This window comes from Pseudomonas sp. UBA3153, from assembly GCF_002364635.1.
Taxonomy (GTDB): Bacteria; Pseudomonadota; Gammaproteobacteria; order Pseudomonadales; family Pseudomonadaceae; genus Pseudomonas_O; species Pseudomonas_O kuykendallii.
Window position 1 is genome coordinate 55,467 of record NZ_DEYR01000045.1, and the last position, 57,671, is coordinate 113,137.

The 57,671-nt window shown below is 66.1% G+C and carries 50 protein-coding genes and 7 tRNA genes (2 of these 57 cut by a window edge); 13 read left to right on the top strand and 44 right to left on the bottom strand.

What is annotated here, in order from left to right; all coding sequences use genetic code 11:
• A protein-coding gene (locus tag B2X67_RS11320) for an osmoprotectant NAGGN system M42 family peptidase (RefSeq protein WP_286785550.1) crosses the window boundary here: on the top strand, positions 1-623 show its 3' portion. The gene continues 562 nt to the left of window position 1, outside the view; 623 of the gene's 1,185 nt are visible here — the last part of the coding sequence; the start codon falls outside the window, past its left edge; it ends in the stop codon at positions 621-623.
• A 683-nt stretch (positions 624-1,306) separates the two neighbouring features.
• Here B2X67_RS11320 and B2X67_RS11325 read toward each other — a convergent pair.
• Positions 1,307-3,667 (bottom strand): DNA polymerase II, encoded by a 2,361-nt coding sequence (locus B2X67_RS11325; protein WP_286785551.1) that lies wholly within the window; start codon positions 3,665-3,667, stop codon positions 1,307-1,309.
• 133 nt (positions 3,668-3,800) lie between these two features.
• Between B2X67_RS11325 and B2X67_RS11330 the strand changes: the two genes are divergently transcribed.
• From B2X67_RS11330 to B2X67_RS11340, 3 genes are all read left to right on the top strand, one after another.
• The gene (locus tag B2X67_RS11330) at positions 3,801-4,334 is read left to right on the top strand and encodes a cytochrome b (protein ID WP_273228894.1); all 534 of its coding nucleotides are present in this window, start codon (positions 3,801-3,803) and stop codon (positions 4,332-4,334) included.
• Between the two features lie 85 nt (positions 4,335-4,419).
• On the top strand, positions 4,420-7,212 hold the full coding sequence (locus tag B2X67_RS11335; RefSeq protein ID WP_286785552.1) for a hybrid sensor histidine kinase/response regulator: 2,793 nt from the start codon (positions 4,420-4,422) through the stop codon (positions 7,210-7,212).
• Positions 7,213-7,236: 24 nt separating this feature from the next.
• The gene (locus tag B2X67_RS11340) at positions 7,237-7,464 is read left to right on the top strand and encodes a YheU family protein (RefSeq protein WP_273228898.1); all 228 of its coding nucleotides are present in this window, start codon (positions 7,237-7,239) and stop codon (positions 7,462-7,464) included.
• 22 nt (positions 7,465-7,486) lie between these two features.
• Here B2X67_RS11340 and B2X67_RS11345 read toward each other — a convergent pair whose 3' ends face one another.
• From B2X67_RS11345 to B2X67_RS11355, 3 genes are all read right to left on the bottom strand, one after another.
• Positions 7,487-7,912 carry a hypothetical protein gene (locus B2X67_RS11345; RefSeq protein WP_273228900.1) on the bottom strand — a complete coding sequence of 142 codons (426 nt, stop codon included), beginning with the start codon at positions 7,910-7,912 and terminating at the stop codon, positions 7,487-7,489.
• A 138-nt stretch (positions 7,913-8,050) separates the two neighbouring features.
• Positions 8,051-8,860, bottom strand: a complete 810-nt coding sequence (locus B2X67_RS11350) for an SDR family oxidoreductase (protein WP_286785553.1) — start codon at positions 8,858-8,860, stop codon at positions 8,051-8,053.
• 111 nt (positions 8,861-8,971) lie between these two features.
• Entirely contained in the window at positions 8,972-9,331 is a 360-nt protein-coding gene (locus tag B2X67_RS11355; protein ID WP_273228905.1) for a DUF2784 domain-containing protein, read from the bottom strand.
• A gap of 162 nt (positions 9,332-9,493) precedes the next feature.
• Between B2X67_RS11355 and B2X67_RS11360 the strand changes: the two genes are divergently transcribed.
• A complete protein-coding gene (locus tag B2X67_RS11360; protein ID WP_090230285.1) occupies positions 9,494-9,652 on the top strand; it encodes a DUF3309 family protein in 159 nt (52 codons plus the stop codon).
• Positions 9,653-9,769: 117 nt separating this feature from the next.
• Here the strand turns inward: B2X67_RS11360 and B2X67_RS11365 are convergent, their stop codons facing one another.
• From B2X67_RS11365 to leuC, 26 genes are all read right to left on the bottom strand, one after another.
• Positions 9,770-11,425, bottom strand: coding sequence for a cation acetate symporter (locus B2X67_RS11365; protein ID WP_273228907.1), 1,656 nt, complete (start codon positions 11,423-11,425; stop codon positions 9,770-9,772).
• A complete protein-coding gene (locus B2X67_RS11370; protein WP_090230291.1) occupies positions 11,422-11,733 on the bottom strand; it encodes a DUF485 domain-containing protein in 312 nt (103 codons plus the stop codon). The genes B2X67_RS11365 and B2X67_RS11370 overlap by 4 nt, the downstream gene beginning before the upstream one ends.
• A gap of 107 nt (positions 11,734-11,840) precedes the next feature.
• Positions 11,841-13,280: an efflux transporter outer membrane subunit gene (locus tag B2X67_RS11375; RefSeq protein ID WP_286785554.1), complete on the bottom strand. Its 1,440-nt coding sequence runs from the start codon at positions 13,278-13,280 to the stop codon at positions 11,841-11,843.
• Complete coding sequence (locus B2X67_RS11380; RefSeq protein ID WP_273228911.1) at positions 13,277-14,167, bottom strand: HlyD family secretion protein; 891 nt, start codon at positions 14,165-14,167, stop codon at positions 13,277-13,279. The genes B2X67_RS11375 and B2X67_RS11380 overlap by 4 nt, the downstream gene beginning before the upstream one ends.
• The gene (locus B2X67_RS11385) at positions 14,164-14,373 is read right to left on the bottom strand and encodes a DUF1656 domain-containing protein (RefSeq protein WP_286785555.1); all 210 of its coding nucleotides are present in this window, start codon (positions 14,371-14,373) and stop codon (positions 14,164-14,166) included. Before B2X67_RS11385 ends, B2X67_RS11380 begins: the two co-directional genes overlap by 4 nt.
• A complete protein-coding gene (locus tag B2X67_RS11390) occupies positions 14,370-16,457 on the bottom strand; it encodes an FUSC family protein (RefSeq protein WP_286785556.1) in 2,088 nt (695 codons plus the stop codon). The genes B2X67_RS11385 and B2X67_RS11390 overlap by 4 nt, the downstream gene beginning before the upstream one ends.
• Entirely contained in the window at positions 16,454-16,903 is a 450-nt protein-coding gene (locus B2X67_RS11395; protein WP_286785557.1) for a MarR family winged helix-turn-helix transcriptional regulator, read from the bottom strand. The genes B2X67_RS11390 and B2X67_RS11395 overlap by 4 nt, the downstream gene beginning before the upstream one ends.
• 201 nt (positions 16,904-17,104) lie before the next feature.
• Positions 17,105-17,488, bottom strand: a complete 384-nt coding sequence (locus B2X67_RS11400; RefSeq protein WP_286785558.1) for an ACT domain-containing protein — start codon at positions 17,486-17,488, stop codon at positions 17,105-17,107.
• Between the two features lie 284 nt (positions 17,489-17,772).
• Positions 17,773-17,849 (bottom strand) — tRNA-Asp (locus B2X67_RS11405).
• 31 nt (positions 17,850-17,880) lie between these two features.
• A tRNA-Val gene (locus B2X67_RS11410) sits at positions 17,881-17,956 on the bottom strand.
• A gap of 78 nt (positions 17,957-18,034) precedes the next feature.
• Positions 18,035-18,835: an SDR family oxidoreductase gene (locus B2X67_RS11415; protein WP_273228920.1), complete on the bottom strand. Its 801-nt coding sequence runs from the start codon at positions 18,833-18,835 to the stop codon at positions 18,035-18,037.
• Entirely contained in the window at positions 18,832-20,052 is a 1,221-nt protein-coding gene (locus B2X67_RS11420; protein WP_273228922.1) for an O-succinylhomoserine sulfhydrylase, read from the bottom strand. The genes B2X67_RS11415 and B2X67_RS11420 overlap by 4 nt, the downstream gene beginning before the upstream one ends.
• An 81-nt stretch (positions 20,053-20,133) precedes the next feature.
• Complete coding sequence (gene purF, locus B2X67_RS11425; RefSeq protein WP_090230314.1) at positions 20,134-21,642, bottom strand: amidophosphoribosyltransferase; 1,509 nt, start codon at positions 21,640-21,642, stop codon at positions 20,134-20,136.
• 81 nt (positions 21,643-21,723) lie between these two features.
• A complete protein-coding gene (locus tag B2X67_RS11430) occupies positions 21,724-22,263 on the bottom strand; it encodes a CvpA family protein (protein WP_090230412.1) in 540 nt (179 codons plus the stop codon).
• A gap of 112 nt (positions 22,264-22,375) precedes the next feature.
• Positions 22,376-22,990, bottom strand: a complete 615-nt coding sequence (locus B2X67_RS11435; RefSeq protein WP_273234537.1) for an SPOR domain-containing protein — start codon at positions 22,988-22,990, stop codon at positions 22,376-22,378.
• Positions 22,991-22,999: 9 nt separating this feature from the next.
• A complete protein-coding gene (gene folC / locus B2X67_RS11440; protein WP_286785559.1) occupies positions 23,000-24,274 on the bottom strand; it encodes a bifunctional tetrahydrofolate synthase/dihydrofolate synthase in 1,275 nt (424 codons plus the stop codon).
• Complete coding sequence (gene accD / locus B2X67_RS11445; RefSeq protein ID WP_273234533.1) at positions 24,271-25,173, bottom strand: acetyl-CoA carboxylase, carboxyltransferase subunit beta; 903 nt, start codon at positions 25,171-25,173, stop codon at positions 24,271-24,273. The genes folC and accD overlap by 4 nt, the downstream gene beginning before the upstream one ends.
• Positions 25,174-25,468: 295 nt before the next feature.
• On the bottom strand, positions 25,469-26,098 hold the full coding sequence (locus tag B2X67_RS11450) for a phosphoribosylanthranilate isomerase (RefSeq protein ID WP_376747748.1): 630 nt from the start codon (positions 26,096-26,098) through the stop codon (positions 25,469-25,471).
• Between the two features lie 51 nt (positions 26,099-26,149).
• Complete coding sequence (truA, locus tag B2X67_RS11455; protein WP_273234532.1) at positions 26,150-27,016, bottom strand: tRNA pseudouridine(38-40) synthase TruA; 867 nt, start codon at positions 27,014-27,016, stop codon at positions 26,150-26,152.
• Between the two features lie 3 nt (positions 27,017-27,019).
• A complete protein-coding gene (locus tag B2X67_RS11460) occupies positions 27,020-29,911 on the bottom strand; it encodes a FimV/HubP family polar landmark protein (RefSeq protein WP_286785560.1) in 2,892 nt (963 codons plus the stop codon).
• 155 nt (positions 29,912-30,066) lie between these two features.
• Positions 30,067-31,074 carry an aspartate-semialdehyde dehydrogenase gene (locus B2X67_RS11465; protein ID WP_286785561.1) on the bottom strand — a complete coding sequence of 336 codons (1,008 nt, stop codon included), beginning with the start codon at positions 31,072-31,074 and terminating at the stop codon, positions 30,067-30,069.
• A gap of 135 nt (positions 31,075-31,209) precedes the next feature.
• Complete coding sequence (gene asd / locus B2X67_RS11470; RefSeq protein ID WP_273234525.1) at positions 31,210-32,322, bottom strand: aspartate-semialdehyde dehydrogenase; 1,113 nt, start codon at positions 32,320-32,322, stop codon at positions 31,210-31,212.
• Positions 32,323-32,394: 72 nt separating this feature from the next.
• Positions 32,395-33,477, bottom strand: a complete 1,083-nt coding sequence (gene leuB / locus B2X67_RS11475; RefSeq protein ID WP_286785562.1) for a 3-isopropylmalate dehydrogenase — start codon at positions 33,475-33,477, stop codon at positions 32,395-32,397.
• A gap of 40 nt (positions 33,478-33,517) precedes the next feature.
• Complete coding sequence (locus tag B2X67_RS11480; RefSeq protein WP_286785563.1) at positions 33,518-34,282, bottom strand: class I SAM-dependent methyltransferase; 765 nt, start codon at positions 34,280-34,282, stop codon at positions 33,518-33,520.
• Positions 34,283-34,337: 55 nt separating this feature from the next.
• A complete protein-coding gene (gene leuD / locus B2X67_RS11485) occupies positions 34,338-34,985 on the bottom strand; it encodes a 3-isopropylmalate dehydratase small subunit (RefSeq protein WP_273234519.1) in 648 nt (215 codons plus the stop codon).
• A 10-nt stretch (positions 34,986-34,995) separates the two neighbouring features.
• Positions 34,996-36,423: a 3-isopropylmalate dehydratase large subunit gene (gene leuC, locus B2X67_RS11490; protein WP_273234518.1), complete on the bottom strand. Its 1,428-nt coding sequence runs from the start codon at positions 36,421-36,423 to the stop codon at positions 34,996-34,998.
• A gap of 197 nt (positions 36,424-36,620) precedes the next feature.
• Here leuC and B2X67_RS11495 point away from each other — a divergent pair, with 197 nt between their 5' ends.
• Positions 36,621-37,532 carry a LysR family transcriptional regulator gene (locus B2X67_RS11495; RefSeq protein ID WP_286785564.1) on the top strand — a complete coding sequence of 304 codons (912 nt, stop codon included), beginning with the start codon at positions 36,621-36,623 and terminating at the stop codon, positions 37,530-37,532.
• 51 nt (positions 37,533-37,583) lie between these two features.
• On the top strand, positions 37,584-41,243 hold the full coding sequence (locus B2X67_RS11500) for a PAS domain S-box protein (protein WP_414704007.1): 3,660 nt from the start codon (positions 37,584-37,586) through the stop codon (positions 41,241-41,243).
• A gap of 68 nt (positions 41,244-41,311) precedes the next feature.
• On the opposite strand, the gene B2X67_RS11505 is transcribed toward B2X67_RS11500, so the two are convergent.
• Positions 41,312-41,758 (bottom strand): Hsp20 family protein, encoded by a 447-nt coding sequence (locus B2X67_RS11505; protein WP_273234513.1) that lies wholly within the window; start codon positions 41,756-41,758, stop codon positions 41,312-41,314.
• A 197-nt stretch (positions 41,759-41,955) separates the two neighbouring features.
• The gene (locus B2X67_RS11510) at positions 41,956-42,930 is read right to left on the bottom strand and encodes a tRNA dihydrouridine synthase (protein WP_286785566.1); all 975 of its coding nucleotides are present in this window, start codon (positions 42,928-42,930) and stop codon (positions 41,956-41,958) included.
• A gap of 117 nt (positions 42,931-43,047) precedes the next feature.
• On the opposite strand from B2X67_RS11510, the gene B2X67_RS11515 reads away from it, so the two are divergent.
• Entirely contained in the window at positions 43,048-43,464 is a 417-nt protein-coding gene (locus tag B2X67_RS11515) for a hypothetical protein (RefSeq protein WP_286785567.1), read from the top strand.
• A 1-nt stretch (position 43,465) separates the two neighbouring features.
• Here B2X67_RS11515 and B2X67_RS11520 read toward each other — a convergent pair whose 3' ends face one another.
• The 7 genes from B2X67_RS11520 to B2X67_RS11550 form a co-directional block, all read right to left on the bottom strand.
• Positions 43,466-43,912: an acyl-CoA thioesterase gene (locus tag B2X67_RS11520; protein ID WP_286785568.1), complete on the bottom strand. Its 447-nt coding sequence runs from the start codon at positions 43,910-43,912 to the stop codon at positions 43,466-43,468.
• Positions 43,913-44,048: 136 nt separating this feature from the next.
• A tRNA-Glu gene (locus B2X67_RS11525) sits at positions 44,049-44,124 on the bottom strand.
• A 49-nt stretch (positions 44,125-44,173) separates the two neighbouring features.
• A tRNA-Ala gene (locus B2X67_RS11530) sits at positions 44,174-44,249 on the bottom strand.
• Between the two features lie 50 nt (positions 44,250-44,299).
• Positions 44,300-44,375 (bottom strand) — tRNA-Glu (locus B2X67_RS11535).
• A 49-nt stretch (positions 44,376-44,424) separates the two neighbouring features.
• Positions 44,425-44,500, bottom strand: a tRNA-Ala gene (locus tag B2X67_RS11540).
• 139 nt (positions 44,501-44,639) lie between these two features.
• Positions 44,640-46,121: a glutamate--tRNA ligase gene (gene gltX, locus B2X67_RS11545; RefSeq protein ID WP_286785569.1), complete on the bottom strand. Its 1,482-nt coding sequence runs from the start codon at positions 46,119-46,121 to the stop codon at positions 44,640-44,642.
• Between the two features lie 37 nt (positions 46,122-46,158).
• Positions 46,159-47,079 (bottom strand): LysR family transcriptional regulator, encoded by a 921-nt coding sequence (locus tag B2X67_RS11550; protein ID WP_273234504.1) that lies wholly within the window; start codon positions 47,077-47,079, stop codon positions 46,159-46,161.
• Positions 47,080-47,189: 110 nt separating this feature from the next.
• Between B2X67_RS11550 and B2X67_RS11555 the strand changes: the two genes are divergently transcribed.
• Positions 47,190-48,227: an HlyD family secretion protein gene (locus tag B2X67_RS11555; RefSeq protein ID WP_286785570.1), complete on the top strand. Its 1,038-nt coding sequence runs from the start codon at positions 47,190-47,192 to the stop codon at positions 48,225-48,227.
• Positions 48,228-48,288: 61 nt separating this feature from the next.
• Positions 48,289-49,779: an MDR family MFS transporter gene (locus B2X67_RS11560; RefSeq protein WP_273234539.1), complete on the top strand. Its 1,491-nt coding sequence runs from the start codon at positions 48,289-48,291 to the stop codon at positions 49,777-49,779.
• A gap of 130 nt (positions 49,780-49,909) precedes the next feature.
• Here B2X67_RS11560 and uvrB read toward each other — a convergent pair whose 3' ends face one another.
• Positions 49,910-51,925, bottom strand: a complete 2,016-nt coding sequence (uvrB, locus tag B2X67_RS11565) for an excinuclease ABC subunit UvrB (RefSeq protein WP_273231489.1) — start codon at positions 51,923-51,925, stop codon at positions 49,910-49,912.
• Positions 51,926-52,129: 204 nt separating this feature from the next.
• Here uvrB and B2X67_RS11570 point away from each other — a divergent pair, with 204 nt between their 5' ends.
• Both B2X67_RS11570 and B2X67_RS11575 read left to right on the top strand, forming a co-directional pair.
• Positions 52,130-53,326, top strand: coding sequence for an amino acid aminotransferase (locus tag B2X67_RS11570; RefSeq protein WP_286785571.1), 1,197 nt, complete (start codon positions 52,130-52,132; stop codon positions 53,324-53,326).
• 112 nt (positions 53,327-53,438) lie between these two features.
• Positions 53,439-53,514, top strand: a tRNA-Asn gene (locus tag B2X67_RS11575).
• Between the two features lie 216 nt (positions 53,515-53,730).
• Here the strand turns inward: B2X67_RS11575 and B2X67_RS11580 are convergent.
• From B2X67_RS11580 to B2X67_RS11595, 4 genes are all read right to left on the bottom strand, one after another.
• Positions 53,731-54,312: a DJ-1/PfpI family protein gene (locus tag B2X67_RS11580; protein ID WP_286785572.1), complete on the bottom strand. Its 582-nt coding sequence runs from the start codon at positions 54,310-54,312 to the stop codon at positions 53,731-53,733.
• An 86-nt stretch (positions 54,313-54,398) separates the two neighbouring features.
• Positions 54,399-55,559, bottom strand: a complete 1,161-nt coding sequence (locus B2X67_RS11585; RefSeq protein WP_286785598.1) for a phospholipase D-like domain-containing protein — start codon at positions 55,557-55,559, stop codon at positions 54,399-54,401.
• Positions 55,560-55,682: 123 nt separating this feature from the next.
• Positions 55,683-56,258, bottom strand: a complete 576-nt coding sequence (locus B2X67_RS11590; RefSeq protein WP_273231484.1) for a YceI family protein — start codon at positions 56,256-56,258, stop codon at positions 55,683-55,685.
• A gap of 252 nt (positions 56,259-56,510) precedes the next feature.
• The gene (locus B2X67_RS11595) at positions 56,511-57,299 is read right to left on the bottom strand and encodes an MBL fold metallo-hydrolase (RefSeq protein ID WP_090227485.1); all 789 of its coding nucleotides are present in this window, start codon (positions 57,297-57,299) and stop codon (positions 56,511-56,513) included.
• Between the two features lie 318 nt (positions 57,300-57,617).
• On the opposite strand from B2X67_RS11595, the gene B2X67_RS11600 reads away from it, so the two are divergent.
• Positions 57,618-57,671 carry the 5' end (the start) of a hypothetical protein gene (locus B2X67_RS11600; RefSeq protein ID WP_273231483.1) on the top strand. It continues 246 nt past the right edge of the window, so only the first 54 of its 300 coding nucleotides appear in the window; the start codon lies at positions 57,618-57,620; its stop codon lies off the right edge, out of view.

The window sequence follows — 57,671 nt, forward strand, 5'->3', positions numbered from 1 at the left end:
GCCACCTGGACGACAAGGCCGGTGTGGCGGTGCTCCTGGCGTCGCTCAAGGCCATCGTTGACAGCGGCCTGGAGCCGCCGATCGACTGCCACCCGCTGTTCACCATCACCGAGGAAACCGGCTCCGGCGCCGCCGCCGCGCTGAACTTCGACGTCAGCGAATTCGTCGGCATCGACATCGCCCCGGTGGCCGCCGGCCAGCAATCCAGCGAACGGGCGGTGACCGTGGCCATGCAGGACTCCGGCGGCCCTTACGACTATCACTTGTCGCGGCACCTGCTGCGGCTGGCCGACCGCCACGAGATCCCGGTGCGCCGCGACCTGTTCCGCTACTACCACAGCGATGCGCAGTCGGCGATCACCGCCGGCCACGACATCCGCACCGCTCTGCTCGCCTTCGGCTGCGATGCCACCCACGGCTATGAGCGCACGCATATCGACAGCCTGCTGGCCCTCGGCAGGCTGATCTGCGCCTACCTGCTCAGCCCGCCGGTATTCGCCAGCGACGCACACCCGGAAAAGGCCTCGCTGGAGCGCTTCAGCCACCAGATCGGCGAGGACGTGCAACTGGAACCGGAGACGCGCGTGCCGGCACTGGAAGACGTGGTCGGCGACAAGCCGTAGCGCCCCGGAAACTTCACGCGCGCGTCGCCGACTCACCGGTGCTCCCCGTAGGGTGGGCTTCAGCCCACCACTGCCACACGCGGCCCTGTATCGCGTGGGCTGAAGCCCACCCTACCGCTGTTTGCGAGTGCCTTGCCGACTCCCCGGTCTTCCCCCGTAGGGTGGGCTTCAGCCCACCAATGCCACACGCAGCCCCGTATCGCGTGGGCTGAAGCCCACCCTACCGCTGTTTGCGGGCGCCTTGCCGACTCACCAGTGCTCCCCCGTAGGGTGGGCTTCAGCCCACCAACGCCACACGCAGCCCCGCATCGCGTGGGCTGAAGCCCACCCTACCGCTGTTTACGAGCGCCTTGCCGACTCCCCGGTCTTCCCCCGTAGGGTGGGCTTTAGCCCACCACTGCCATACGCAGCCCCGTATCGCGTGGGCTGAAGCCCACCCTACCGATGTTTGCGAGCGCCTTGCCGACTCCCCGGTGTTCCCCTCGTAGGGTGGGCTTTAGCCCACCATTGCTACACGCGGCCCCGTATCGCGTGGGCTGAAGCCCACCCTACCGCTGTTTGCGAGCGCCTTGCCGACTCCCCGGTCTTCCCCCGTAGGGTGGGCTTCAGCCCACCGCTGCCACACGCAGCCCTATATCGCGTGGGCTGAAGCCCACCCTACGGGCGAGGTCAGCCGACGGGCGCTAGAACAACCCCATCTGCCCATCCACCAACGCGGTGAAGCTGTCGTCCACGAACGGCAGGATGGCGTCCGCCACCGGTTGCAGCTGACGGGTCACGTAGTGGTCGTAGTCGATCGGCGTGCGGCGCGCTTCGAGCGGCTCCGGCCCGGCGAGGGTGATCACGTAGCTGATCCAGCCGCCACGCTGGTATTGCCGCGGGCGGCCCTGCCGGTCGTTGTGCTCGTCGGCCAGGCGCGCCGCGCGCACCTGCGGCGGGACGTTGCGCTGGTAGTCGTCGAGCCGCCGACGCAGGCGCTTGCGATAGACCAGCAGCTCGTCCAGCTCGCCGGCCAAGGTACGGCGCACGTAGTCGCGCACATAATCCTGGTACGGCTGGCGGTTGAAGATGCGCAGGTAGAGTTCCTGCTGGAAGCGCTGGGCCAGCGGCGACCAGTCGGTGCGCACAGTCTCCAGGCCCTTGTAGACCATTTCCTCGCTGCCGTCGGCACGCCGCACCAGGCCGGCGTAGCGCTTCTTGCTGCCCTCCTCCGCGCCGCGGATGGTCGGCATCAGGAAGCGTCGGAAGTGCGTCTCGAACTGCAGCTCCAGCGCGCTTTCCAGGCCGTATTCGTCGCGCAGGTGCGCCCGCCACCAGTCGTTGACCCGCGCCACCAGCGCGCGGCCGATGCGTGCGGCCTCGTCTTCGTCGTGTTCGCGACCGAGCCAGACGAAGGTGGAGTCGGTGTCGCCGTAGATCACCACCTGGCCTTCGGCTTCGATCAGCGCGCGGGTGCGGCGCATGATCTCGTGCCCGCGCAGGGTGATCGACGAAGCCAGGCGCGGGTCGAAGAAGCGGCAACCGCTGGAACCGAGCACGCCGTAGAAGGCGTTCATGATGATCTTCAGCGCCTGTGACAAGGGTTTGTTGCCGTCGCGCTTGGCCGCCTCGCGCCCTTCGGCGACGCGCGCGACGATGGCCGGTAGGCAGTGCCTCGTGCGCGAGAAGCGTGCGCCGCGAAAGCCTGGCACCGAGTCGGCGTCGCTCTGGTGGCGCAGGCCATCCACCAGCCCGACCGGATCGATCAGGAAGCTGCGGATGATCGACGGGTAGAGGCTCTTGTAGTCCAGCACCAGCACCGACTCGTAGAGCCCCGGACGCGAGTCCATGACGAAGCCGCCGGGGCTCGCCTCCGGCGGGCGCTCGCCGAGGTTAGGTGCGACGAAGCCCTGGCGGTGCATGGCCGGCAGGTACAGGTGGCCGAACGCGGCCACCGAGCCGCCGCTGCGGTCCGCCGGCAGGCCGGTGACGCTGGCGCGTTCGAGGAGGAAGGTGAGCAGTTCGGTCCTGGCGAAGATCCGCGTGACCAGCTCGCAATCCTTGAGGTTGTAGTGCGCCAGCGCCGGTTTGTCCTCGGCGAACATCCGGTTGATCTCGTCCATGCGCTGGTACGGCGTGCTGATCGCCTTGCCCTCGCCGAGCAGGGTCTGCGCGACGTTCTCCAGGCTGAACGAGGGGAAGCTCCAGGTCGCCGAGCGCAACGCCTCGATGCCGTCGATGATCAGCCGGCCGGCGGCGGCCGCGAAGAAGTGCTGCTTGCTGCCGTGCTCGCGCCACTCCATCGGCTGGCCGCCGCGCCCCAGCAGCAGCGGCACCTTGAGCCGCTGCGAGTGTTCGTGCAGCACGCGCAGGTCGAACTGCACCAGGTTCCAGCCGATGATCGCGTCCGGGTCGTGCCGCGCCATCCAGCCGTTGAGGCGCTCCAGCAACTGCGCGCGGCTGTCGCAGTACTCCAGCGGGAAGTCCAGCCCGGCGGAATCGCCGTTGGCCGGCCCGAGCATGTACACCTGGCGCTGGCCGCAGCCTTCCAGGGCGATGGAATAGAGTTCGCCGCGCTCGGTGGTCTCGATGTCCAGCGATACCAGGCGCAGGTGCGGACGATAGCCCGGGGCCGGTTTCAGCACGGCGTCGAGGAGCACCCCGTCGGCGTCGGGCGTGCCGGCGAACTGCACGGGCGCGGTGATGAAGCGCTCCATCAGGTAGCGCTCCGGTGGCCGGATGTCGGCTTCGTAGACGTCCAGGCCGGCGCCACGCAGGCGCTTCTCCAGCTGAATCAGTTGGCGATGCTGACGGCAGTACAGCCCGAGCACCGGGCGATGCTGGAAGTCGCAGAGTTCCAGCGCACGCAACTCGACGTCGCGCTCACCTTGCAGCAGCAGTTCCACCCGCGCGCGCTGTTCGGCGGGCACGAAGGCCACCGAGGTCTGCAGCGGCAGACGCAGGCGCCGCGGGCCGTGGTCGGTCGCCAGCCAGAACTCCACCTGGGTGCCCGCGGGCGTGTCCTGCCAGTGCCGGGTCAGAACGAAGCCCTGCTGTAAATCCACCGTCGCATCCCGTGAAAACGCCATCGCGCCATTCTACCGGGCAACGCCGGGCCGCGCGCCGCAGAACCAAGCGCGCCGTCGGCTGCCTAAGCGCCAGGCGCTGGCGCCAACACACAACAAGAGGTTTCCACGCGTGAGCATCGAGCGTTACACCGGGCTGGCCCAGGCGCTGCACTGGCTCACCGCCGCGGCACTCTGCTTCGTGCTGCCCTTCGTCTGGGTGGCCGAGAACTTCCCTCCGGGGCCGATCCGCACGTTCTGGTACATGGCCCACGAATCCATGGGCATCTCGGTGTTCCTGTTGATCCTGCTGCGCCTGACCTGGCGCTGGCGGCACCGAGCGCCGGCCTACCCCGCCGGCACGCGGCGCCTGATGCGGCTGATCGCGGGGCTCAATCACGGGCTACTCTACGCCGTGCTGCTGGCGATGCCGGTCACCGGCTACCTGATGGCCGGCAACGGCCAGGACGTGCCGTTCTTCCGGGTGATCTCGCTGCCCGGCTTCGAGAAGAACGAAGCGCTGGGGAAACTGGCCAATACCCTGCACGTGTGGGGGCAGTTCGCCGTGTACGGGCTGATCATCCTGCACGTGGCCGCCACCGTCTGGCACGTCGCCGTTCGCCGCGATGGCCTGCTGGAGCGAATGCTGCCGGAGCAGCGCCACTAGTCGGCACGCCGCGTCCGGCGCCCCTTGAACCCCCTGCAGCATCCGGGCACAGTGCCGCCACGGAGCTTTAATCTTTGAGGTCACGATGCCTCGCATCTGCTTGTTGCTGTTGGTGTTTCTGTTTGCCGGAGGGGTTTGCGCGATGCCGGTGGCGCCTCTGGATCAGGACGAACTGCGCCTGTCCCTGGGCCCCTACGTGGGCATTCTGGAAGACCCCGAAGGCCTGCTCGATATCGAACAGGTGCGGCGGATCGAAGACCGCCTGTTCCGGCCCGCCCCCGGCGTTTATCCCAACATGGGCAAGAGCCGTTCGACCTGGTGGCTGAAGGTGGACCTGCGCAACAGCCGGCCGCACGCGCTGGACGGCTTCATCGAGGTCAACTACCCGCTCCTCGACGACATCCAGCTGTACCTGATCGCGCCGGACGGGACGCTGACCCGGCAGGCCGGCGGCGACACGCATCCGTTCGGCGAGCGCCCGGTGCCGGTGCGCAACTTCTGGTTTCCCACCCGTGTGCCGTCCGGCGACAGCGTGCTGCTGGTGCGCGTGCAAACCACCAGCACGGCGTTCGTGCCGCTGTTCTTCGCCACACACGCCGCCAGCGCGTCGGCGCAGGAAGTCGCCATGGGCTTCAACGGCGCCTTCTACGGCGTGCTATTCGCGATGTTCTGCTACAACCTGTTCCTCTACCTGTCGCTGCGCGAGCCGGCGTACTTCTGGTACCTGATGTACAACGTCAACATCGGCCTGTTCGCCGCCAGCTTCGACGGCCTGATGTTCCAGATGCTGCCGGACTGGCTCGAGCTGGAGGCGCTGGGCATCTACGCCCTGATGTACAGCCACTGCCTGTTCGCCCTGCAGTTCAGCCGGCACTTCCTGCACACCCGGCAGCACTTCCCGCGCATGGACCGCGCGCTGCAGCTGCTCATGCTGGGTACCGTGGTGTGCCTCTGCTCTGAGCCGCTGATCGGGATGATGGCCTGGACCATCCTCGCCAGCCTGACGGTGCTGACGGTGTCCTTCTTCTCGCTGCTGGCCGGCATCTACGTGTGGAATGCCGGGCTGCGCTATGGCTCCTACTACATGCTGGCCTGGGGCGTCCTGCTGCTGACGTTCATCCAGGCCACCACGGGCTCGCTGGGCCTGGAGGTGTTCGGCATCTACGGCGCCACCGCCGTGAAGATCGGCGTCACCGTCGAGCTCATCACGCTGTCCATCGGCCTCGCCGACCGCATCAACCTGCTCAAGGAGGAAGGCTTCCTCTCCCGCCAGACGGCCGAGCAGGCGGTGATCGAGAACAAGGCCAAGAGCCGTTTCCTCGCCACCATGAGCCACGAGATCCGCACCCCGCTGAACGGCGTGCTGGGCATGCTGCAACTGCTCAAGGAAACCAGCCTGGACCGCAGCCAGCGCTTCTACGTGGAAACCATCGCCAGTTCCGGCACGGCGCTGATGGCGGTGATCAACGACATCCTCGATTACGCGCGCATCGAATCCGGCAAGCTGGCCCTGGAGAACATTTCCTTCGACCTCGAGGAACTGGTCTCCGACACCCTGAGCCTGTTCACCGCCCAGGCCATGGAAAAGCGCCTGCGCCTGCACGTGAGCCTGGAGGGCGGCGTGCCGCAGCGGATCAAGGGCGACCCGACGCGCCTCAAGCAGGTGCTGATGAACCTGCTGGGGAACGCGATCAAGTTCACCGCCGAAGGCCACGTCGCGCTCGGCGTGACCCGGCGCACCGATGCGCGCGGCCAGGAGCAGCTGGTATTCAGCGTCAGCGACAGTGGCATCGGCATGCGCCGCGAAGTGCTCAACACTCTGTTCCAGTCCTTCGCCCAGGGCGACTCCAGCACCACCCGCCGCTACGGCGGCAGCGGCCTGGGCCTGGCGATCAGCAAGGAGCTGGTGGAGATGATGGGCGGTCGCATCGAGGCGCAGAGCAAGCTCGGCCAGGGCACCCGCTTCACCTTCGACATCCCGTTGCAGGCCGAGCCCGATACCGACGAGCTGCGGGACCTGCTCGAAGGCCAGCACGCGCTGCTCGCCTCGCTGGACGCCACGGCGCTGGAAACCGTCGGCCATCTGCTGCAGCGCTGGGGCATCCATACCGAACACTGCCGGAGCCCGGAACACCTGCTGGAACGCCTCGAAAGCGCGCCGAGCCCGCAGTTGCTGGTATTGATGGCGCCCTGGCCGGGCAGTGCCGAATACTGGCTGGACAGCCTGCGCAGCTTCCTGGCACCCGGCCAGCGGGTCCTGCTGCTGTGCCCGCCGGAGCAATGCCAGCGGGTGCCGGCCAGCCAGGTGCTGAAGCTCTTCGCGCTGGCCCAGCCGATCTCGGTGAAGCCGCTGCGCGAGGCGCTGCTTAAGGTCTATGACCGTACCGAGGAACTTCCGCCCGAAGCGGCTCCGGCGCCACGACAGGCGCTCGGCGATGCGCCCTGCGTGCTGGTGGCCGAGGACAACGCGGTCAACCAGCTGGTCGTGCAAGGTTTCCTGCGCAAGCGCGGCTACCGGATCAGGCTGGTGTCCAACGGCGTTGCCGCCGTGGAGGAATACCGTCACTTCCCACGCGGCGTGCAGGCGATCCTGATGGACTGCGAGATGCCGGAAATGGACGGCTTCGAGGCGACCCGGCGGATTCGCCAGCTCGAACGCGAGCAGGACCTGCCGCCGGTGCCGATCATCGCGCTGACCGCGCACATTCTCGAGGAACACCGCCAGCAGGGCGCGGCCGTGGGCATGGACGACTTCCTCGGCAAGCCACTGGACAGCCTGCTGCTCTACGCCACGCTGGAGCGCTACCTGCCACGGCCTACGCCGGCCGCTGCGCCGGTCGTCGATGGCACGGATGACCACTCCAGGCCGGCGCGGTAGCATGCCGGCGCCAGGAGACCACCGATGCTCATCCCCCACGACCAACTGCAAAGCGACACCCTCACCCGCCTGCTGGAAGACTTCGTCACCCGCGAGGGCACCGACAACGGCGACGAGACGCCGCTGGAAACCCGTATCGAACGTGCGCGCAGGGCGCTGGAGAAAGGCCGCGCGGTGATCGTCTTCGAGCCGGAAAGCCAGCAGTGCCAGTTGCTGCTCAAGGAACAGGTGCCGCGCGAATGGCTCGATTGAGCCGTAGCGGCGGGCGCCGCGCCTAGCCCAGCGTACCGCCCTCGCGCTCCCAGGCGCAGCGCATGCGCAGGTCGCTGTCGTGCGGGCTGTGCAGGCCGCTTTCGGATTCCCAGCGGAAGGTGTGGGTGCCGTTGAGTTCGGTTTCCAGGTGAACCACCGCGCTGACCCAGTACAGGCGCCGCAGCAGCGCCTCGAACTGCTCGATCCAGATCGACCACTCGTACTCCACTGCCGGATAGCTGGCACCGAAGTGGATTACCTGTGTTCGATAGAGCCCATCGCCGGGCTGTTCGCAGCAGTTGAACAGGTCGCGGCCGAGAAAGCTCCAGCCCTCGGCCGGCAATGAGGCGAGCACCGCACGGTTGTTCGCGCGGCGCTCGGCGCACTCCTGCGAACTGACCGTCGGCCAGTCGCGGATACAGCCATAGACGATGGATTCGGACTCCACGCCGTTACTCCGAAAAAACCAGGCTGCCTTCTAACACAGCGACGGCGCTCGGAGAAGCGCTCGCCGGGAGTCCGGCGGCAACGCCGTGACCGGCCGAAAGCGGCTCGCCGGGCATCCGACGAAGCCGCCCGGCCGCTTTCAGCCGCGCTGGGCCTTGGCGCGCATCTTCTCCGCCATGCCGGCCATTTCCGTGTAAAGGGCCTGCGGGTTTTTCTGCTTGAGCGCCCAGGCCATGCGGCCCATCTCGTGCGGCAGGATCATGAATTCGCCCTTGGCGATCTCCTGGTAGATGTAATCGGCGATCTCGGCGGCACTGATCGGCGAACCCTCCAGCAGCTTGCCGACCTGCGCCTTCATCGCCGGCGTCGGGCCGCGGAAGGAATCCAGCAGGTTGGTCTGGAAGAACGACGGGCAGACCACGTGCACACCGATGCCCTGCTGTTTCAGCTCGATCAGCAGGCTCTCTGACAACGCCACCACACCGGCCTTGGCGACGTTGTAGTTGCTCATGGCCGGCCCCTGCATCAGCGCCGCCATCGAGGCGATGTTGACGATCCGGCCCTGGCTGCGCTCGAGCAGCGGCAGGAACGCCTTGCAGCCCTTGACCACGCCCATCAGGTTGATCGAGATCTGCCATTCCCAGTCCTCCAGCGACAGCTCGCTGAAGAACCCGCCGGACGCCACGCCGGCGTTGTTGACGATGATGTCGATGCCGTCCAGACGCTCTTCGCAGGCCTGGGCGAACGCCGTGAGCTGGCTGTAGTCGCGCACGTCGCAGCGCTGGGTGAAGCCATCGCCACCGGCCTCGCGTACCAGCTTCAGGGTTTCCGCCAGGCCCGCTTCGTTGACGTCGGAAAGCGCCAGCTGGCTGCCCTCGCGCGCCCAGCGCAAAGCCATTTCGCGGCCCAGACCGGAACCGGCGCCGGTGATCATGATGCGTGTCTGCATGGGGTTTCTGCCTTCTTGTTGTTCGTCGTGAATGGCCGCAGTGTAGCGAAGGCAAACCGCCCTCCGGCCAACCATCAGGCTGCTGAATGGGTGCTCAGACGCAGCGACGATTCAGCGTTGGCGCCGCAGCCAATGTGCGTAGACCGCCAGGTTGAGCAGCACCACCAGGGCACCCATCCACAGCTGCGCCTGGACGGTCAGGCCCTCCGGATAAATCAGCCGAAGCAGGTAGTGCTCGATGAAATCGCCCGGGTAGCCGACCTCTCCGGCGGCGCGGCGCAGGCGGTTTTCCCAGGGTGTCAGCGGGCAATACAGGTGCAGCAGCTCGACCGCCGCGCCCCAACCCGCCGCCGGCAGATGCAGCCACGGCATCCAGCGCCAGCGCAGCGCGAGCAGGCCGCCGAGCAGCACGAAGAGAATGAACGCCAGATGCAGTACCAGCAGCGCATCGGCGGCGAAGCGGTAGGCCATCGGCGACTCCACGAAGGCTCTGCAAAGGGGATGGGATGCGGATCATCGCGCTTCGGGTGAATTTTTCCCGCGCCGCGACAGTCGGATCAGATAAGCGTCGTCAAAAGCTCGACGCTGCCGGGTGCACGCCTCGAGCACCGTTCTTACATAAGGAGTTCCACCATGGGCATCAGCACTATTTTGATCATCGTCCTGATCCTGCTGTTGATCGGCGGTCTGCCAGTCTTCCCTCACTCGCGCAGCTGGGGTTATGGCCCCTCGGGGATCGTCGGCACCGTGCTGATCATCCTGCTGATCCTGGTACTGCTGGGCAAGGTATAGCCGGCCCCGTAACGAAAGGAGCCCGCCTCGCGCGGGCTTTTTCGTGCCTGCGATTCGCCGCCGGCAGGCATGAAAAAGGGCAGCCGAAGCTGCCCCAGGTGCCATAGGAAATGGCGGTCAGTGTGCAGCCGCGCTGCTCGAACCCAGGCCGGTTTGCGAGCGAACGAACTGCGGGAAGAACAGCTCACGTTCGCCAACCGCGGCTTTCGACTTGTCGGTGACCGAGAAGAACCAGATCCCGGCGAAGGCGATGAGGATGGAGAACAGCGCCGGATACTCGTACGGGTAGATGGCTTTCTCGTGGCCGAGGATCTGCACCCAGATCGTCGGGCCGAGCACCATCAGTACCACCGCGGTGATCAGGCCGAGCCAGCCGCCGATCATCGCGCCACGGGTGGTGAGGTTCTTCCAGTACATCGAGAGCAACAGCACGGGGAAGTTGCAGCTCGCGGCGATGGAGAACGCCAGGCCGACCATGAAGGCGATGTTCTGTTTCTCGAACAGGATGCCCAGGCCGATCGCCAGGATGCCGAGGGCAACCGTGGTGATCTTCGATACGCGCATCTCGTCCTTGTCGTTGACGCGGCCCTTGCGGAACACGCTGGCGTACAGGTCGTGGGACACCGCCGAGGCGCCGGCGAGGGTCAGACCCGATACCACGGCGAGGATGGTGGCGAAGGCCACCGCCGAGATGAAGCCGAGGAACACGCTGCCACCCACCGCATTGGCCAGGTGAACCGCCGCCATGTTGTTACCGCCCAGCAGCGCGCCGGTGGCGTCCTTGAAGTCCGGGTTGGTGCTGACCAGCAGGATCGCGCCGAAGCCGATGATGAAGGTCAGGATGTAGAAGTAGCCGATGAAACCGGTGGCGTAGAACACCGACTTGCGGGCTTCCTTGGCGTCGCTGACGGTGAAGAAGCGCATGAGGATGTGCGGCAGGCCGGCGGTACCGAACATCAGCGCCAGGCCCAGGGAGAAGGCCGAGATCGGGTCCTTCACCAGGCCGCCGGGGCTCATGATGGCCTCGCCTTTCGGGTGCACCTTGATCGCTTCGCTGAACAGCGTGCTGATGTCGAAGTTGACGTGCTTGAGCACCATGATTGCCATGAAGGAGGCGCCGGAGAGCAGCAGCACGGCCTTGATGATCTGTACCCAGGTGGTCGCTAGCATGCCGCCGAAGAGCACGTAGAGAACCATCAGGATACCCACCAGGACCACGGCGACGTGGTAGTCGAGGCCGAACAGCAGCTCGATCAGCTTGCCGGCACCGACCATCTGGGCGATCAGGTAGAACGCCACCACCACCAGCGAACCACAGGCGGACAGCGTGCGGATCTGGGTCTGGCCGAGGCGGTAGGAGGCTACGTCGGCGAAGGTGTACTTGCCCAGGTTACGCAGGCGTTCGGCGATCAGGAACAGGATGATTGGCCAGCCGACGAGGAAGCCGATCGAATAGATCAGGCCGTCGTAGCCGGAGGTGAACACCAGCGCGGAAATACCTAGGAAGGATGCCGCCGACATGTAGTCGCCGGCGATCGCCAGGCCGTTCTGGAAACCGGTGATGGAGCCGCCGGCGGTGTAGAAGGCAGAGGTGGAGGTGTTGCGTTTGGAGGCCCAGTAGGTGATGCCCAGGGTAAGCGCGACGAAGGCGACGAACATGGCGATCGCCGAAACGTTGAGCGGCTGGCGCTGTACATCGCCGGTGAGCGCGTCGGCCCAGAGCAGCGGAGAGAAGCCGGCCAGGGCGAAGGCGGAAAGCAGGCGCGCGATCATTGTTTCACCTCATCCAGGATGGCTTGGTTGAGGCGATCGAACTCGCCGTTGGCGCGCTGCACGTAGATGCCGGTGAGCACGAAGGCCGAGACGATCAGGCCGACACCCATGGGAATGCCCCAGGTGACGCTGGAGTCGGGGCTGATGCGGGCGCCCAGCAACTGCGGCTGGAAGGCGATCAGCAAGATGAACACCACGTAGAGGCCGAGCATGATGGCGGAGAGAATCCAGGCGAACTTCTCGCGCTTGGCCACCAGTTCTTTGAATTGCGGGCTCTGTTCGATCCGCTTGTAAGCAAGGTCGTGCATTTTATTTTTATCCTCCACCGACGATTTGCGGTGAAGTTACTGTAAGCCGCCGGTTAGGCCGCGACAGCCGACCTTAGTAGTAATCGCGACCATAGTCGTAGAACCGGTCACGGACGTGCGGCGCTTGCCTGCGGCGCCTGCCAGCCGCCGCCGAGGGCGAGAAACAGGTCGATGCGGCTCATCGCGACCTGCGATTCCGCCGCCGCCAGTTGCCCGCGCACGTCGGTGTAGGTCCGCGTCGCCTGCAGGTCGGCGAGGAAGGATTCGCGGCCGGCCTGAAAGAAGCGGTGCGTCTGCTCCGCCGCCTGCTGTGCCGAACGCGCGGCGTCGGCCAGTGCGTCGCGCCGCTCCAGCATCGCACGGTACTGCGCCAGCCCGGTCTGCGCCTCGCGGATGGCGTTGAGCACCACGCCGTCGAAATGCGCCAGCGCGGCCTGGCTCGCCGCCTCCGCCTCGCGGATGCGTTCGCGCGCGCCGTTGGACGGCACCGTCCAGCTCAACAGCGGGCCGAAGCCCCAGCGGTTGGTCGACGGCTTGCCGAGGTTGTCGATGATGCCCACCGTGCCGACGGTGGCCCCGATGCTGATGTCCGGATACAACTCGCCGGTGGCGATGCCGATGCCCGCGGTGGACGCCGCCAGGCGCCGTTCGGCCTGACGGATGTCCGGGCGCCGCTTGAGCAGCGCGGCGCCGTCGCCGACCGGCATTACCTGGCTGATCCGCGGCAGGTGTGCGCATTGCACGACACCCGCGGGCAATTGCTCCAGCGGCCGCGCCAGCAGCATCGACAGGCGAAACAGCCCGGCCTGGCGCTGCGCCTCGAAACGCGGCAGCTCGGCGCGCAGGGACTTGAACTGGGTTTCGCTGCGCGTCACCTGGGTCTCGTCGCCTCGACCGGCATCGCGAAGACGCTGCACCAGCGTCACGCCCTGCTGCTGCAGGTCGAGCGACTGCTCGGCGATGGCGCGCTCCTCGTTGGCCGCGCAGACCTGGGTGTAGGCGCGCACCACGTCGGCGACCAGGGTGATCCGCGCCGTATCGGCGGCGGCCTGAGTGGCGTCGGCGTTGGCCCTGGCGGCCTCGATGCCGCGCTGCAGCACGCCGAACAGGTCGAACTGGTAGGACGCGCTGAGCGCGACGTTGCCGATGTTCGCCACCGGCACCTTGTCGGGAAGCAGGAAGGCCTCGCCGGATTCCTGGATGCGCTCGGCGGCGAGGTCCACGCCACCACCGAAGCCACCGGCGGCGGCCGCCTCGTCGACCTGGGCGCGGGAGCGCGCGAGGTTGGCCGCAGCGACCCGCAGGTCGGCGTTGGAGGCCAGCGCTGCGGTCACCAACTGGTCCAGGCTCGGGTCCTGATACAGCTTCCACCAGTCCGCCGGCACCGGCGCCGACACCACCTCGGCGCCCGCGCCGGCCAGCCCGCCCTGCAGGTCCGGGCGATTCAGCGCGGCCTTCTCGGGCAGGTGGTAATCCGGCCCGACGACCTGGCAGGCGGCGAGCAGCAGGGCGACGCCGGCGGCGCCTGCCCGGAACAGCGCGCTCATTGCCGGCCGCCCTCCCCTGCGCTGTCCTCGACGATCGACACCGTCGCGGTGCGTCCGGCGATCATGCGGAAATCCTCGGGTACCTCGTCGAAGTCGATACGCACCGGAATCCGCTGCGCCAGGCGTACCCAGCTGAACGCCGGGTTGACGTTGGGCAGCAGGTTGCTGCCGCTGCTGCGGTCGCGGTCCTCGATGCCGGCGGCGATGCTCTGCACGTGGCCGCGCAGGCGAGCGCCGTCGCCGACCACGCGGATGTCCACCGACTGGCCGACATGGATGCCGGCCAGCTTGGTTTCTTCGAAATAGCCGTCGATGTGGAAGGATTCGCCATCCACCACCGAGAGCACCGGCCGCCCCGCGCTGACGAACTCCTGGGCGCGCGGCGCGCGGTCGTTGAGGTAGCCGTTCACCGGGCTGCGGATCACCGAGCGGTCCAGGTTCAGCTGCGCGCTGTCCACCGCCACCTGCGCCTCGGCCAGCGCGGACAACGCCCGCGCCTCGCGCGACTGGCTCTCTTCCAGTTGCTCGCGGGCAACCAGGTTGCCCAGCTGCTGGTTGCGCCGGGTTTCGCGGCGCGCCTGCTCGTAGGTTTCCTTGCGCTCGGCGACGGTCGCCTGCGCCTGGCGCAGCGCCAGGCCGAAGCGTTCCGGGTCGATGCGGAACAGCACCTGGCCACGCGTCACGACTTGGTTGTCGCGCACGTCCACCTGGTGGATCAGCCCGGAAACGTCGGGGGCGATCTGGATCACGTCGGCGCGGATGTGGCCGTCGCGGGTCCAGGGCGCGAACATGTAGTACATCACCATGCGCCAGACGATCACCGCGGCGAAGGAGACAACGAGCAGGGTCAGGACCACGCGGCCCAAGGTCAACCAGGGTTTCTTCATGTCATCAGGTATCGACTGAGCCCGTCCACCGCGCCCAGCAGCAGCGCGTAGAGACCGACGTTGAACAAGGCCCGGTGCCAGACCAGGCGATAGAAATGGAGGCGCGTCAGTACGGCGTGCACCCCGAGGTAAAGCACATAGATGATGCCCATCAGCACCAGCAGCGTGGGCAGGAACACCCCGCTGATATCCAGATCGCCGATCACAGGGGAGCTCCATCGATGCCATAGGGCGGTGATTCTTCGGCCTCGCCGGTGCCAGGTACCTCGACGCCGGGCAGCAGCGCCAGGCGCAAGCCGCTGAGCGCGTGCAGCACGTGCGGGCGCGCCTCGTTGAAGGCGTACAGCGACGAGGTCGACAGCGCGCGGCGGGCGCGGTCCATGGTCATCTGCAGACCCTTGGGCGCGGGCAGGCGTTCGCCGGCGTCCAGGCAGGCCTGGAAATGCGCGCCCACCTCCTCGACGATCTGCCGCAGGAGCGCCTGCGGGTAGGACGGCAGGCGCGGCAGGTACGCCAGCAGGTCGAGCAGGTTGAGCGCGATACGCAGGTCGCGCAGGGCGACACCGGTGTCCTGCCCGGTCTGCGCCAGACGCGGCAACTGCTGCATCAGGCGATCGAGCATGCGCACCGCCATCACCCGGTGCTCGTTGAGGTTGGCCGGCTCGCCCAGGCGGGCGATGTCGCGCCAGCCGGAATGGGTCATCCGCCGCGCCGCCAGTTCGACGCCAAACGGACGCATTACCAGGGTCCAGACGAAGGCGAACAGCAAACCCACCGGCCCGGCCAGGTTGGAGTTGATGAAGCTCATGAAGTCAGCGTCGTAGGCGCCCTGGATGCTGATGAACGACGCGGTGTTGACGATGGTCAGCAGGGTTCCGAGGTAGAAGCGCGGCTGCACGGTGAGCGTACCGACGCAGATGAACGGCACGGCGAACGCCAGCACCAGCATCGGGAAGTCGTGCAGGTTGGGCAGCACGAGGAACAGGTAGAGGCTGGCGAACAGCACCGACATCGCGGTCCAGAAGAAGAACCGGTAGATCTGCGGCGCCGGATCGTCCATCGCGGCGAAGAAGCTGCAGGCCACCGCGGCGAGGATCACCGCGCTGCCGCCGTCGCTCCAGCCGAGCAAAATCCACAGGAACGACGCCACGCTGATCGCGGCGATGGTCGAGCACACCGAGTAGAGCATCATGCCGCGGTCGAGGTAGGGCGTGAGGCGACCCAGCCGCCAGTGCCGGTACACCGCACGCCACGGCGTCTGGCTCTCGGTCTGGATGGCGTGCTGCAGGCTGCGGCAGTCCTGCCACAGGTCGATCCACTCGCCGAGGCGATAGAGTGCGTTGGAAAACAGCAGCTGGCGACGCTCGTCGAGCTGCTCCGGGCTCGGCTGCAGGCGCTCGAGACTGTCGCGCAGGGCCTGCCAGCGCTCGACCGGCGCGCCCTCCCGGGTGTCCCTGAGCCAGTCCCGCGTCTCGTCGAGCAACGGCGCCAGCCGCGCCACCAGCTCCGGCGAACGGCGCTCCAGCGCCCACCAGGCGTCGTCCAGCGCATCGACCACCGGCAGCAGGTGGATCATCCGCCCGCGCAGCTCCTTGGCGTTGCGCACCGTCTGCGGCCGGGCCCCTTCATGGGGCAACTGGCCGATCATCGGCTCGAGGGTGTTAAAGGTGGTGACCATCGAAGCCCGCAGCGCACCGACCTCCTCCGGCTGCACGTCGCGCGCCAGGAAGCGGTCGCTGTAGGTGCTGGCATCGGTGAACCAGCGCCCCGCCGCGTCCACCAGCACGGGCGCCAGACGTCGCGGCCAGAACATGCTGCCGACCACCGCCGCGCAGACGATGCCGAGGAAGATCTCCTCGGTACGCGAAACGGCCACCTCGAAGACGGCTTCCGGGTTGTCCACCACCGGGAAGGCGATCAGCGGCAGGGTGTAGCCGGCGAGCATCAGCGCATAGCTGTTGGCGGTGCGCAGGTGCAGCGAGAGGAACAGCAGGACGCCGGTCCAGAGCGCGATGACGATGGCCAGCAGATAGGGCGTCTGCACCAGCAGCGGCACGAAGAACACCGCCGCGCTGGCGCCCAGAGCGGTGCCGGCGGCGCGGTACAGCGCCTTGGAACTGGTCGGCCCGACGAAGGGGCTGGAGACGATGTACACGGTGGCCATGGCCCAGTACGGCCGGGGCATTTCCATCAGCAGCGCGATGTACAGCGCGATCATCGACGCCGCGAAGGTGCGCACGCCATAGAACCAGTCGCGCGCCGGCGGCACGCTGCTGAAGAACCCGGTCATGGCGCGCCCGAGCCCGGCACGCCCGCCGCCTCGAAGGCACGCAACACACGCAGTGTCGCCTCGAGATCGGCGGGAGCGACGTCCTGCAGCACCTCCTGACGCAGGCGGGTGAGTTCGGCTTCGATCGCCGACGCCAGCGCGCGCCCACTCTCGGTGAGGCTGAGGGACTTGGCGCGACGGTCGGCGGCATCACCGCTGCGACAGACGAATCCGGCGCTGCACAGCTGATCGAGCAGCCGCACCAGCGACGCCCCTTCCAGCCCGGCGGCATGGGCCACGGTGACCTGCCGCACGCCGTCGCCAAGCCGCGCGATCATCAGCAACGGCACCGCGCAGGCTTCGGAAATACCGTGGTTGACCAGCGCCAACTGGCAGATGCGCCGCCAGTGGCGGGTAGCCACCACCATGCCGCTGCTGATGCTGAGTCGAAGGGCGTCGAGATCCATAGGAATGAAATAGAATGCATAAACATAGTTTGCTAACTATCAATATGCGTGAAACCTGTCGGGCTCGTCAATTGTTCGCGACGAGCGACCTTGTCTACCTACGTCAGCGCCGCCTGGAGGAAGGTTCAACGAAGAACCGCGGATCGGTCGACTTAGCCGCCCGGCCCTTTGCCGCATCGACGATGACCGCTCAAGCGCCGTTCACTCGAAACCATGCCCCGCGTCGACCAGCAGGCGCCGGCCCCGGTCGAGGTCGGCGGCCTTGAGCATCAGGAAGTCGCCGTCGTACGTCGAAACGACGAATATTCCCAGCCCCGCCTCCGACAAGGGACGCACCACCGACAGCACGATTCCGCTCTCGTCGAAGGCGAACGGCCCCACCAGTTGCAGGCAGGCCCAGCCGCCGTCCGAGGTCACGCCGCCCGGCACGCGATGCTGCGGACAGACGATGGACAACTCGCCCGCGCTCCGGCTGATGGAGACGAAGCCCGGACCATCGGCCCACGCCGGAATAGCCTCGAAGCCGTCCAGTCGGGACACCGCATAGCGTTCGGGCAGCACGCGAAGGCGAACGGAGGCAGTCATTCGTGAATCCTGGAGGTAGGGATCGGCAAGCGTGGCGACGTGTGGCGGGCACAGCAAGAGAGGTGAACGACCAGCCGCCGACTCCACGCATCAGCCCGATGCAGACGCCGACTGGTCGCCCGCGCGCATCATAAGCCACCGACGCGCTATTGACGTCAATTTCACATCTTTAACTGAAGCCGCAAAAACGCTTTCCCGTTCGCAAAGCGCAGCGGCGGTTTTTCCAGGCACAAAAAAAGCTGCTAAAGGCAGCTTCTCTTGTTTCTCCGGTGAGGGAGAAGATATGGCGCAGCGGACGGGACTCGAACCCGCGACCCCCGGCGTGACAGGCCGGTATTCTAACCGACTGAACTACCGCTGCGTGTCGGTTGGACTTTCGTCCAGTTCTCACATGGTGGCTGATGACGGGATCGAACCGCCGACCCCCTGCGTGTGATGCAGGTGCTCTCCCAGCTGAGCTAATCAGCCTTCGCCTTGCGAGGTGGCGCAATTTACGCAGCGGCCGACGCTAAGTCAACACCCCGCTTGAACTTTTTCCGAAAACGCTCAGTCGGCGTAGATCATCTTCCGGGTCATGCCACCGTCCACGACGAACTCCTGGCCGGTGACGAAAGTGGCGTTCGGCGAGACCAGCCAGCTGACCAGCGAAGCGATGTCCTCCACCGTCCCCACCCTTCCTGCCGGATGCTGGTCGTGGTCGCTTTCGGACAGCGGATCGGCGCGCCGATCGCGTGGGTCGCGGGCGTCGATCCAGCCGGGGCTGACCGCGTTCACGCGGATATCCGGCCCCAGGCTGACCGCCAGCGCGCGGGTCAATGCCAGCAGCCCACCCTTGCTCGCCGAATAGGCTTCGCTGTGGGCTTCGGATTGATGCGCGCGGGTGGAGGTCATGTTGACGATCGAACCGCCGTGGGCGCGCAGGTAGGGCGCGCAATGCTTGGCCAGCAGCATCGGCCCGGTGAGATTGACCGCCAGGACGCGGTTCCACTCGCCCATGGGAAGGCTTTCCAGCGGCGAGTTATAGGGATCGGCGTGTCCGGCGTTGTTGATCAGCGCATCGAGGCGGCCGAACTGACCAAGCACTTCGGCCACCGCGGTGGCGACCTGCTTCTCGTCGCTGACGTCCATCCGGATGAACCAGGCGCTCTCACCCAGCGCCCTGGCGACGCGCGAACCCCGTTCGCGCTCGACGTCGGCGAGCACCACCTGCCAACCTTCGGCGATCAGCCATGCGGCGATCCCCAGGCCGATACCGCGTGCGCCACCGGTGACCAGTGCGACCTTGCCGTTCGCTCCTGCGGCGGAACGGGGCGCCCACTCCAGGGCGTCCCGCTCGCCCGCCGTCATACCGTACGCAGGGCAGCGAGGCCCAGGGCCAGGTCCGCCTTGATGTCGTCGATGTCCTCGAGGCCCACGGCGACCCGGATCAGGTTGTCGTGAATCCCGGCGCGTTCGCGATCCTGTTGCGACAGGCGACCGTGCGAGGTGGTCGCCGGATGGGCGATGGTGGTCTTGGTATCGCCCAGGTTGGTGGTGATCGAGATCATCCGTGTGGCATCGATGACCGCCCAGGCGCCCGCCTTGCCGCCGGCGACCTCGAAGCTCACCACCGCGCCGAACGCCTTCTGCTGCCGCTTGGCCAGCTCATGCTGCGGATGGCTGGCCAGGCCGGAGTAGTAGACACGCTCGACGCCCGGCTGGCCTTCCAGCCACTGCGCCAGCTCCAGCGCCGACTCGCTGTGCGCGCGCATGCGCACGCGCAGGGTTTCCAGGCCCTTGAGGAACACCCAGGCATTGAACGGACTCAGCGTGGGACCGGCGGTACGCAGGAACCCCACCACCTCGGCCATCTGCGCCGCGCGACCGGCGACCACGCCGCCGAGGCAGCGACCCTGGCCGTCGATGTACTTGGTCGCGGAGTGGATGACGATGTCCGCACCGAGCTTCAGCGGCTGCTGCAGCGCGGGCGTGCAAAAGCAGTTGTCCACCGCCAGTAGCGCGCCATGGGCGTGGGTGATTTCGGCCAGCGCGGCGATATCGACCAGCTCGGCGAGCGGGTTCGAGGGGGATTCGACGAAGGCCAGCCTGGTGTTCGGCTTGAACGCCGCGCGCCAGGCATCGAGATCGGCCAGCGGCGGGTAGTCGACCTGCACGCCGAAACGCTTCAGGTACTTCTCGAACAGGCTGATGGTCGAGCCGAAGACGCTGCGCGAGACCAGCACATGATCGCCGGAACTACACAGGCTCATGACCATGGCCAGGATCGCGGACATCCCCGAGGCTGTGGCGACCGCCTGTTCGGCCCCCTCGAGGGCGGCGATGCGCTCCTCGAACATGCGCACGGTGGGGTTGGTGTAGCGCGAATAGACGTTGCCCGGCACTTCTCCACCAAAGCGCGCGGCGGCATCGGCAGCGGTGCGGAACACGTAGCTGGAGGTGAAGAACAACGGCTCGCCGTGCTCACCTTCGGGTGTGCGCTGCTGGCCGGCACGCACCGCCAGAGTGTCGAAACCTGCGCCGTCCAGGTCGCTGTCGAGCCGACCGGCATCCCATTCCTGGGTCATATCGCTACCTCACGAAAAGTAGGACTGCAGGGTGCGCCGTGCGCGCCCTCGAAACGGACAGGGTGTCTCCCCTGCCCGTCATCAGTTGTTGTACAGGTCGATGATCGCGCTGACCGCCTGAGATTTGACCTTGCTCGCGTCGTTGCGCGCCTGCTCGATGCGGTTCAGGTAGGCCTCGTCGATGTCACCGGTGACGTACTTGCCATCGAACACCGCGCAGTCGAAGTTGGCGATCTTGATCTTCTTGCTGCCACTGACCGCTTCGATCAGGTCGGGCAGATCCTGGTAGATCAGCCAGTCGGCGCCGATCAGCTCGCAGACTTCTTCGGTGGTACGGCCGTGAGCGATCAGCTCATGGGCGCTGGGCATGTCGATGCCGTAGACGTTGGGATAACGCACCGCCGGCGCCGCCGAGCAGAAGTAGACGCTCTTCGCGCCGGCTTCGCGGGCCATCTGGATGATCTGCTTGCAGGTGGTGCCACGCACGATGGAGTCGTCCACCAGCATCACGTTCTTGCCGCGGAACTCCAGCTCGATGGCGTTGAGCTTCTGCCGTACGGATTTCTTGCGCGCCGCCTGGCCGGGCATGATGAAGGTCCGCCCGATGTAGCGATTCTTGACGAAGCCCTCGCGGAACTTCACGCCCAGGCGGTTGGCCAGCTCCAGCGCGGCGGTGCGGCTGGTATCGGGAATCGGGATGACCACGTCGATGTCGTGCTGCGGACGCTCGCGGAGGATCTTGTCGGCCAGCTTCTCGCCCATGCGCAGGCGCGCCTTGTAGACCGAGATGCCGTCCATGATCGAGTCCGGACGGGCCAGATAGACGTGCTCGAAGATGCACGGAGCGTATTTCGGATTCGTCGCGCACTGGCGGGTGAACAGCTTGCCGTCCTCGGTGATGTACACCGCCTCGCCCGGCGCCAGATCGCGGATCAGGGTGAAGCCGAGCACGTCCAGCGAGACGCTCTCGGAGGCGATCATGTACTCCACGCCCTCGTCGGTATGACGCTGGCCGAACACGATCGGACGAATGCCGTTGGGGTCGCGGAAACCGACGATCCCGTAGCCGGTGATCATCGCCACCACGGCGTAACCGCCCAGGCAACGCTCGTGCACGTGGGTGACGGCGGCGAACACGTCTTCCTCGGTCGGCTGCAGCTTGCCGCGCTGGGCCAGTTCGTGGGCGAACACGTTGAGCAGCACTTCCGAGTCGGAATTGGTGTTCACGTGGCGCAGGTCGGATTCGTAGATTTCCTTGGCCAACTGCTCGACGTTGGTCAGGTTGCCGTTGTGCGCCAGGGTGATGCCGTACGGCGAGTTGACGTAGAACGGCTGCGCCTCGGCCGAGCTGGAGCTGCCGGCGGTCGGGTAGCGCACGTGGCCGATGCCCATGTGGCCGACCAGACGCTGCATGTGGCGTTGCTGGAAGACGTCACGCACCAGGCCGTTGTCCTTGCGCAGGAACAGGCGACCGTCGTGGCTGGTGACGATCCCGGCAGCATCCTGGCCGCGGTGCTGGAGGACGGTCAGGCCGTCATACAGCGCCTGATTGACGTTCGACTTACCGACGATACCGACGATGCCACACATGTGACGCAACCTCACTGGTTCAGGCTAAAGACAGGTTTGCGAAGGCCGGCATGTTCGCACGACGACCGCGCATGACCTCTTTTACTTGGGCATCAGCCCACTGGCGTTCAATCCCTGGGAAACGGCGCTGTCGATCATCCAATGACCGGCAAGATTCAGAATCAGGTTCTTCGACCAATCGGCGACCATCAGGAAATGCGGCAACAGCACCGACTGTTGCCACCAGACGTCCTCCTGGACCGGCGCCAGGCTCAGCAGCCCCACCAGGACCACCACCAGCAGCGCCCCGCGCGCCGCGCCGAAGACCATGCCGAGAAAACGGTCGGTACCGGAAAGGCCGGTGACCCGGATCAGCTCGCCGATCAGGAAATTGATCAACGCACCGACCAGCAGTGTCACCACGAAAAGAATGATGCAGGCGGCGATCACGCGCGCCGACGGGGTTTCGATGAAACGGTCCAGGTACACCGACAGTGCACCGCCGAACATCCAGGCGACCACGCCGGCAACGATCCAGGTGAGCAGCGACAGGGCTTCCTTGACGAAGCCGCGCTTCAAACTGATCAGACTGGAGACGGCGATGACGGCGACTATCGCCCAATCGACCCAGGTGAATGCCACGATGCTGCCTGCCAACACGGTGCTGCCTGCGAACGGGAAAGGCGCGGCATTTTAGCAGAGCCGACCCGCTCCGGTAAGCGAAGCTTTCTATCGCCTCGCCTGGCTGCGCCTATCAGGGTTTGAAGCGCACCACGAAACCGTTGAGCTTCTGCTGCTTGTTGAGCTGATCGCGCAGACGATCGGCCTCCGCCCGCTCGATTACCGGACCGACGAATACCCGGTTCATGTTCTCGGCGTTGCGGATGTAGGCGTTGTAGCCCTGGTTGCGCAGGGTCGCCTGCAGCGTTTCGGCGCTGGCGCGATTGGACAGGCTGGCCAGTTGGACCGACCAGCTGATGGGGAGATTATTGGCATCCAGACGACTGTCCGCCGGTTTGCTCGCCGGTGCCGGCGGGGGAACGGTTGCCGAGGGGGCGGCAGCCGGAGCAGTCGGTGCGGTCGGCGCCGGAACGCTGGCGGCGGGCGTTGCAGGCAAAGCGGCAATCGGCGTCTGAGGCGGATCGGTCGGCACCGGCTCGTCCGGCAGAGGCTGGGGCTCGGGCACAGCGACCGGCTCGACCTCGATGGTCGGCGCCGCCGGCGTCGCCGGCATGCTCGGCGCGTCCACCACGACGCGACGCAGTTCGTCGTCGCGGGAGAGCAGCATCGGCACGAAGATCACCGCCAGCGCGACCAGCACCAGCGCGCCGACCATACGTTGCTTGAGCCCTTTGTCCAGCACAGCCATTCCCCGCTCCTAGTGCCGGGCCAACCATTCCAGGGCCTCGGCCACACAATAAAAAGAACCGAATACCACGATTTCATCGCCCGTCGACGCCCGTTCGCACTGAGCCTCGATGGCGCGGCCGATGTCGCCTGCGTCGCTCGCCTCGGCCCCGGCCTCTTGCAACGCTGCCAGCAACTCGGCGGCCGGCCGGGAGCGCGGCGTAGGTAGCGCGGCGACCGACCAGCTGGCGATCTGTGGCAACAGCGGCTGCAGCACGCCCGCAAGGTCCTTGTCGGCCAGCAGACCGAACACCGCCAGACGCTGCCCGCCGATCGGCGTCGATGCCAGACGGCGTGCCAGGTACTCGGCGGCATGGGGATTATGCCCAACATCGAGCAACAGTGTCAGGGACTTGCCTCGCCAGTGAATCGCGCGCCGGTCCAACCGCCCGGTGACGCGGGTTCGCGCCAGCGCCTCGAAGAGCACCGGCGGTTGCCAGTCGAGTCCCAAGAGCGCGAAGGCCTGCAGGGCGAGCGCGGCGTTTTCCATCGGCAGATCGAGCAGCGGGAGGTCGTGCAGCTCCAGCACCTGGCCGGCGCCATCGCGGCCCTGCCAGTGCCAGCCCTGCTCGCCGATCGCCAGATCGTAATCGCGCCCCCGCAGGTACAGGGGCGCGTGCAGCTCGGCGGCCTTGTCCAGCAACGGCGCCGGGGGATCGAGGTCGCCGCACAGCGCGGGCCTGCCGGCGCGCAGGATGCCGGCCTTCTCGAAGGCGACCGATTCGCGGCTGTCGCCCAGCCAGTCGGCGTGATCGAGGCCGATGCTGGTGACCAGCGCCAGATCGGCATCGATCAGGTTCACCGCATCCAGTCGCCCGCCAAGGCCGACTTCGAGCACCACGGCGTCGAGCCCGGCCCGCTCGAACAGCCAGAAGGCCGCCAGCGTGCCCATCTCGAAATAGGTCAGGGAAATATCGCCACGCGCGGCCTCGACCGCGGCGAAGGCCTCGCACAGCTGCGCATCGCTGGCCTCGATACCATTCAGCCGGACGCGCTCGTTGTAACGCAGAAGGTGCGGCGAGCTGTAAACGCCGACGCGCAGCCCCTGCGCCCGCATCAGCTCGGCCAGGAAAGCGCAGGTAGAGCCCTTGCCATTGGTGCCGGTGACGGTGATCACCCGCGGCGCGGGTCTGCCCAGCCCGAGGCGCCGGGCCGCTTCCCGCGAGCGTTCCAGGCCCATTTCGATGGCCGTGGGGTGCAGTTGCTCGAGGTAAGCGAGCCAGTCGCCCAGGCTGCGCTCGATCATGCCTCGGCGGCAGCCTGGACCGGCGCCACGGAGTGCACGGGGCTGGGAAGCCCCATGAACTGGGCGAGCAGGCGCGCCAGACGGGGGCGCAGTTCCGCACGGTGGATGATCATGTCGATGGCGCCGTGATCGAGAAGGAACTCGCTACGCTGGAAGCCTTCCGGCAGCTTCTCGCGCACCGTCTGCTCGATCACGCGCGGGCCAGCGAAGCCGATCAGCGCCTTGGGTTCGGCCACGATCACGTCGCCGAGCATGGCCAGACTGGCCGACACCCCGCCATACACAGGGTCGGTCAGCACGGAAATGAACGGCAGGCCTTCTTCGCGCAGACGCGCCAGTACCGCCGAGGTCTTGGCCATCTGCATCAGCGAGATCAGTGCTTCCTGCATGCGCGCGCCGCCGGACGCGGAGAAGCACAGCATCGGGCAGCGCTGCTCGAGGGCGACGTTGGCCGCGCGCACGAATCGCTCACCCACCACGGCGCCCATCGAGCCGCCCATGAAGGAGAACTCGAAAGCCACCGCAACCACCGGAATGTCCTGCAACGTGCCGCGCATGGCGATCAGCGCGTCCTTCTCGCCAGTGTCCTTCTGCGCCGCGGTCAGACGGTCCTTGTACTTCTTGCTGTCACGAAACTTGAGGCGATCCACCGGCTCCAGCTCGGCGCCGATCTCTTCGCGGCCCTCCGGATCGAGGAAGATGTTCAGCCGCGCACGCGCATCGATGCGCATGTGGTGGTTGCACTTGGGGCAGACGTCGAGGGTTTTTTCCAGCTCAGGCTTGTACAGCACCGCCTCGCAGGACGGGCACTTGTGCCAGAGCCCTTCGGGCACGGAACTCTTCTTCACCTCGGACCGCATGATCGAAGGGATCAGTTTGTCTACCAGCCAGTTGCTCATGCTGTCGTTCTCCAAAGCTTCGGGCCCGAGCGCCACGAGGGCGCTTGCCGGGCGGATTCAAAGTCGCGACCGCGAGCGGCGCATTCGGCGTGCCAGGCACCCACGGGGCAGGGCTGATCCGCGCCGCCGCTCGAACGAGCAGGCACACGGATCGAAAAACAGTTCGTCGACAGGCGCCGTAGAGCGCCCGCGGCGCTTCGCGCCTGCGTCGACGACGCGTCAGTGCTAGTGGACGGCTGACGAGGGAAGCCCGTCACATGAACAGCGTGATCGCACCTTTCGGCCATGCGCAGCATCACGCCGCCGAGCCGCCTTTGACGGCATCGATGAACGCACGAATCTTCTGCGCATCCTTGATGCCCTTGCTGGCCTCGACCCCGCCACTGACGTCCACTGCGTACGGACGAACCTCCCGAACGGCATCGGCGACGTTATCGGGCGTCAGCCCACCGGCGAGGATCAGCGGCTTGGACAGGTCCCGCGGAATCAGCGACCAGTCGAAGGATTCGCCGGTACCGCCGGGAACGCCGGCGACATAGGTGTCGAGAAGAATGCCGCTGGCCTTCGGGTAGCGGGCGGCCAGCGCGGCAATGTCATCGCCCGGTTTGACCCGCAGCGCCTTGATGAACGGCCGGTGATAGCCGTCGCAGGCATCCGCGCTTTCATCGCCATGGAACTGCAGAAGATCGAGCGGCACGGCGTCGAGGATCTCTCCCAGTTCGCAGCGACTGGCATCGACGAAAAGACCGACGGTGGTCACGAAGGGCGGCAAGGCCCCGATGATCGCCCGCGCCTGCTTAACGGAAACTGCACGCGGGCTGCGCGGGTAGAACACCAGGCCGATCGCATCGGCACCGGCGTCAACCGCGGCGAGAGCGTCTTCGATGCGGGTAATACCGCAGATTTTGCTGCGAACGGCTGGCAAGTTGCGAGGACCTCGGGGATCAGATAGCCCCGAATGGTAGCAAATGCGCCTCTAGGCGTCAGCCATCACGTCCGGCAGGCCGGAGAGGAAATGCGGGCCCAGGTAGCGCTGGGGGAGCTCGAACTCGGCCGGATACTCGACCTGCACCAGGTACAGACCGAACGGATGCGCCGTCACGCCGCCGGTGCGTCGCACACGGGTTTCCAGCACTTCCCGAGCCCATTCCACCGGACGCTCTCCGGCACCGATGGTCATCAGCACGCCGGCGATGTTGCGCACCATGTGATGAAGGAAGGCGTTGGCGCGGATGTCCAGAACGATGAAGCGACCGTGCTCGATCAACTCGAGGTGATGGATGGTCTTTATCGGCGACTTGGCCTGGCACTGACGCGCGCGAAAGGCGCTGAAGTCATGCGTGCCGACCAGACTGCGCGCGGCTTCGCGCATGCGCGCGACGTCCAGCGGGCGGTGATTCCAGGTCACCTCCTCGGCCATGTGCGCCGGACGAATCTGATCGTTGTAGATGACATAGCGATAGCGCCGCGCCATGGCCGAGAACCGCGCATCGAACGCGCGCGGCATGAACTTGGCCCAGGTCACGCTGATGTCCGGGGGGAGATTCAGGTTGGCACCCATGATCCAGGAATGCAGCGAGCGCTCCACCGAGGTATCGAAGTGCACCACCTGGCCGCTGGCATGTACCAGGGCATCGGTACGCCCCGCGCAGCTGAGGGTAACGGGGGCCCCGCCGGCGACCTTGGACAGGGCCTTTTCGAGGGACTCCTGAATCGACGGAACACCGGCGCGCTGACGCTGGAAGCCGCGGTAGCGGGTTCCGCGGTACTCAACGCCCAGGGCGACTCTGAAAAAGCCAGCGGCAGCCACTGGGGCTGCCGCTTCGGGTACTGCATCGGTCATGTGTCAAACCAGTCGGGAAATCATCTCGCGCGCTTCCTGCTGCTGGGCAGCGTCGCCTTCGGCGAGCACTTCGTCGAGGATGTCGCGGGCGCCTTCGCTGTCGCCCATGTCGATGTAAGCACGCGCCAGGTCCAGCTTGGTCGCGGTTTCGTCGGTACCGGAGAGGAAGTCGAAATCGTCTTCGTCGCTCGGCCCGGCCAGGGTATCGGCTGTCATCGGCGCATCGGCGAACGGGTCATCGAATGGCTCATCGACAACAGGCTCGGGAACGACCGGCGGCTGAGCCTCGTCATTCATCTGATCGAGTTGCGCCGCAACGCGGTCGAGCTGTGCGGCGAAGTCGTCCTTAGCCGGCTCATCGTCGTCCAACGACAGATCGAAATCGGCCAGCGGCGCGTCGACCGAGCTGCGCGGATCGACCACCGGCTCTTGCGGCAACTCGAAGCTCGGCTCGTCGAGGGTGCCCGTCTCAGAAGTTACAACAGGCTCGTCTTCGAGGCTGAAGAGGAAGTCGTCGTCAGCGGACAGCGGCTTTTCATTGGCTTCCTGAGCGTCCAGATCCAGGTTGAAGTCGGCAAGCTCGTCGGTCAGGTCGGGGCTGGAAGCGCCCTCGTCCTTGTCCAGATCCAGATCGAAATCCAGATCCGGCTCAGCCGCTGGCGAGGACGTCGACGCAAATTGCAGGTCGTCATCCAGCGACAGATCGCCCAGGTCGTCTGCCGGCTCGGCCTTCGCAGCCGGGGACGGATCGGTATCGAAGTCCAGATCGAGGTCGTCGAGATCGAAGGCATCGTCATCCAGGGCCGCGCTGGGCGCCGGCTCCTGAATCGCCAGATCGTCCAGATTGAACTCGTCACGCTCGTCGTCGCGGGAGGCCGCGGCCGCGGCGCTAGCCAGGGCGGCGGCGGCCAGCGCGCTCATGGCCGGGTAGCGGAGCTTCAGCGAGTCGATATCGGAACTGCTGCCGCCCATTTCGCGCAGTTCGTTTTCCTGGCGAACGAAGCCTTCACGATCACCCAGCTCCGCATACACTTCCATCAGCTTGAGACGCAGGTCGGCACGTTGCGGCTCGTCATTGATGGCGCCCTGGAGCAACTCCGCCGCCTGGTTGAAACGACCGTAGGCGATGTAGATGTCCGCCTCGCCCAGCGGATCGCCGGTCTGCGGCGTGACGCGCTCGCTGACAGGGGACGAAAGCTCGACCTGCGGATCGTCGTCGAGGGCGTCGAAACTGCCGGCGCCCAGCCCCATGTCGCTGTCGAACTTGTTGGCGGCGTCATCGCCACCAATGATCACGTTGTTCTGCTGGACCGTTTCCTTGGCGGAATTGCGCCGCGACAGGATCAGCAGCGCGATCAGCAACAGCAGCAAGGCCCCGCCACCCAGGAGGGCGAGCATGGTCGGGTTGGCCAGCAGCGAGCTGAGGATACCTTCGTCGGGCTCGTCGGCCGCGGGCAGCGGTTGAGCAGGCGCAGGCTCCGGTGTTGGCTCGACCGGCGCGGGAGCCTGTTCGGCCTGAGGCTCCACGGGCGCGACAGGTTCGGCGGGAGCAGCTTCCGGCGCAGTGGCCGGAGCGCCCACGGCGTTCTCGGTGGCATCCGGCTCCCCGGCGGGTGCAGAAGGCTGGGCGCCAGCAGGCTGGTTTTCGGTGGGTGCTGCGGGCGCTGGTGTCGGCACAGCCGGGGCTGGCGAGGCGGTCGCGGGTGCAGCAGGCGTTGCCGGAGCCTGACCCTGCTCGGCCACGCTGGCCTGGAGTTTGGCCAACTGGCTGTCCTTGAGCTGGATCAGCCGCTGCAGCTTGTCCAATTGGCTCTGCAGGTCGTCGACCCGACTCTTCAGCTCGGCGCTTTCGCGACGCGACGAGTCGAGGCTCTCCTGCGTGACCGCCAGCTTGTCCACCAGCGCCTTGCTGTTGCCGCCGCCGGCGCCACCGGCATCGCTGCCGCTGGTGGCGCTGCCGGCTTCCGGAGCCACGAGGCGGAGGTTGTCGCTACGCTCGCTCTGCGCGGGCGCGGCGCCCGCTTCGGCGCGGCGTGTGGCATCCAGTTGCCGGGCGCCAGGTGCCGCGCGGCGACCCGAGCGCCAGGCGGCGTTCTGCGCAGCGACCTGGGCCAGCGCTTCGCTCTGCGAGCGGCTGCGGATCTGCTCGTCGGTGGGCAGGCGCAGTACCTGCCCGCTCTTCATCCGGTTGATGTTGCCGTCGAGAAAGGCATCCGGGTTGAGGTCCTGGATCGCCAGCATCGCCTGGTGGACGGTGCCGCCGCTGCGGACCTGCTGGGCGACTTCCCAGAGGGTGTCGCGGGAAGTGGTGCGGTATTCGCTGCTGGCAACGCGTGGAGCGGATGCCGGCGGAGCCGAGGGACGTGGCGCGGTCGCGGGCGCTGCGCTCGGGACCGGAGCGGGAGCCGGGCGCGGCGCGGTGGCTACCGGCGGACGCGTGACCGGCCTGGCGACCGGCAGTTGCGGCGCCACGGCGGCCGCGGTTTCCGGGGAATACAGCGGCGGGTCCAGCAGCAGGGTGTACTCGCGCAGCAGACGACCGCTCGGCCAGAGCACTTCCACCATGAAGTTGAGGTAGGGCTCGCGTACCGGCTTGGAAGAGGTCACACGGATGACGTTCTTGCCGTTGGCATTCAGGGCCGGGGTGAACTTGAGGTCGGTGAGGAAGAACTGGCGGTCGACGCCGGCCTTGGCGAAATCTTCGGGAGAGGCCAGTTTCGGGCGGACTTCGTCGGTTTCGAGTCCCTTGACGTCGAGGAGCTCGATCTCCGCCTGCAACGGTTGGTTCAACGCGGATTTCAAGGTGACTTCGCCCAAGCCCAGCGCATACGTCATCCCTGAGGTGAGCGACGTAGCAGCTGCGATTGCCAGCACCAGTTTGCGAACCCGAACCATAGTGTTTTCCCTTGTTTTCGCCTTCCCCCCGAAAACCCGGGGAGAAACTAGATACTCGCTGCCCGCTCCATCCTGCGATGGTCCCCGTCAGCGATCAGCCAAGCCCGTAGCAACAAAACCTAGAATAGTTCTTCAAACTCAAAGGTAAGTATCTTTTACAGATAGTGTTTTATCAACAACTCTGCCAGTTGCAGCACATTCAGCGCGGCGCCTTTTCGTACATTATCAGAAGCAATCCACAAATTGAGTTCATGCGGGTCGTCCAGCCCGCCACGCAGGCGCCCTACGTACACCACGTCCTGACCGACCGCATCCCCGGTGGCCGTCGGATAATCGTCTTCCAGCAACTCTACACCCGGCGCAGTGCCCAGTATTTGACGCACCGCGGCCAGGTCCAGCGGCTCTTCGGCGACGAGAGATACGCTGAGGCTGTCGCCGAAGAACACCGGCGCCTGGATGAAGGTCGAGGACACCGCCAGGCGCGGCAGGTCGAGGAGCTGCCTGAGTTCGCCAGCCAGACGCTTCTCCAGCGAGCCATGGCCCTGGGCATCGCATGCTTCCACCTGAGCCAGCAGGTTGAAGGCGATCTGCCGGTCGAACAGACGCGGCTCCAGCGGGCGCAGGTTGAGCAGTTCCGTGGTCTGCCTGGCCAGCTCGCTGACGCCCTCGCGGCCGCGGCTCGATACCGCCAGGCAGGCGCTGACCGTGACCCGCTGCAATTCGACCAGTTGCCGCAACGGCGCCAGTACCACCGCCAGCGCGACCGCTACCGGCGACGGGCTGCTCAGTTGCATGGGCAGGTTCAGCGCCTCGATCGCCAGCCCATTGGCCTCGGGCACCGCGCTCGGCGCGCGTTGCGCATCCAGGGCGCCGGTCACGTCGAGCAGCGAGCACCCGGCCGCTTCCGCCCGCGGCGCGTAGGAACGGGTCAGCGCCGCGCCGGCGACGAAGAACACCAGGCTGACCTGGGAGAAATCGAAATCGGCGACGTCGCGCACACGCAGGTTCTTGCCCCTGAACGGCAGTGATTCGCCGGCGCTGTCGGCGTCGCCGAGAAGGAACAGGTTGCCGACCGGGAAGTCGCGCTCGCCGAACAGTTCGACCAGGGTCTTGCCGACCTCGTCGCTGGCGCCGACTACGGCGATGTCGATGGTTTGGCTCATGACGGAAGCGGCCTCTTGCGAATGGAGAGGCACTTTATAGAGGAAAACCGGAGGGGGAAAGCACGCGGCCCGCTGCCGTTCGCAGCGGGTGCGCGGGTCGGGAGCGGAGAATTCCGCTCCCGGAGGGCATCGCCATCAGCGTTCGAGGAGAATCCGCAGCATGCGCCGCAGCGGCTCGGCCGCGCCCCAGAGCAACTGGTCGCCCACGGTGAAGGCGCCCAGGTAATGCGAGCCCATGTTCAGCTTGCGCAGGCGACCCACAGGAACGCTGAGGGTGCCGGTGACGGCGGTAGGAGTCAGCTCGCGCATGCTGATCTCGCGCTGGTTCGGCACCAGCTTGACCCACGGGTTGTGCTGGCTGATCAGCCCTTCGATATCGGACAGCGGCACGTCCTTGTTCAGCTTGATGGTCAGCGCCTGGCTGTGGCAACGCATTGCGCCGATGCGCACGCAGATGCCGTCCACCGGAATCGGGTTCTTGAACCGCCCGAGAATCTTGTTGGTTTCAGCCTGGCCCTTCCACTCTTCGCGGCTCTGACCGTTAGGCAGTTCCTTGTCGATCCACGGGATCAGGCTGCCGGCCAGCGGCACGCCGAAGTTTTCCGTCGGGAAGGCTTCGCTGCGCTGCATCTCGGCGACCTTGCGGTCGATGTCGAGGATGGCGCTGGCCGGGTTGGCCAGTTCGTCGGCCACGGAAGCTTCGATGGCGCCCATCTGCTTGATCAGCTCGCGCATGTTCTGCGCGCCGGCGCCGGAAGCCGCCTGGTAGGTCATGGCGCTCATCCACTCGACCAGCCCGGCCTCGAACAGGCCGCCGAGGCCCATCAGCATCAGGCTGACGGTGCAGTTGCCGCCGATGTAGTTCTTCACGCCGCCGTCGAGCTTCTGGTCGATCACCTTGCGGTTGACCGGGTCGAGCACGATCACCGCGTCGTCGTCCATGCGCAGACTGGAGGCGGCATCGATCCAGTAGCCCTGCCAGCCGGCTTCGCGCAGCTTGGGGAAGACTTCGCTGGTGTAGTCGCCGCCCTGGCAGGTGAGGATCACGTCCAGACCTTTGAGCTCGTCGATGCTGTAGGCGTCCTTCAACGGAGCGACGTCCTTGCCCACGTCAGGACCCTGGCCACCGACGTTGGAGGTGGTGAAGAACACCGGTTCGATCAGGTCGAAGTCCCGCTCTTCCAGCATCCGCTGCATGAGCACGGAACCGACCATGCCGCGCCATCCGATCAAACCTACACGTTTCATCGCAACCGTACCTTGTATTGTCGAAATCACCCGCCGAATCGCGGCGGGCCGAAGAGATTAACGCCTGGAACCTCAGAGTGCACGCAGTGCCGCGACCACCGCATCGCCCATCTCGGCGGTGCCGACCTTGCGCATTCCGGCGCAATGGATGTCGCCGGTGCGCAGGCCCTGGTCGAGCACCTTGCTGACCGCCTGCTCGATGGCGTCGGCCGCCTGGGTCTGGTTGAAGCTGTAGCGCAGCATCATGGATACCGAGAGGATGGTCGCCAGCGGGTTGGCGATGCCCTGCCCGGCGATGTCCGGCGCGGAACCGTGGCACGGCTCGTACATGCCCTTGTTGCTGGCGTCCAGCGAGGCCGACGGCAGCATGCCGATGGAGCCGGTGAGCATCGAGGCTTCGTCGGAGAGGATGTCGCCGAACATGTTGTCGGTGACGATCACGTCGAACTGCTTGGGCGCGCGGACCAGTTGCATGGCGGCGTTGTCGACGTACATGTGCGACAGCTCGACCTGCGGGTAATCCTTGGCCACTTCCTCGACCACTTCGCGCCACAGTTGGCTGGAGGCGAGCACGTTGGCCTTGTCCACCGAGCACAGCTTGTTGCCGCGCACGCGCGCCATGTCGAAGCCGACGCGCGCGATGCGGCGGATTTCGCTCTCGCTGTAGGGCAGCGTGTCGAAGGCCTTGCGCTCGCCGTTCTCCAGGGTCTCGGTGCCACGCGGGGCGCCGAAGTAGATGCCGCCGGTGAGTTCGCGAACGATCAGGATGTCCAGGCCGGAGACCACTTCGGGTTTCAGCGACGAGGCGTCGGCCAGTTGCGGATAGAGGATCGCCGGGCGCAGGTTGGCGAACAGGCCCAGTTGCGAACGGATCTTCAGCAGGCCGCGCTCGGGACGGATGTCGCGCTCGATCTTGTCCCACTTCGGCCCGCCGACCGCGCCCAGCAGCACCGCATCGGCCGCACGGGCGCGCGCCAGGGTCTCGTCGGCCAGCGGCACGCCATGCTTGTCGATGGCGGCGCCGCCGATCACGTCTTCGATCAGTTCGAAGCCCAGGCTGTACTTCTCGTTGGCCAGGTTCAGCACCTTGACCGCCTCGGCCATGATTTCCGGACCGATGCCGTCGCCAGGGAGAACCAGAATCTGCTTGCTCATGCTTTTCTCTCGTTGGGTGCCGCCTGGCACCGGTAAAAAATCAACGTTCGGCCCAGATCAGCAGCACGTCGGTGCTGAAGGAGCCGTCGTCGGCAATCTCGAAATACTCGCGAACCTCGTCGCCCACCGCCTGCTGCATCGCCCGGATCGCCGCGCGGAACACGTCCGGCGTGCGCATGCGCTCGACCCAGGAGCTGTACTCCAGGCGCAGGCGCTGGCGGCTGCACGCGGTCACCACCAGACCGGCCTCGCCGAGCTGGCGGGTCCACTCGGAGGGCGAATAATCGCGTACATGGCTGCTGTCGCGCAGCACTTCCACCGTTTGCAGATGCGTATCCAACAACGGCAGGCCGGGCGCCGCGACATCGACGAAGGCGGCCACGCCGCCCGGCTTGAGCACCCGGCGCACTTCGCGCAGGGCCTGGCCGAGATCGCTCCAGTGATGCGCGGAGTAGCGGCTGAAGACGAAATCGAAGCGGGCATCGGCGAACGGCAGGTGCTCGGCCGCGCCGCATTCGGTGCGGATGTTGCCCAGGCCGCGCTCGCGGGCGGCTTTGGCCACCACGTCGAGCATGTCCTGCGACAGGTCGTAGGCGACCACTTCGGCCACCGCCGGTGCGACATGGAACGCCACGTGGCCGGCGCCACAGCCGAGATCGAGCAGACGCGCATCGGCGCGACCGGCGACCGCGGCCTGGAGGGCGGCGAATTCGCTGCCCTGCGCATGCACGGCGCTGTTCAGGTAGGCGTTGGCCTGTTCGCCGAACTGCGCCTGCACCACCTGGGAATGGGCTTTCTGGTTCACGTCGTGACTCCGCGTAGAGGGCAAGGTGCGCATGGCGCACCCTACGGCGCGCCGCTTACTTGATGGCGCCGAACAGCCAGGGCTGGCGCTGCTGGTGACCGGCCTCGAATTGCTTGATGGCATCGGCGTCCTGCAGGGTCAGGCCGATGTCGTCGAGCCCGTTGAGCAGGCAATGCTTGCGGAAGGCGTCGACCTCGAACGAATAGCTCTTGCCGTCCGGGCGGGTCACCGTTTGCGCGGCGAGGTCGACGGTCAGCTGGTAGCCCTCGTTGGCCTCGACCTGCTCGAACAGTTCGTCGACTTCCTCGTCCTTCAGGATGATCGGCAGCAGGCCGTTCTTGAAGCTGTTGTTGAAGAAGATGTCGGCGTAGCTCGGCGCGATCACGCTGCGGAAGCCGTACTCGTCCAGCGCCCAGGGCGCGTGCTCGCGGGAGGAACCGCAGCCGAAGTTCTCCCGGGCGAGAAGCACGCTGGCGCCCTGGTAGCGCGGGAAGTTCAGCACGAAATCCTTGTTGATCGGGCGCTTGCTGTTGTCCTGGTTCGGCTGGCCGACATCGAGGTAGCGCCACTCGTCGAACAGGTTCGGACCGAAGCCGGTGCGCTTGATCGACTTGAGAAACTGCTTGGGGATGATCTGATCGGTATCGACGTTGGCGCGGTCGAGCGGCGCGACGAGACCGGTGTGCTGGGTAAAGGCTTTCATGTCTGCTTCCTCAGGCCTGGATCAATTCGCGAACGTCGATGAAGTGGCCGGTCACCGCGGCGGCGGCGGCCATCGCCGGGCTGACCAGGTGGGTGCGCCCACCCGCGCCCTGGCGGCCTTCGAAGTTGCGGTTGGAGGTGGAAGCGCAGTGTTCGCCGCTGCCGAGCTTGTCCGGGTTCATCGCCAGGCACATCGAGCAGCCGGGCTCACGCCATTCGAAACCGGCGTCGAGGAAGATCTTGTCCAGCCCCTCCTCCTCGGCCTGCTGTTTGACCAGCCCGGAACCCGGCACCACCATCGCCTGGATCACGTTGGCCGCGACCTTGCGGCCCTTGGCCACTTCGGCGGCGGCGCGCAGGTCTTCGATCCGCGAGTTGGTGCAGGAACCGATGAAGACACGGTCCAGCTTGATATCGGTGATCGCCTGGTTGGCGGCCAGGCCCATGTACTTGAGTGCGCGCTCGATCGAATCGCGCTTGACCGGATCGGCCTCGCGCGCCGGGTCCGGCACGCTCTGGTCGACGGCGAGGACCATCTCCGGCGAAGTGCCCCAGCTGACCTGCGGCTTGATGTCTTCGGCACGCAGCTCGACCACGGTGTCGAAATGCGCGTCGTCGTCCGACACCAGGTCGGCCCAGGCCGCCACGGCCTTGTCCCAGTCCTCGCCCTTGGGCGAATACGGGCGGCCCTTCACGTAGTCGATGGTCTTCTGGTCCGCGGCGACCATGCCAACGCGGGCACCGGCCTCGATGGACATGTTGCAGAGGGTCATGCGGCCTTCCATCGACAGATCGCGAATCGCGCTGCCGGCGAATTCCAGCGCATGGCCGTTGCCGCCGGCGGTGCCGATCTTGCCGATCACCGCGAGGACGATGTCCTTGGCGGTCACGCCGAAGGGCAACTTGCCTTCGACGCGCACCTGCATGTTCTTCATCTTCTTGGCGATCAGGCACTGGGTGGCGAGCACGTGCTCGACTTCCGAGGTGCCGATGCCGTGTGCCAGCGCGCCGAACGCGCCATGGGTCGAGGTGTGCGAGTCACCGCAGACCACGGTCATGCCCGGCAGGGTCGCGCCCTGCTCCGGGCCGATCACGTGGACGATGCCCTGGCGCACGTCGTTCATCTTGAATTCGAGGATGCCGAAGTCGTCGCAGTTCTCGTCCAGGGTCATCACCTGGATGCGCGAGACTTCGTCGGAGATCGCCGCGAGGCCACCCTGCCGCTCGGTACGGGTAGTCGGCACGTTGTGGTCGGGCGTGGCGATGTTGGCGTCGATGCGCCAGGGTTTGCGACCGGCCAGGCGCAGGCCTTCGAACGCCTGCGGCGAGGTCACCTCGTGAAGGATGTGGCGGTCGATGTAGATCAGCGACGACCCATCGTCGCGCCGCTTCACTTCATGGGCTTCCCAGAGCTTGTCGTAGAGCGTCTTGCCGGCCATTTCGGTTGTTCCTCATCAGGATCTTTTCTATGCCGGGGTGGCGCTGCATGAAAACCCACCTGGCTTGTAGGGGCGAATGCTAAAGGGGGCGCCGGGATAACTCCAATTCATCTTTTTCATCAGGCGCATTCCCGCAGGGAATGACTTGAGCTATAACGCCAAGGAAAGCAGCAAAGCGCGCGCTCAAGGGATCTGCCGTGGACCTCGCCAACCTCAACGCCTTCATCGCCGTGGCCGAAACCGGCAGTTTTTCGATAGCCGGTGAACGCCTGCACCTGACCCAACCGGCGGTGAGCAAGCGCATCGCCGCCCTCGAGCAGCAGCTCAAGGTGCGCCTGTTCGACCGACTGGGCCGCGAAGTCAGCCTCACCGAAGCTGGTCGCGCCCTGCTGCCGCGCGCCTATCGCATCCTCAACGTGCTCGACGATACGCGCCGCGCGCTGACCAACCTGAGCGGCGACGTCAGCGGTCGGCTGACCCTCGCCACCAGCCATCACATCGGTCTGCATCGCCTGCCGCCGCTGCTGCGCGCCTTCACCCGCGCCCATCCGCAGGTGGCGCTGGACATCCAGTTCCTCGATTCGGAAGTGGCCTATGAGGAAATCCTCCATGGCCGCGCCGAGCTGGCGGTGATCACCCTGGCGCCAGCCACGGCGGCGCCGGTGAAAGCGGTGCCGGTATGGAGCGACCCGCTGGATTTCGTCGCCGCGCCCGAGCACCCGCTGGCCTTGAAGCAGCGGATCAGTCTGGAGGACGTCGCCCAGCACCCGGCGGTGTTTCCCGGCGGCAACACCTTCACTCATCACATCGTGCAGCGGCTGTTCGAGGGCCAGGGGCTCACGCCGAACATCGCCATGAGCACCAACTACCTGGAGACGATCAAGATGATGGTGTCCATCGGACTGGCCTGGAGCGTGCTGCCGCGCACCATGCTCGACGAGCAGGTGGCGCGCCTGCCGCTGGGCGGTATCCAGCTCAATCGCCAGCTGGGCTATATCCTGCACACCGAGCGAACGCTGTCGAATGCGGCAAAAGCCTTCATGGCCCTGCTCGACAGCAGCGCCGATGGTTGCGCTGGCGTCGGGACGGACGCTAACGTAGCCACATAATGGCATTCTGCCGCTGCACGACCCTGTCGCGTGGCCGCCAGCCCAAGAAGAATCGCGATGGCCGACAAGCGCCGCTTCCCCAATCCCCGCATCGTTCCGCAAGACTCGCCTGGCTTCGACGATATCTGGCACGACGCACCCCTGCTGCTGGCGGCGCTGGACGGTGCCCACCTCGGCGTCTGGTACTGGTCCGTCGACAGCGGCGAACTCCATGCCTCGCCGGGCGCGCTCAGGCTGTTTGGCCTCGATGGCAGCGGCCGGGCGGGCGCCGTCGATTACCTGAGCCAGGTGCCGGAGGAGGAACAGGGCGAGGTCCTGGCGATCTTCCAGGCACTCGCCGACGGCAGCGCGCAGACCTATCGCCACCGGATGCACCGCGCCGACGGCGGCCTGTACTGGCTGGAACTCGGTGGCAGCCTGCGCCAGCGCGCAGACGGCAGCCGCCTTCTGCTCGGCGTATGCCGCGGCATCGACGAGCAACGGGCGCGCGAGGAAGCGCTGATCAGTTCAGAGCACCGCTTCTCCAGCCTGTTCGAGATGAGCCCGGACGCGATCTTCCTGGTGAAGTACCCCGACGGGCTGCTGATCGAAACCAACCACCAGTTCAAGACCCTGTTCGGCTGGAGCCGCGCACAGACGCAGAACCGCACCACCCAGGACATCGGACTGTGGGTCAACCTGGCGCAACGCGACTTCATCATCCGCAGCGTTTCGCTGACCTCGGACCCGGTGATCCAGGAGGTCCAGCTGCGCACCCAGGACGGCCGCGTGCTCGACGGCACGTTGTCCTGCAAGCACCTGGAAATCCACGACGAGCCCTTCCTGCTCTGTACCTTCCTCGACACCAGCGAGCGCAAGCGCGCCGAATCCGCGCTGCGCGCCAGCGAGAACAAGTTCGCCAACGCCTTCCTCAGCAGCCCCGATGCGGTGGTGATCACCGAACTGCTCAGCGGGCGCTTCCTCGAGATCAATCCGGGCTTCGAGCGCCAGTTCGGCTGGAGCAAGGCCGAAGCCCTCGGCCGCACCTCGATGGACCTGGGCATCTGGAGCGACCTCAGTGAACGCCAGCGCATGCTCGAAGCCCTGAAGCAAGGCCATTTCCGCGACCTCGAGGCACACCTCTACCATCGCGATGGCCGGCGCAGCATCAACCTGCTGTACGGCGGCGAGGTGGAACTCGAAGGCCAGCGCTGCCTGGTGCTGACGGTGCGCGACATTACCCGCCAGCGCGAACAGGAGCAGGCGCTGAAAGTCAGCCAGGAACGCCTGCAACTGGCGCTGGAATCCGCCTCCCTGGGCACCTGGAACTGGCACATTCCCAGCGACGCGCTGTACGGCTCCGCGCGCTCGTCGGCGCTTCACGGGCTCGCCGAGCAGCCCTACCAGGGCAACTTCCAGGACTTCTTCGGCAGCGTCTATCTGGACGACCGGATCAAGATCCGCAAGACCTATCGGGCGCTGCTCGCCAGCCGCCGCACCGAGTACCAGAACATCTACCGCACGCGCCTTGCCGACGGGCGCCTGCGCTACCTGGAAAACACCGCCAAGCTCTACCGCGACGAGCGTGGCAAGCCGCTGCGCATGGCCGGCATCCTGGTCGACATCACCGACCGGGTGGAGCGCGAACAGCGCCTGGCGGCCTCGGAGGAGAAATTCGCCACCCTGTTCGAGGCGAGCCCCGATCCGATCTGCGTGACCTGCGTGGACCCGGGCACCTTCATCGAAATCAACCCCAGCTTCACCGCCACGTTCGGCTGGAAGCCCGAGGACGCGGCCGGCAAGAGCGCCGAGCAGCTGAATTTCTGGGCCGACCCGGAACAGCGCCAGCGGCTCTACGAGCGCATTCAAACCGAACGCGAGCTGACCAACATCGAAGCGCATTTCCGCACGCGCGCCGGCCAGGAGCTGACCTGCGTGATCTCCAGCCGCTTCATCCATGTGGACGGCGCGCTGTGCATCACCACCACCTTCCGCGACATCACCAAACGCAAGCGTGCCGAAGCCGCGCTGCAGGCCAGCGAGGAGAAGTTCGCCAAGGCGTTCCACTCCAGCCCGGACGCCATCACCATCAGCGAGCGCGACAGCGGCCGCTACATCGAGGTCAACGAGGGCTTCACCCGGCTCACCGGCTACCGCGCCGATGAGGTCATCGGCAAGAGCGTGTTCGAGCTCGACATCTGGGCCGACCCCGCCGAGCGCGAGGCGATGATCGAGACGCTGAAGCGCGATGGCCGGGTCAAGCACCAGGAGCTGCGCGGCCTGCACCACAACGGCGAGATCCTCACCTTCGAGGTGTCGGTGGAGCCCATCGAGCTGAACGGCGTGCACTGCCTGCTGCTCACGGCGCGCGACATCAGCCAGTTGAAGGCCGCGCAGGCCCAGGTGCAGCACCTGGCCTATCACGACTCGCTGACCAACCTGCCGAACCGCGCGCTGCTGATGGACCGTCTCAAGCAGCAGATCGCCCTGCTCCGCCGCCACGGCATGCGCGGCGCGCTGATGTTCGTCGACCTCGACCACTTCAAGCACATCAACGACTCCCTCGGCCACCCGGTCGGCGACGCCGTGCTGAAGATGATCACCGCACGCCTGGAAGCCAGCACGCGCCAGGAGGACACCGTCGCCCGCCTGGGCGGCGACGAGTTCGTCGTGCTGCTGTCCGGGCTGGAGGGCGAACGCGGTGAAGTCACCCGCCGGGTCCGGCAGATCGCCGACAAATTGCGCCGGCTGCTCGCCGAACCCATGTTGCTCGACGGCCAGCGCCTGCAGGTCACGCCGAGCATCGGCATCGCGCTGATTCCCGATCATGGCAGCACCCCGGCGGACCTGCTCAAGCGCGCCGACATTGCCCTGTACAAGGCCAAGGAGCAGGGGCGCAACGCCATCCAGCTGTTCCGCAGCAGCATGCAGGAAGCCGCCAGCGAACGTCTGCGCCTGGAAAACGACCTGCGCCTGGCACAGGCACGCAACGAATTCGACCTGCACTTCCAGCCGCAGGTGGACGCCCGCAGCGGCCGCATCGTCGGTGCCGAGGCGCTGTTGCGCTGGGAGCATCCGACGCTGGGGCCACGCCCACCGGGGCAGTTCATCCAGATCCTGGAGGAAAGCGGGCTGATCTACGAAGTCGGCGGCTGGGTGCTGCAGCGCGCCTGCGAGGTCTGCGCCGAGTTGCTGCGCGACGGGCTGATCGATGCGCAGCACTTCAGCCTGTGCATCAACATCAGTCCGCGCCAGTTCGGCCACAGTGACTTCGTTGCCCGTGTCGAACGCTGCCTGGAACAGAGCCAACTGCCGGAAACCCTGCTGAAGCTTGAGATCACCGAAAGCATCGTGATCCAGAACCTCGAGGAGACCATCGGCAAGATGCTGCGTCTCAAGCGCCTGGGCCTGACCTTCGCGATGGACGATTTCGGCACCGGCTACTCGTCGCTGACCTACCTCAAGCAGCTACCGGTGGACATGCTGAAGATCGACCAGTCGTTCGTCCGCGACGCGGTGAACAACCCCAGCGATGCGGAAATCGTCCGCGCCATCATCGCCATGGCGCGCGCACTGGGCCTGGAGATCCTCGCCGAGGGCGTCGAGCAGAAGGACCAGCTCGCGCTTCTCCAGCGCCAGGGCTGCCACCTCTATCAGGGCTACCTGTTCAGCAAGCCGCTGCCGCTGGAGCGGTTCCGCGAGTTGCTGAAAAGTGCGGCACCAGCCGACTGATCCCGAACGGAAAACCGCGGGCAAGAAAAAGGGGCGCCGCGGCGCCCCTTTTCGTCTTTGACGATGACTCAGCTGTTCAGCGCCGGACGCTCGCTGGCGATCGGAATGCGCTTGGCCTTCGCTTCTTCCGGTACGACGCGCAGCAGCTCGATGCTGAGCAGCCCGTTGGCCAGCCCGGCCGATTTAACTTCGATGTGGTCGGCGAGGCGGAACGACAGCTTGAAGCCACGCTGGGCGATGCCCTGGTGCAGGAAGGTGACGTTTTCCTCGCTGCGCTCGCGCTTGCCGCCGCTGACGGTCAGTACGCCGCGCTCGACCTGCAACTCGAGATCGGACTCCTGGAAACCGGCCGCAGCGATGACGATGCGGTACTGGTCGTCGGCGTGCTTCTCGACGTTGTAGGGTGGGTACGAGCTGCCGGCGTCATTGCGCAGGGCCGACTCGAAGAGATCGTTGAAACGATCGAAACCGATGGATTGGCGGAACAGTGGAGCCATGGAAAGAGCAGTACTCATGTCTAATCTCCTGAATAATCAGCAAGTGGTAAGTGGCGGAAACCCGTCTTCGGCATCCCCGCGAGAACCAAGATGAGGACGCCCGAAACGATTTCAAGCCCGGCGAAAAATACCGTTCGTCAGGAAATCTTCAGGTCGAAAACAGGCGCAGTACCCGGCGCGTTGCTGGATCTGGGCGGCCGCTGAGCTGAGGGAACTCAGGCGATTCGCATTGCCGGCAGCGCCATCGGGTCCACGCCGAGCAAGCGGTCGATCAGGCCGCAGTCGCTCTCCCGGCGGATCGCGCCGAACAGCGCCACCGCCTCGGGATAGCTGCGCATCAGCATGGCCAGCCATTGCTTGAGGCGTCCCGGCGCATAACGCGGCGACAGCTTGCGTCGCGCCTGCAGCCAGAACGCGCGCAGCAGCGGCAACAGCTCGCTCCAGGTCATCGGCTCGACCGCCCGCCCGGCCTTCGCCGTGGCGATCTGCCGGGCGAGATCCGGGCGGGAAACCAGTCCGCGACCGAGCATGATGTCGCGCGCGCCGCTGATCTCGCGGCAGCGCCGCCAGTCCTCCAGCGTCCAGATATCGCCATTGGCGTACACCGGGACCGGTACCACCTCCTGCACGCGCGCCACCCATTCCCAGTGCGCCGGCGGCTTGTAGCCCTGCACCTTGGTTCGCGCATGGACCACGATCTGCGCGGCGCCAGCGTCGGCCAGCGCCCGCGCGCAATCCAGCGCAACATCGGGGCTGTCGAAACCCAGGCGCATCTTTGCCGTGACCGGAATCGCCGCCGGCACGCCGCGGCGAACCTCGGTGACGATCGCGTGAAGCAGCTCGGGCTCCCTGAGCAACACCGCACCGCCGCGCGACTTGTTCACGGTCTTCGCCGGGCAGCCGAAGTTGAGGTCGATCACCGGCGCGCCCAGGCCACAGGCGAAGGCCGCGTTGTCGGCCAGGCAGGCGGGATCGGAGCCGAGCAGTTGCACCCGCATCGGCGTACCGGACGGCGTGCGCGAACCGTCGCGCAGTTCCGGCGCCAGCTTGTGGAAGTGCGAGGCGGGCAACAGCCGGTCGCTGACGCGGATGAACTCGGTGACGCACCAGTCGACGCCGCCGACGCCGGTCAGCACATCGCGGAGAATTTCATCGACCAGCCCCTCCATGGGCGCCAGGGCGATCTGCATAACGGCGGTCTCGCGGAAAAAGTCGCGTAGTTTACGTGCCGCGACCGGGCGGGCACAGGGGCCGGGAGCTATCGCCGGCGCCGGCTGTCTGTGTAGACAGGACATGGAGAATCGACGATGAACCTGCAACGAAGCCTGCTTGCCGCGCTGTTCGCGGTTTCCTGCGGACTGGCCACGGCCAGCCCGCCACCCGCGATGGGGAACGGCGCGATGGCGCCGCCAGCGGAAAACCCGGCGCCCGATTCGCCGGCGCGGCTGATCGTCAGTCGCGACGAGGAAGGACTGAATGCCTGCACGGTGGACCTGTACGTTCAAAACCAGATGGCGGCGCAGATACCGCCGGGCGAACAGGTGGTGCTGGAAGTGGCGGCCGGCGATATCGCCCTGAGCGTCGCGCAGGCCGGCTCGGCGCTGTGCAAGCCGGACCAGGCCCAGGTCAGCGTCCAGTCGGTGCTTCTGCAGCCGGGCGAGACCCGCGGCTACAAGGTGATGCAGAACGCGTCCGGATTCTTCCTCTCGCCGCAGATCGAGTGAATCAGCCTCTGGCGGCGACCGGAAGCAGCGCGCGCCCGTAACCCTCGACGAACTCTGCAGGCATTCGCTTGGGGCGGCCGGTGGACAGTTCGATGCAGACGAAGGTGGTCTGCGCGCGCAGCAGTACGCTGGCATCGCTGCCCCGTATCAACTGGAAGTGCCGGTTCATGCGCAGGCGCTGATCGGATTCGACGATCCAGGTCGCCATGCGCAGCTCGTCGCCCTCGTAGGCGGCGGCCAGGTAATCGATCTCGTGCCGCACCACGGCCATCGCCCGGTCGAGCCGACGGTATTCGGCCAGGTCAAGTCCGAGGCTCTGCGAATGGCGCCAGGCGCAGCGCTCCAGCCAGCTGACGTAAACCGCATTGTTGGCGTGGCCGAGGCCGTCGATGTCTTCGGCGGCGACCTGCAAATCGATCAGGAAAGGCTCGGGGAAATCCCAGTTCACGGTTCGACTCCCGGTTGGCAAAGACAGCGAGTCTAGCGGTTGCGATGCGTCGAACGAAAATCCGGCGACAGAAAAACAAAAGGGCCACCCAATGAGGGGTGACCCTTAACATCCCGTAAGACACGGGTAAAAAAAATGGCGTCCCCTAGGGGACTCGAACCCCTGTTACCGCCGTGAAAGGGCGGTGTCCTAGGCCACTAGACGAAGGGGACGAAACCTTCGAAAAACAAGGCCAGCACCTGGCTGGCCTTGTCCGTGAATTGGTGGAGCTAGACGGGATCGAACCGTCGACCTCTTGCATGCCATGCAAGCGCTCTCCCAGCTGAGCTATAGCCCCGGATTTATCGTCTCTCGACTCGCGGCGCCAAAACGTCGCTGCTGGAATAATGGCGTCCCCTAGGGGACTCGAACCCCTGTTACCGCCGTGAAAGGGCGGTGTCCTAGGCCACTAGACGAAGGGGACGCAAACCCTTCTACAACATCAGCCAGCTCGTGAACTGACCGTGGCAAATTGGTGGAGCTAGACGGGATCGAACCGTCGACCTCTTGCATGCCATGCAAGCGCTCTCCCAGCTGAGCTATAGCCCCGTCTCGAGGACGGGGCGCATAGTAGGTGGGGACCTTGGGGCTGTCAACAGTATTTTTGCCGGCTTTGAAAATTTTCCGCCACAAGAACAATTACTTAAAAGCGAAGGTGGCAGAAAGGCGACTGCGACATCCACGCCCGTCAGGCGATCGCCGCGAGCAGCTTCTCCCATTCCTTGGTCTCTTTCTTCGACACCCCGCCCAGCAGCTCCAGCGCCTGGCGCAAGCGGAAGCGGGTCAGGTCCGGGCCGAGGATCTCCATGGCATCGAGCACCGACACCGAACTGGCCTGGCCGGTGATCGCCGGGAACATCAGCGGCATCAGATCGCGCAGCTTGAGCTGCAGCGACTCGGCCACCGCCTGGATGCAGCCGGTGATGCGCTCCTTCTCCCACTGACGCAGCGCTTCGAGCTTCCACAGCACCAGCTGCATGACCTGGCGCACCTGGTCGGCGGACAGCTTCTTGTGCTCGAACAGGCTCGCGTCCAGGTTCAGCCCGCCGGAGAAGAAGAACCCGGCCAGCGGCGCGATCTGGCTCAGGGTTTCCACCCGGCCCTGAACGTGCGGAGCGATCTTCATCAGGTAGTCGGGATTCAGCGCCCACTTCTGCACTTCGGCGGCGAAACGCTCCACCGGCAGTTCGCGCAGCCACTGGCCGTTGAGCCAGGAGAGCTTCTCCAGATCGAAGATCGGCCCACCGAGCGATACGCGGTTGACGTCGAAATGCTCGATCATCTCCGCGAGGGAGAATTTCTCGCGCTCGTCGGGCATCGACCAGCCCATGCGCCCGAGGTAGTTGAGCATCGCCTCGGGAAGGAAGCCCATGCGCTCGTAGAAGGTGACCGAGGTCGGGTTCTTGCGCTTGGACAGCTTGCTCTTGTCCGGATTGCGCAGCAGCGGCATGTAGCACAGCGCCGGCTGCTCCCAGCCGAAGTATTCGTACAGCTTGATCAGCTTGGGCGCCGACGGCAGCCACTCTTCGCCACGCAGCACGTGGGTGATGTTCATCAGGTGGTCGTCGACGACGTTGGCGAGGAAGTAAGTCGGCAGGCCATCGGTCTTCATCAGCACCTGCATGTCCATGCGGTCCCATGGAATCTCGACGTTGCCGCGCAGCATGTCCGGCACCACGCAGATGCCTTCGCTGGGCACCTTCATGCGGATCACGTGGGGCTCGCCGGCGGCCAGGCGACGCTGCACTTCCTCCTCGGAGAGCAGCAGGCCGCGACCGTCGTAACGCGGCGTCTCACCGCGCGCGATCTGCTCGGCGCGCATCTGGTCGAGTTCTTCCGGGGTGCAGAAGCAGTAGAAGGCATGGCCCTTCTCGACCAGCTCCAGCGCGTACTTGCGGTAGATCTCGCCGCGCTCGCTCTGCCGGTAGGGGCCGTGCGGGCCGCCGACGTCCGGACCCTCGTCCCACTCGATGCCGAGCCAGCGCAGGGCGTCGTAGATCTGCTGTTCGGATTCGCGGGTCGAGCGGACCTGGTCGGTGTCCTCGATGCGCAGGATGAACTGGCCGCCGTGCTGGCGCGCGAAGCACAGGTTGAACAGGGCGATGTAAGCGGTGCCGACGTGCGGATCGCCAGTGGGCGACGGCGCGATGCGGGTACGGACGGTGGTCATGGCGTCTCTCGAAACGGGGGGCGGAACGGAGGGTCGATCAAAGCCGCGATGTTAACAGGCGGGCGGCGGATGGCTCCAGCAAGCGACCGTTCTCGACCGGCAGGTGGGTCATCAGGAAATCGAGGAAGGCCTTGACCTTCATCGCCTGGAAGCGCCGCGACGGATACAGTGCGTAAAGCTCGCCCATCGGCAGGCGTGCATCCGGCAGCAGCTCGATGAGTTGCCCGGAGCGGACCTCCTCCTCGCACATCATCATCGGCAGCGCCGCGATGCCGGCACCGGCCAGGGCCGCCTCGCGACCGAAGCTGATGTTGTTCGAGGAAAGCACCCGATGGCAGGGAATGTTCTGCCCGAGTATCGGCCAGTAGCGCGGGGAGTCGTGCGGCATCAGGATCGCCCGGTGGGCAGCGAGGTCCGCCTCGTTCCGTGGCGTACCGTTGAGTTCGAGATAGAGCGGGCTGGCACACAGGCGCCGGGGGTTCTCGCAGAGCATCCGCGCGACCAGGCTGGAATCCTGCGGCTGGCCGATGTGGATGACGATGTCGACGCCCTCCTCCACCGGATCGACCTGGCGCGAGGTGAGCTCGACCTCGGCGATGATCTGCGGGTTGTCGCGCATGAAGGCGCCGAGCAGGCGCCCGAGGAACAGCTGGCCGAACTCGATCGGCGCGGTGATCCTCAGCAGGCCGGACGGGTCTTTCTGCAACTGGGTGACCGCCTGCTCGGCCTCGGCGAAGTCCAGCATGATCTGCCGGCAGCGCTCGTAGTAGGCCTGCCCGACTTCGGTCAGCCTCAGCTTGCGGGTGGTGCGGTTGAGCAGGCGCACGCCGAGGCGTTCCTCGAGCAGCGCGATGCGCCGGCTGACGGTGGATTTCTGCATGCCCAGGCTCTGCGCGGCCTGGGTGAAGCTGTGGTATTCGACGACCCGGGTAAAAATCAGCGCATCATCAAGACCCATTATTGTTCCCTATACGCAACAAATTTCGGAAGTGTAGCGGCTATATGCCATTCGGGAACACTGGTAGATTCTTCTGCCCAAATTCCAAGAATCGCCTCGAGCCCCGCCCCATGCCCGCGCAACTCAAACGCCGCCTGTTCCTTTTTCTGCTCCTCGTCGCCCTCGTGGTCGGCGCCTTCTTAGCCCACTGGTGGCTGGTCGGCCGTTTCCACGAACACACCGACAACGCCTACGTTCAAGGCGAGATCACCCGTATTTCCAGCCAGGTGAGCGCGCGGGTAGTGGAAGTGCTGGTCGACGACAACCAGCAGGTGAACAAGGGCGATCTGCTGATTCGCCTGGAGCCGGACGACTTCCAGCTCGCCCTGGAGCGCGCCCGCGCCACGCTCGCCACGCGCGAGGCCGAACGTGCGCAAGCGCAGAGCCGGCTGACCCAGCAGGCCAGCCTGATCGCCGCCAGCGAGGCGGACGTCGCCGCCAGCCAGGCGACGCTCGGGCGGACGCAGGTCGACCTGTCGCGCGCGCAGGCCCTGCGCAAACCCGGCTACGTCTCCGAGGAGCGCGTCACCACGCTGTCCGCCGACAGCCGCGTGGCACGCTCGCAGATGGCCAAGGCGCAGGCGGACCTCGCCGGGCAACGCCAGCAGGTGGAAGCCCTGAACGCCGACCTCAAGCGCCTCGACGCACAGATCGCCAGCGCCCGCGCCGATCTCGCCCAGGCCGAACTGAACCTCAGGCGCACCGAAATCCACGCCCCGGTCTCCGGGCTGGTCGGCCAGCGCAGCGCCCGCGCCGGGCAATACACCCAGGTCGGCAGTCACCTGCTGGCGCTGGTGCCGGACGAGGCGATCTGGGTTCAGGCCAATTTCAAGGAAACCCAGATCGGCAAGATGGCGCCGGGACAGAAGGCCGAACTGACCTTCGACAGCTTTCCCGACGCCCCCATCGAAGGCCGCCTGCAGAGCCTGTTCGCCGCCTCCGGCGCGCAGTTCAGCCTGCTGCCGCCGGACAACGCCACCGGCAACTTCACCAAGGTGGTGCAGCGCATCCCGGTGAAGATCGCCATTCCCGCCGACAACCCGCTCAAGGGGCGCATCCGTCCGGGCATGTCGGTGGACGTCGACGTCAGCCTCCAGGCCGCCGAATAGCGTGGCCGGCGATCAACTGATCCGGCCGACCGGCGAGCCCAGCCGGCGCGACTGGATCGCCGTGATGAGCGCCATGCTCGGCGCCTTCATGGCGGTGCTCGACATCCAGATCACCAACTCCTCGCTCAAGGACATCCAGGGCGCGCTGTCCGCCACGCTGGAGGAAGGCTCGTGGATTTCCACCTCCTACCTGGTGGCGGAAATCATCATGATTCCGCTCACCGCCTGGCTGGTGCAGCTGCTCTCGGCGCGCCGGCTGGCGGTGTGGGTGTCGCTGGGTTTCCTCGCCTCGTCGCTGCTCTGCTCGATGGCCTGGAACCTGGAGAGCATGATCGTCTTCCGCGCGCTGCAGGGCTTCACCGGCGGCGCGCTGATTCCTCTGGCGTTCACCCTCACGCTGATCAAGCTGCCCGAACACCACCGGGCCAAGGGCATGGCGCTGTTCGCCATCACCGCCACCTTCGCGCCCTCTATCGGCCCGACGCTGGGCGGCTGGCTGACCGAGAACTGGGGTTGGGAATACATCTTCTACATCAACGTGCCGCCCGGCTTGCTGATGATCGCCGGGTTGCTCTACGGGCTGGAGAAGAAGGCGCCGCACTGGGAGCTGCTGAAGACCAGCGACTACGCGGGCATCGTCACCCTGGCCATCGGCCTCGGCTGCCTGCAGGTGTTCCTCGAGGAAGGCCACCGCAAGGACTGGCTGGAGTCCTCGCTGATCGTCGGCCTGGGCTCCACCGCGCTGGTCAGCCTGATCCTGTTCGTCATCCTGCAGGTGTCCCGCCCGCATCCGCTGATCAACCTCGGCATCCTGCGCGAGCGCAACTTCGGCCTGACCAGCATCGCCAGCCTCGGCATGGGCCTGGGGCTCTACGGCTCGATCTACCTGCTGCCGCTGTACCTGGCACAGATCCAGAACTACAACGCGCTGCAGATCGGCGAAGTGATCATGTGGATGGGGTTGCCGCAGCTGGTGCTGATTCCCTTCGTGCCCAAGCTGATGAAGGTGATCCCGCCGAAGCTGCTGTGCGCCGCCGGTTTCGCCCTGTTCGGTTTCTCCAGCTTCGCCTCGGGCGCCCTCAACCCGGACTTCGCCGGCGACCAGTTCCACCCGATCCAGATCATTCGCGCCCTCGGCCAGCCGATGATCATGGTGACCATCTCGCTGATCGCCACCGCCTACATCCAGCCGCAGGACGCCGGCTCGGCCTCCAGCCTGTTCAACATCCTGCGCAACCTCGGCGGTGCGATCGGCATCGCCCTGCTCGCCACGCTGCTGGACAGCCGCACCAAGGTCTACTTCGACTACCTGCGTGAGGCCGTGGTGCCGAGCAACCCGCAGGTCGCCGAACGCCTGAACCTGCTGACCGGGCAACTCGGCAACGAAACCGCGGCGCTGGGCAAGCTTAACGAGATCGTCCACCAGCAGGCGGCGATCATGGCCTACAACGACGCCTTCCACTGCGTGGGCATCGCGCTGGGCATCAGCATGATCGCGGTTCTGCTGACCCGCGCCCTGCCCAAGGGAATCCAGGGCGGCGGCGGGCATTGAGCCTCACCAACGCGGGTTACACCCGCCCTACCCTTGCACCGATTTCCAAACCAGGCCGTAGGGTGGGCTTCAGCCCACCGAATACGGGTGCAGGCGCTGGGCTGAAGCCCAACCTACACGCTGCTGCGGATCAGACCTGCAGCAGGCGCTCGCGCAGCTTATGGATCTCGTCGCGCATCTGCGCGGCGGCTTCGAATTCGAGATCGCGGGCGAGCTGCATCATCTTTTCTTCCAGCGTGCGGATGCGCTTGTTGATCTCGCTCGGTGAGCGCAGCTCGTTCTCGTAGCGCGCGCTTTCCTCCGCGGCCTTGGCTTCGCCGCGACGCTTCTTGCTGCGCGATCCCGGCACCGTGGCGCCCTCTAGGATGTCCTGAACGTCCTTGGTCACCCCGCGCGGGACGATGCCGTTGGCTTCGTTGAAGGCAATCTGCTTGTTGCGTCGACGCTCGGTCTCGTCGATGGCGCGCTGCATCGAGCCGGTGACGTTGTCGGCGTAGAGAATCGCCCGGCCGTTGAGGTTGCGCGCGGCGCGGCCGATGGTCTGGATCAGCGAGCGCTCGGAACGCAGGAAGCCTTCCTTGTCGGCGTCGAGGATCGCCACCAGCGACACCTCGGGCATGTCCAGACCCTCGCGCAGCAGGTTGATCCCCACCAGCACGTCGAAGGTGCCGATGCGCAGGTCGCGGATGATCTCCACGCGCTCCACGGTGTCGATGTCCGAGTGCAGGTAGCGCACCCGCACGCCGTGGTCGGCGAGGTAGTCGGTGAGGTCTTCGGCCATCCGCTTGGTCAGGGTGGTGACCAGCACGCGCTCGCCGATGGCGACGTTCCTGGTGATCTCCGAAAGCAGGTCGTCGACCTGGGTGGTCGCCTTGCGGATCTCGATCTGCGGGTCGACCAGCCCGGTCGGCCGCACCACCTGCTCGATCACGCGCCCGGCATGCTCCGCCTCGTAAGGCCCGGGCGTGGCGGACACGAAGATGGTCTGCGGGCTGATCGCCTCCCACTCGTCGAAGCGCAGCGGCCGGTTGTCCAGCGCCGACGGCAGGCGGAAGCCGTATTCGACCAGGGTTTCCTTGCGCGAGCGGTCGCCTTTGTACATGGCGCCGACCTGCGGCACGCTGACGTGGGACTCGTCGATCACCAGCAGCGCGTCGGCCGGCAGGTAGTCGAAAAGGGTCGGCGGCGCCTCGCCGGGACCGCGCCCGGAGAGGTAGCGCGAGTAGTTTTCAATGCCGTTGCAGTAGCCCAGCTCGAGGATCATCTCCAAGTCGAAGCGCGTGCGCTGTTCCAGCCGTTGCGCCTCCACCAGCTTGTGGTTCTCGCGCAGGTAATCCAGGCGCTGCTTGAGCTCGGCCTTGATGTTCTCCACCGCGCCCAGCAGCGTGTCACGCGGCGTGGCGTAGTGGGTCTTGGGGAAGAAGGTGAAGCGCGCCAGCTTGCGGATCACCTCGCCGGTCAGCGGATCGAAGGCCGACAGGCTCTCCACCTCGTCGTCGAACAGCTCGATGCGCACCGCCTCGAGGTCCGATTCCGCCGGGAACACGTCGATCACGTCGCCGCGCACGCGGAAGGTGGCGCGGGCGAAGTCCATCTCGTTGCGCGTGTACTGCAGCTCGGTGAGCCGGCGCAGCAGCTCGCGCTGGTCGAGTTTGTCGCCGCGGTCGACGTGCAGGACCATCTTCAGGTAGGTCTCGGGACTGCCCAGGCCGTAGATGCACGACACCGTGGTGACGATGATCGCGTCGGAACGCTGGATCAGCGCCTTGGTCGCCGACAGGCGCATCTGCTCGATGTGGTCGTTGATCGAAGAATCCTTCTCGATGTAGGTGTCCGACGACGGGACGTAGGCCTCGGGCTGGTAGTAGTCGTAGTAGGAAACGAAGTATTCCACCGCGTTGTTCGGGAAGAACGCCTTGAACTCGCCATACAGCTGCGCGGCCAGGGTCTTGTTCGGCGCCAGCACCATGGTCGGTCGCTTCACCTGGGCGATCACGTTGGCGATGCTGAACGTCTTGCCGGAGCCGGTCACTCCGAGCAGGGTCTGGTGCGACAGACCGGCCTCGATGCCTTCGACCATCTGTCGGATTGCCTCGGGCTGGTCGCCAGCGGGCTGAAAGCGGGTAACCAGTTGGAACTCGGACATGTGGACCTCGAAGCGGGTGGAAGCGAAACGCGCGAAGGTGACGACGATCACCCCGTAGCGGGAAATTTCCCCGATAACGGCCGTCGATGATATCGCGGGTAGCGGACTCGGCCGCTATAATACCGCCCCGTTTGCGCCTTCCTCAGCGCCTGACGGCAAGGGGGCGCACCGACTATCGCCCTCTTCCCTTCGAGCTCCCCGACCATGAGTTTGTTCTCCGCTGTAGAAATGGCACCGCGCGACCCGATCCTCGGCCTGAACGAGGCGTTCAACGCGGACACCCGAAGCACCAAGGTCAACCTCGGTGTCGGCGTCTACACCAACGAAGAGGGACGAATTCCGCTGCTGCGCGCCGTCGCCGAAGCGGAGAAGGCCCGCATCGCCGCCCACGCGCCGCGTGGCTACCTGCCGATCGACGGCATCGCCGCCTACGACAAGGCCGTGCAGAAGATGCTCTTCGGCGCCGACTCCGCCCTGTTCGCCGAAGGCCGCGTGGTCACCGCCCAGGCCCTCGGCGGCACCGGCGCGCTGAAGGTCGGCGCCGACTTCATCAAGCGCCTGCTGCCCGACGCCGTGGTGGCGATCAGCGACCCGAGCTGGGAAAACCACCGCGCGCTGTTCGAATCCGCCGGTTTCCCGGTGCAGAACTACCGCTACTACGATGCCGCCAGCCATGGCGTCGACCGCGCCGGCCTGCTCGCCGACCTGAAGGCCCTGCCGGCGCGTTCGGTCGTCGTGCTGCACGCCTGCTGCCACAACCCGACCGGCGTCGACCTGCAGCTGGAAGACTGGAAAGCCGTGCTCGAGGTGCTGCGCGAGCGCGAGCACGTGCCCTTCCTCGACATCGCCTACCAGGGCTTCGGCGACGGCATCGACCAGGACGCCGAAGCCGTGCGCCTGTTCGCCGAGTCCGGCCTGGCGTTCTTCGTCTCCAGCTCCTTCTCGAAATCCTTCTCGCTGTACGGCGAGCGCGTCGGCGCGCTGTCCATCGTCACCGGCACGAAGGACGAAGCCGCACGCGTGCTCTCGCAGCTCAAGCGGGTGATCCGTACCAACTACTCCAACCCGCCGACCCACGGCGCCAGCGTCGTCGCCGCCGTGCTCGACAGCCCCGAGCTGCGCGCCCTGTGGGAAGAGGAACTGGGCGAGATGCGCGAGCGTATCCGCGGCATGCGCGTGGCACTCGTCGATCAGCTGGGTGCCCTGGGCGCCACGCGCGACTTCAGCTTCGTCGCCCGCCAGCGCGGCATGTTCTCCTACTCCGGGTTGACCAGCGAGCAGGTCGAGCGCCTGCGCAGCGAGTTCGGCATCTACGCCGTCGGCACCGGGCGCATCTGCGTCGCCGCCCTCAACCACGGCAACCTCGGCGCCGTGACCCAGGCCATCGCCAAGGTCCTCTGAAGCGTCGCCGGCAGCTCGCGCACGCGCGCCGGCTGCCGGCCGACTCAATCATCGCCCGGCGCTTTGCAGTAGTTGACTTCTTCTTCGTAATCAGTAGGATGCGCGTCGTTGTTCCGCGATAGCTCAGTCGGTAGAGCAAATGACTGTTAATCATTGGGTCCCTGGTTCGAGTCCAGGTCGCGGAGCCAAATTCAAAAGCCTCGGTTAATACCGGGGCTTTTTTGTGCTCGTGGGAAATCTACTGAAGCGTGCTTTGCTCCCCTCTCCCATTCATGGGAGAGGGGCCGGGGGTGAGGGCCGAGGGAACACACGAAGCCCAAGCGACCACACGCTGCCCATCCGACCGGCCAAACGAAAAAAGCCCCGGGCACCACGCCCAGGGCTTTTCCTTTACCGCTACCCCTTCACAGCGTGATCCGCGTCCCCAGCACCTCGAGAAACTTCGCCAGCCACGCCGGGTGGGCGGGCCAGGCCGGGGCGCTGACCAGGTTGCCCTGTATGTGGGCCTGGTCCACCGGGATGTCGATGTACTCGCCACCCGCCAGGCGCACTTCAGGCGCGCAGGCCGGATAGGCGCTGCAGGCGCGGCCCTCGAGCACGCCGGCGGCGGCGAGCAGCTGGGCGCCGTGGCAAACGGCGGCGATCGGCTTCTTCGCGGCGTCGAAGGCGCGCACCAGCTCCAGCACCTTGGCGTTCAGGCGCAGGTATTCAGGCGCACGGCCACCGGGGATCACCAGCGCGTCGTAATCCTCGGCGCGCACCGCGGCGAAGTCAGCGTTCAGCGCGAACAGGTGACCGGGCTTCTCGCTGTAGGTCTGGTCGCCCTCGAAATCGTGGATCGCGGTGCGCACGGTCTGCCCCGCCTTCTTGTCCGGGCAGACCGCGTGGACGCTGTGGCCGACCATGGTCAGCGCCTGGAACGGCACCATGGTCTCGTAATCTTCGACGTAATCGCCGACCAGCATGAGGATCTTCTTGGCAGCCATGAGCACTCTCCTGAGGGTTGAACAGCAGCGCTACCAGCCTAGTTGGCGAACGGCTGATCCGCGCGGTTTGGATCATCGAAGCGGGTTCAGCGGCGCCGGTCGAGAAGATTCACCACCAGCCGGTCGATCCAGCCCCAGAGCCGCTGGTAGAGCCGCTTGAGCAGTGGTCGCGCCCGCCAGTCCTCGAGGGTGATCTCGCGGCTATCGGCGAAATCGGCGATGAAGCACTCCTCGGCCTCGCGGGTCAGCGTGCGGTCGAAGGTCTCCACATTGGCTTCGAGGTTCCAGCGCAGGTTCCAGTGATCGAAATTGCATGAACCGACGCTGACCCAGCCGTCCACCAGCACCAGTTTCATGTGCAGGAAACGCGGCTGGTACTCGAAGATGCGCACCCCCGCGCGCAGCAGCCGCGCGTAGTAGCGCTGGCCGGCGAAGCGGATCGGCGGATGGTCGGTGTTGCGACTGGTCAGCAGCAGGCGCACATCGACGCCACGACGCGCGGCTTTCATCAGCAGGCGACGGACTTTCCAGGTCGGCAGGAAGTACGGGGTCGCCAGCCAGATGCGTTCCCTGGACTGGTTGAGGCTGCGGATCAGCGCGCGGAGGATGTCCCGATGCTGGCGCGCCGCGGCGTAGGCCACGCGGCCCATCCCATCGCCGAGGCTCGGGCTGGGCGGAATGCGCGCGGGCTGCAGCGGGTCGCTCGGCCACCAGAAGCGGCGCTCGCCGCAGCGCGCCCACTGGTAGGCGAACAACGCCCGCCAGTCCTGCATCAGCGGGCCTTCGATCTCCACCATCACCTCATGCCAGGGCAGTTCCGCGATGTCCGGGTTCCAGAACTCGTCGGTGGCGCCGGTGCCGCCGACGAACGCCAGGTGCTCGTCCACCAGCAGCAGCTTGCGGTGATCGCGAAACAGGTTGCGCACGCCGCGCTGCCAGCGCAGCGGGTTGTAAAGGCGCAGCTCGATGCCGGCCGCCTCGATCTGCGCACGGGCCGCATTGCCCAGTTTCAGACTGCCGAAGCCGTCGAACAGACAGCGCACCCGGACACCGCGCGCCGCCGCACCGACCAAGGCCTCGATCAGCCGCTGCACGCACACGCCGTCCTCGACCAGATACAGCTCGAGGTCGACACGGGTTTGCGCCGCGGCGATGACCTCCAGCATGCGCGGGAAAAAGACCGGCCCGTCGACCAGCAGGGCGAAACGGTTGCCGCCGCGCCAGGGGAATACCACGCCGTCCTGCATCACGCTGGATGCGCTGCCGCGACGGGACTGGCCGGGTTGGAACGGGAAAACGACGGGCGCATGCAAATTCCTGTTTCGGTGCGCGGGACAACGGTTACAGGCGGCGGCCGGAGGTGCGCCGCATCAGGGGTGCCACTGGAAGGTGAGCACCGCGAACACCGGTACTTCCGGGGTGATATCGGGGACCGCGGAAATCTCCTTGAGACGCTGCAGCCCCTCGACCAGATCGAAGTCTACGGCTTTGAGCAGGACCGGCTCCAGCGTGCTGACCTGGATGTTGTGCTCGCCGATGCGGCTGACCAGAACCTCAGCCTTCAGCCGGCGTTCCTGGCCATGCAGGCTGAGCTTGAATTCGATGGTGTCGATCTTCGAGGCGCCGACCGCGAGGGCTTCCCAGGTCGAAAGATCGACCTGGCTGCTGACCTGCGCGTCACTGAACTGGGCAATCTGGAACAGGTCATTGCGCATGCGTTCGTCACGCAGCGCCAGACCACTGTCGAGGCCGCTGAACGGCACCATGATGCGCACACCGCCCTGCGCATCGACCACGCCGGTGAGACCGGTGAAACGCTGCACCTCGGCGCTGTGGCCGCGCTTCACCGAGACGAAGCTGATCCGCGAGTAGTCGGTCTGCAGTTGCCAGTCGGCCATCGCCAACGGGCTGAGGAAGAACGCGAGCAAGAGCGTCAGACAGCGCATGGAACCTCCGCGAGGCGGCCGCCACACCGCCTGCCCAGGTGACGCGACCATCGTGATTCGTTGATCTCGGCCGCCATGGGCTGACGCCGGAAAACGGCGCCGACAGACGACGGAACGCCCGGCGCGGGCGCAGCGGCCTGCCGCCGAACGCAGGTATAGGCAGGGCAATGCGCCGCGGAGTTCCCCGCTGCCTTTGCATGGCAACGGGAAATCGCGAGGATCAACGGAGGGGAATGACGCGAGGTGCGGCGCCTACTTCGGAATGCGGTAGTCGTTCGGACCCATGAGGTCGATGCCGCATTCGAGCTTCTCGATCCAGTCGAGGAACGCGCCGACCATCGCCTTGCCGACGAAGGGCTGGCCGTGCTGCGGAACGATCATTTCCAGGTCCGGAATGCCGCGCACCATCTGCGCCCAGAGCTTGCAGGCCTTGTTGCTGGCCATGTAGCGGCGATGGAAACCTTCCATGTGCGGCACGTGGGCGGCGAAGTCCCGCACCGGGCTGGCGTCGTCGACCATCGAGGCGCCCATGTCGCCGGAGAAGAGGATCTTGCTCACCGGATCGTAGATCTGGAAGTTGCCCACCGAGTGCAGGAAATGCGCCGGCACCGCCTTCAGCAGGCTGCGCCCCAGCGGGATCGCCTGGCCGGCGTCGGGCAGCGCGATGATCCGGTCGTAGGTGGAAATGCCGTGGCTGATGGCCAGGTAGTTGGCCGTCAGGTGCGGCAGGAAGCGCGCCCAGAGCTTGGAGCAGATCACCTTGGCGCGGGTGTGCAGCAGCCACTTGTCCAGCGAGGCGATGATGTCCGGGTCCTGGTGCGAGGCGAAGATGTAGGTGAGTTCCTGCAGATCGATGCGCTTGGAGAGTTCCAGCGACAGCGGCGTGTAGGTCAGATCGCCGCCCGGATCGAGCAGCAGGTACTGTTCGTGATCGGTGATCAGGAACTGGTTGGACTGGACGCCGTCTCCCGTGACGAGATCGTCGAACATCATGCATTGGTGGGTGCCGTTGTCGAACAGCACGATGGGTTCGCGTCGCATGGAAACCTCGTCGTAGAGTGCGCCGCGACCTTAACCGGCGTGACGCTTTGCCCCACTGACTTGTGTCAAGCCGCGTGCCACGGGGCTTTCGACGCCGGGGCTCAGCCGACGAAAACGCCTCGCGTCGAGCCGGGCGCGTGCGACAAGCTCTGAATCACCGTTCGTAAGCCCGAGGTAATCTTGCGCGCAAAATTGATAGCAGGTAGCCATCACGCGCTGTAGTCTGCGCCCATGCGCTGGGGCATTACGCCCGCTCGGAACCACGCGTCCCACGGAAGGGGAGTCGCACCACTACCCCTGAGTCGGATGAAGTTACCGATGACACGTCGCAACCTGGGCCTCCTGCTGGCATTCGCCAGCTTCAGCACCGTC

Coding starts and splice junctions, on each gene's coding strand:
- folC (WP_286785559.1), bottom strand. CDS start 24,274: ATGATCGAGCGCAGCCTGGGCGACTGGCTCGCTTACCTCGAGCAACTG.
- B2X67_RS11595 (WP_090227485.1), bottom strand. CDS start 57,299: ATGCGACGCGAACCCATCGTGCTGTTCGACAACGGCACCCACCAATGC.
- B2X67_RS11570 (WP_286785571.1), top strand. CDS start 52,130: ATGAGTTTGTTCTCCGCTGTAGAAATGGCACCGCGCGACCCGATCCTC.
- B2X67_RS11360 (WP_090230285.1), top strand. CDS start 9,494: ATGGGCATCAGCACTATTTTGATCATCGTCCTGATCCTGCTGTTGATC.
- B2X67_RS11460 (WP_286785560.1), bottom strand. CDS start 29,911: ATGGTTCGGGTTCGCAAACTGGTGCTGGCAATCGCAGCTGCTACGTCG.
- B2X67_RS11465 (WP_286785561.1), bottom strand. CDS start 31,074: ATGAGCCAAACCATCGACATCGCCGTAGTCGGCGCCAGCGACGAGGTC.
- leuD (WP_273234519.1), bottom strand. CDS start 34,985: ATGAAAGCCTTTACCCAGCACACCGGTCTCGTCGCGCCGCTCGACCGC.
- uvrB (WP_273231489.1), bottom strand. CDS start 51,925: ATGTCCGAGTTCCAACTGGTTACCCGCTTTCAGCCCGCTGGCGACCAG.
- B2X67_RS11400 (WP_286785558.1), bottom strand. CDS start 17,488: ATGACTGCCTCCGTTCGCCTTCGCGTGCTGCCCGAACGCTATGCGGTG.
- B2X67_RS11415 (WP_273228920.1), bottom strand. CDS start 18,835: ATGACGGCGGGCGAGCGGGACGCCCTGGAGTGGGCGCCCCGTTCCGCC.
- leuB (WP_286785562.1), bottom strand. CDS start 33,477: ATGAGCAAGCAGATTCTGGTTCTCCCTGGCGACGGCATCGGTCCGGAA.
- B2X67_RS11380 (WP_273228911.1), bottom strand. CDS start 14,167: ATGAAGAAACCCTGGTTGACCTTGGGCCGCGTGGTCCTGACCCTGCTC.
- B2X67_RS11555 (WP_286785570.1), top strand. CDS start 47,190: ATGCCCGCGCAACTCAAACGCCGCCTGTTCCTTTTTCTGCTCCTCGTC.
- leuC (WP_273234518.1), bottom strand. CDS start 36,423: ATGGCCGGCAAGACGCTCTACGACAAGCTCTGGGAAGCCCATGAAGTG.
- gltX (WP_286785569.1), bottom strand. CDS start 46,121: ATGACCACCGTCCGTACCCGCATCGCGCCGTCGCCCACTGGCGATCCG.
- B2X67_RS11515 (WP_286785567.1), top strand. CDS start 43,048: ATGAACCTGCAACGAAGCCTGCTTGCCGCGCTGTTCGCGGTTTCCTGC.
- B2X67_RS11435 (WP_273234537.1), bottom strand. CDS start 22,990: ATGGCTGTGCTGGACAAAGGGCTCAAGCAACGTATGGTCGGCGCGCTG.
- B2X67_RS11510 (WP_286785566.1), bottom strand. CDS start 42,930: ATGCAGATCGCCCTGGCGCCCATGGAGGGGCTGGTCGATGAAATTCTC.
- truA (WP_273234532.1), bottom strand. CDS start 27,016: ATGACCGATGCAGTACCCGAAGCGGCAGCCCCAGTGGCTGCCGCTGGC.
- purF (WP_090230314.1), bottom strand. CDS start 21,642: ATGTGTGGCATCGTCGGTATCGTCGGTAAGTCGAACGTCAATCAGGCG.
- B2X67_RS11550 (WP_273234504.1), bottom strand. CDS start 47,079: ATGGGTCTTGATGATGCGCTGATTTTTACCCGGGTCGTCGAATACCAC.
- B2X67_RS11390 (WP_286785556.1), bottom strand. CDS start 16,457: ATGACCGGGTTCTTCAGCAGCGTGCCGCCGGCGCGCGACTGGTTCTAT.
- B2X67_RS11355 (WP_273228905.1), bottom strand. CDS start 9,331: ATGGCCTACCGCTTCGCCGCCGATGCGCTGCTGGTACTGCATCTGGCG.
- B2X67_RS11585 (WP_286785598.1), bottom strand. CDS start 55,559: ATGCAGGACGGCGTGGTATTCCCCTGGCGCGGCGGCAACCGTTTCGCC.
- accD (WP_273234533.1), bottom strand. CDS start 25,173: ATGAGCAACTGGCTGGTAGACAAACTGATCCCTTCGATCATGCGGTCC.
- B2X67_RS11580 (WP_286785572.1), bottom strand. CDS start 54,312: ATGGCTGCCAAGAAGATCCTCATGCTGGTCGGCGATTACGTCGAAGAT.
- B2X67_RS11395 (WP_286785557.1), bottom strand. CDS start 16,903: ATGGATCTCGACGCCCTTCGACTCAGCATCAGCAGCGGCATGGTGGTG.
- B2X67_RS11370 (WP_090230291.1), bottom strand. CDS start 11,733: ATGCACGACCTTGCTTACAAGCGGATCGAACAGAGCCCGCAATTCAAA.
- B2X67_RS11420 (WP_273228922.1), bottom strand. CDS start 20,052: ATGACCCAGGAATGGGATGCCGGTCGGCTCGACAGCGACCTGGACGGC.
- B2X67_RS11335 (WP_286785552.1), top strand. CDS start 4,420: ATGCCTCGCATCTGCTTGTTGCTGTTGGTGTTTCTGTTTGCCGGAGGG.
- B2X67_RS11365 (WP_273228907.1), bottom strand. CDS start 11,425: ATGATCGCGCGCCTGCTTTCCGCCTTCGCCCTGGCCGGCTTCTCTCCG.
- B2X67_RS11340 (WP_273228898.1), top strand. CDS start 7,237: ATGCTCATCCCCCACGACCAACTGCAAAGCGACACCCTCACCCGCCTG.
- B2X67_RS11505 (WP_273234513.1), bottom strand. CDS start 41,758: ATGAGTACTGCTCTTTCCATGGCTCCACTGTTCCGCCAATCCATCGGT.
- B2X67_RS11375 (WP_286785554.1), bottom strand. CDS start 13,280: ATGAGCGCGCTGTTCCGGGCAGGCGCCGCCGGCGTCGCCCTGCTGCTC.
- asd (WP_273234525.1), bottom strand. CDS start 32,322: ATGAAACGTGTAGGTTTGATCGGATGGCGCGGCATGGTCGGTTCCGTG.
- B2X67_RS11590 (WP_273231484.1), bottom strand. CDS start 56,258: ATGCGCTGTCTGACGCTCTTGCTCGCGTTCTTCCTCAGCCCGTTGGCG.
- B2X67_RS11350 (WP_286785553.1), bottom strand. CDS start 8,860: ATGCAGACACGCATCATGATCACCGGCGCCGGTTCCGGTCTGGGCCGC.